Raw genomic sequence first — 56,642 nt, forward strand, 5'->3', positions numbered from 1 at the left:
TTTGATCTACGGAATCACTGTGTTGCGTCCACTGGGTTACTACGGGCAAATGAATGCGATGTTGGGCTAATTTGAAGAACAAACGACGAAGCTCGGCCATCGCGTGCGTGTTCTTCGTTTCAATAACGAGAATGGCGTAAGGATCTTCCTGTAAGTAATTCAGAATATCTCCTTCGCAATCGCTGATTTGTAGTTTTATAAAATGAGTAGCCTGTAAAACGCTGCCACTCAGGATAGTAATGAGGTATTCCTCTTTAGTTAGTAGAGGATAAGTCCGACTCTGATCCTTGAGGGTATTCCAGGTTGTATAATCAATAATTTCTTTCAGGCCATTGGGTAACATGAAAGGAACGGGCCGGGCACCGGAATAGATATAATCAGCTCCGAGGTCGTTCATCGCCCATTTATCGGTAGCAGGTAAATAGAAATGCCCGATGGGTTGTAAATCAGCGGGTTCGCTGATGTCGATTTGAGAAAAATCGGCAATTACCCGGGGTACATTTTTCCCGCCAAAGTTTTCAACTTCTGCCGTTATCCGACGCGAGTAACTATAAGGATCGATGGGTATTACGTCAATCGGTTCGATGAAGGAGGCGGTTTCGCTGCGGTTGTTATAACGATCGACCAGCGTACGAGCCACGGGAATTTCAAATTCAGGATCTTCCGTTAAGCTTACCCGAACGGTATCTCCCAGACCATCTTCGAGAAGCGTACCGATGCCCATGGCCGATTTGGTACGCCCGTCTTCGCCTTCCCCAGCTTCAGTTACCCCTAAGTGTAGCGGGTAAGGGTTGAGTTTTTCCTCCTGTAACTTTTTGGATAACAAGCGATACGCCTCGACCATTACTTGAGGATTGGAAGACTTCATGGAGATAACGATATTCGTAAAATTCTCATCTTCACAAATCCGTAAGAATTCCAGAGCCGACTCTACCATTCCTACCGGGGTGTCGCCGTAACGACTCATAATCCGGTCGGATAAAGAACCATGGTTGGTTCCAATTCGCATGGCGGTGCCGTATTCCTTACAAATCCGAACCAGGGGAATGAATTTATCGCGAATCCGCTGAATTTCATCCTGATACGCCTGTTCGGTATAATCAATGATTTCGAAACGCTTTTTATCGGCGTAGTTACCGGGGTTAATCCGCACTTTTTCAACGAGACGAGCAGCTAACTCGGCAGCATTGGGGGTAAAGTGAATATCCGCACAAATCGGAGTATGGTAACCCCGACGATTCAGTTCTTTTCGAATATTATCTAAATTCTGAGCTTCTTTCACACTCGGAGCGGTAATACGCACGAGTTCACACCCGGCTTCAATCATGCGGATGGATTGTTCCACCGAACCCAGGGTATCCATCGTGTCTACAGTAGTCATGGACTGAACACGAATGGGGTAATCAGAGCCCATCCAGAGATCTCCCACGCGAACCTGTGTGGTGGGTCGGCGGGTATAGGAAGTTAATGATTGACTATAGGATGGGCCAGCTGCCATGGAATCAGGCATTTGAAATTCCGATTTTACTTGCATGTACTTAGATAAAAGCTCGTCCTGCAAAGGTAGTGGGGGGCAGGCGTATCCGCGAGTTATTTACTAAAAATATACCTGAATCTTAACGATCAAAACAGAAGAAATGTTCGATAGACACTTTGCAAATATTACCTCTGATTCATCAATTTCTTGTAGTAATGCTATAGAATGAATATTCGACCTTACGTAATAAATTACGCATTAATGAAAAAAGGCTATTTGAGATTCCTCAAATAGCCTTTTCTATAATTACTCTAGCCGTAGCTTACCAGGACTGTTTTTTGTGACCAATCAGGGCATAGAACAGGATGTACGCATACAAAGGGATAAGAAGTCCGTAGGCTAATTGAGGACTTACGGTATCAGTGAGGTAGCCATGAATAAGAGGAAGTAAAGCTCCACCCGTAATACCCATAATTAATAGTGCTGAAGCCAGCTTAGTAAATTTACCTAGTTTATTTAGGGCCAGAGGCCAGATGGCAGGCCAGATAGGGGCGTTGGCGAAACCAATTAAAGCAACACATAACACAGAGGTAAAGCCCGTAGTTAGCAATGCGGCAATAGAGAGTATAATGCCTAGGATCGCTCCAATTCGCATGGCAAGTTGCTGAGAAAGAACTTTAGGGATTAAGACAATACCTAGAATATATCCTGCCAGCATGCCATACAGGGTGTAGGCCGTAAAATACTTTGCTTCGTCGCTTGAAAACCCAATTGATAAGCCATAGTTAATGATGGTATCTCCTGAGATTACTTCTGCTCCCACGTAACAGAACAAAGCCAGAATGCCTAAGACAAGATTAGGAAATTGCCAGACGCTGGTACGAGTTGTGGTTACGTGTTCAGTAATATCATCATCTTCTTCAGACACTTCAGGAAGATTAGAGAAACGAATCCAGATAGCCAGAACGATCAATACACCCGTTAAAATCATATATGGTGTTACTACTTTTTCAAGTGTGGCCGAACTATCCGTAGTAGCATTCGATAACAAAAGACTACCGAAAATAAGCTGGCTAGTAATACCCGCCAGTTTATTAGCTACCCCCATAAAACTAATACGCTGAGCCGCACTTTCACGAGGGCCCAGGATGGTTACATAGGGATTTGAAGCAGTTTGTAGAATAGTTAACCCAATTCCAATCAGAAATAAACCAACGAGAAACAAAGGATAGGAAAGGGTTTTAGCCGCCGGAACAAAAATTAAGGTACCAACGGCCATGGTAACTAGGCCAAAAGACATGCCCATTTTAAAGCCCGTTTTCTTCAGTAACCAAGAAGAAGGAATGGCCATCAGAGCATAGGAGATAAAAAAGGAAGTGGCAACGAGGTTAGACGAGAACGTACTGAGTTGAAAAGCATTTTTGAAAAAGACAATCAACACGCTGTTTACCCACGTCACGAAGCCGAAAATGAAAAACAGTACACCAATAATAATCAATGGGCCCAGGTACGACTGCTGCGGTTTAGCTGTTTGAGACATAGAAAGTTAGATATAGAATAGGGAGTGTAAGTGCGTTAAGCAGTTGATAAAAGTTCGTGAATTTATAAATAATTTTAATAATTACCTGCATCCAAATGATTGATCTACCAAATATGGTTTGGATTTTATTACAAAAAAGAGGGTAAGCAATTAGTTTTTAAGGGATATGGGCAAATTTTACTGAAAAATGATTCGCAAAACTTTGTGGTTGGAACAATTCACCTAACTCATCTTCACGAAAGACTTTTTTGCTTTTTATCGAAAGAAAGGAACATTTGTTCAAAGAGTTCAGTTTCTTTGACACAAGAATTGCTCTTTCCTCGAATGGCCGGGCGTTGCTGACAAACTTTCAGACGGCCTCCCATTCAAAGAAACACTAGTAGACAGAAGCCTGTACCTTATGGAAGAAAAGAGAGTTGCCGTGTTCCGAAAGGAACATTTTAATGCTGCTCATCGACTGCATAATCCCAATTGGTCGGATGAAAAAAATAAAGCAGTATTTGGCCTCTGCAATAATCCGAATTATCACGGGCACAACTATGAACTTATTGTGCAGGTGACGGGCTCTGTTGACCCGGAAACCGGATATGTTGTCGATTTAAAATATTTGTCCGATTTAATCAAAACGCACGTGAGTGATCGTTTTGACCATCAGAACTTAAATCTGGACACTGAAGAATTCGCTCAACTCAACCCAACGGCTGAGAATATAGCCATTGTTATCTACGACAAGCTTCGGGCCGAGCTCGATTCAAAGCTTGACTTAAAAATTCGTCTGTATGAAACCGAACGAAATTTCGTTGAATACCCTGTTGTCGGATACTAAGATTACGTTTTCTGATGAAGAACTGGGGGAAGACCACATTGCTACCTCCGTTGATACCCCCCTTCGGGCCGACGCCTTTGAATTGTCCGATGATGAAAAAATCGAAAAGATTCAGGAGCATTTTCGCGAAATCATGTTGACGTTAGGTCTTGATTTGAATGATGATAGCCTGAAAGGCACGCCCAAGCGAGTAGCCAAAATGTACGTAAAGGAAATTTTTAGTGGTTTAGACCCTAAAAATTACCCTTCTACGACGCTTTTTGATAACAAGTATCGCTATCAGGAGATGCTGGTGGAGCGGGACATCCAGTTTTATTCTAACTGTGAGCACCACTTTGTGCCTATTATGGGAAAAGCTCACGTGGCCTATATCTCGAACGGTAAGGTCATTGGTCTTTCGAAACTGAACCGCCTGGTGCAGCACTTCGCCAAACGTCCACAGGTTCAGGAGCGGATGACGATGCAGATTGCTCGTGAATTACAACGTGTATTAGGTACAGAAGACGTAGCGGTAGTCGTTGACGCCAAACACCTTTGCGTTTCGATGCGGGGTATTGAAGATCCTACTTCTTCCACCGTTACCTCTTTCTACGGAGGTAAGTTTGAGGAAGAAAGCAAAAAGCAGGAATTCCTGAAGTACTTACAGCTTTAATGCTTATATAGCTAACCATAGGTTCAAACCTATCGGGATGTTCGTGTGCTCGTTAGCTGTGGCCTAAGAAGTTCATATACAAAAAACGCCTCCCAAAAGTACCTAACTTTCTAGAGGCGTTTTTTGTTAATTGACAGAGGCTTAATCCCTGACCTACTGCTGGTTATCGGCTTTGTTCTCATCCAGTGCCAGAAGGAAATGCTTCTGATTTAACACCAGATTTTCCCGATTCCACTTAATCTCTTTCATGCAGGGATACTGACGTACGGGACAGTTTTTCAACTGACAATGATGACAACAGGCGGGCAAACAGGGGTCTACGTGAATGAACACTTCAACTCTGGAGTTAAATTCCAGGTCAACAATAGCTTCTACTTCATGCACGGCTGTATGTACCTTTTCCAGATCCCAGTAATACGGTAAGGTCAGGTGACAGTCAATGTGTAAATCGGCTCCGTAATGCTGGATTCTGAGATTATGGATGTCAATCCAGTATTCTTTCCGGTGCTCTTTCAGAATTTCTACGACTCGCTTCACGGTGGCATCGTCTGCTTCGTCCATTAAACCCGCTGCCGATTTTCGGGCAATTTGGAATCCATTGAAAATCAGAATTACGCCAAACACAATCGATATCAGGCGGTCGAGCCAGAGGAAGCCGGATAACAAAACCAGGCCGATTCCGAAAAGCAGGATTAAAGTTGAAAACGCGTCGAGCTGTAAGTGCTTTCCGTCGGCAATAAGCGAAGGAGAGGACTGCTTTTCGCCTTCTTTCTGAACGTAATAACCCACGGCATAGTTAACCACCATCGTGATGGCGACGAGTAACATCCCCGTGTCGAGTTCCTGAAGGGGTTCAGGGTAAATCCACTGACGAATGGCCTGAATAATGATGAAAATTCCCGCAAGCAGAATCAGAACGCCTTCGAGTCCTGCCGAGAAGAATTCAATTTTACCGTGACCGTAAGGGTGATTTAAATCGCTGGGCTGGGAGGCCAGATAGACGCTGTAGGTAGCAAATCCGCTGGCAAGTACGTTGACAATAGATTCCAGAGCATCCGATAAAATGGCACTGGAACCCGTCAGCCACCAGGCTACAAACTTGAGTAGCATCAAAACGACACTTACCCCAAAAGATAACCAGATGAGCTGCTGTTTTTTACTTAATGACATGGCTTTAATAAAAAAATGCCCCCGTTCGTAAACTTGGGCGTGCAAAATTAAGGATTTAAATGCCGGAACCGCAGTCATGCCCTATTTTTGCAAGATGCAAAATGAACTATCCCCTTGGAAAACCGTCTCTTCGAAGGAGGTCTACGATAATCCCTGGATTACTCTTCGCCATGAAGAGGTTATTACTCCCGCCGGAACCCCCGGCATTTATGGCGTGGCTCATTTTAAAAATAAAGCCATCGGTATTATTCCTATTGACAACGAAGGCAACACCTGGCTAGTGGGCCAGTACCGTTACCCGCTGGAAGAATACTCCTGGGAAATTCCCATGGGGGGCGGAAGCATCGATGTGGACGTCTTACTTTCCGCTCAACGTGAATTGAAGGAAGAAACCGGACTCATGGCTCAGAAATGGGAAATGATTGGTCGCATCCATACCTCTAACTCCGTAACGGACGAAGAAGGTTTCATTTTTGTGGCAGAAAATCTGGAACAGGGCGAAACCGAATTTGATGAAACGGAAGTATTACAAATCTGGAAGTTACCTCTCACGGAAGCCGTTGAAATGGTCATGAATAATAAAATCACCGATTCTCTCAGTGTATACGGCTTGTTAAAAGTAGCTCGTTTGAGAGGCGTTTGATTAGGTTTGGAAAGTTAGAATGTTTGAACACGTTTGATGATCTAAGTTTGAAGAGGTTTGAAAGTTAGATTTCGTTGGAGTGATTACTATCAAACTCACTTCAGACGTTCAAACCTCTTCAAACAACCTCAAACTTTATCAAACCATTTATAAGCTTACGATTTATAGAAATTATCCTCTACTAAATGACTTTACAGTTCTGGGAAGCTCTTTTTTTCGGATTCTCGTCCGGCTTTGTGATGTGCATCACTTTAGGAGCAGTGTTCTTTTCATTAATCCGTAATAGCCTGGACTACGGCTGGAAAAGCGGATTACGGATTTCTACGGGAGTCATCGTTTGTGATTCGATTTTCATTTTTGTTGCCTTAACGGGGACTTCGTTTATTCCAAACTTTCCTCATTTCGATACGTTTTTACGAATAGCCGGTTCCATCTTCCTGATTGCGATGGGAGCCAGTACCATTCGCAAAGCCAGTGCTCAAATTCCCGCTACGCAACCCAAGAGACGATTTTTTCAGTTTCTGAAATTCTTCGGCATTGGTTTTACCCTTAACGCAACGAACCCGGCGAACTTCATTATTTGGGTATCTGTATCTGCCTATGTAAAGGGAGTGCTCAAATACGAATTGGACTTGCGAATCGCCTATTTCGGAGCCTGTCTGCTAGCCATTTTTATGACGCAGGTAGCCATTGCCTTCTTTGCCCAGCGGATCAAGCGTTTTCTGAATAATACGGTCATTACCTGGGTAAATCGCGTAAGCGGGGCCGTTTTTGTGGGTACTGGCCTTTATTTATTCTATCGTCAGGTAGAAATCTGGATTAGTGCAAGCTAATAAACTGTGTTGATTCCTCGTTACCCTTTTATTAGTGTACCCCATGAAAGCTACTAATCCAGACGCTCAATCGTTTCCGGTGATGCCCTACACCCAAAAGGGCGAACGATTACTACGAAACCTTATTCGTGCCTATAAGCCTTTGTACTGGCTGAAAAAAAACACCTGGCGGAAACCCTTGCCTAATTTTGAAGAAAACCCGCGTTTATCGCCCTACAAGGGAGCGGCTTATCTGGGGTACAAATATTACATCGCTCCACCGGTAGAAGCTCAGGGAAATCTGGAAGAACATTTTCGTTCGCAAACGCTGGACTTTACGCCTTCCCCTGCTTTTATACCAGAGTCCCGTATTACGCTTACGGCTGGGGGTGATTTAATGCCTTATGAGCGAGTAAACCCATCCGCTACTCAACATTTGTGGGATGAAGTAGGCGAATGGTTCTTTGGGGCTGACCTGGTTGTAGCCAATCTGGAAACACCGATTGACACCGATAAACCCGCCTCCGCCGTACCAGAGGTAATGCTGAACGACATGCATTTCAACGGTTCCGACGAAATGTTTTCCATTTTTTCTGGAAATGGTGCGTATAAAGGGTATGATTTGCTTTGTACCGCAAACAACCACAGCCTGGATCAGGGAGAAGAGGGGGTTTTTAAAACCATTGAATTCTTAAAGAAGAAAAAGGTAGCCCACGTAGGAACGGCTACTGATGCTAAAAAGGCCGAAGAACCGCCAATTTTGGAGCGAAACGGTATTCGGATAGCCTTTCTTTCCTGGACTTCCAATCTGAATAAATTCGAAACGGAGCCCGGTAAAGAATGGCTTGCAAATTACGAACGCCTGAATCGGCCAGAAGCTGATCTCTCGTTCATACGTACTCAGGTCAAAAACGTACGTCAGCGGGGAGCCGATCTGGTGGTGTTTTTATTTCATACGGGGAATGCCTATCAGGCTTATCCTTCGGCTCATACGGTAGAAATCTATCATCGGGTTTTTCGGGAATGTGGCGTAGATATTATTCTCGGCAGTCATCCGCATAATCCTCAACCGATGGAGCGAGTGGATTTTACCGATCCATTTTCGGGTGAAAAGAAAGCGGGTTTTGCTATCTACTCGCTAGCCGATTTTGTGGCGTATGATATTTTCGTCTGGGATCGTCTGGTGCCCTTACTGAAGTTAACTATCGAAAAAGGGTCTGAGCAGGGCGTTCCTAAAACGCTTCTGACGAATGTGCAGGTATTACCCGTGTATAACTGGGGAGCCAAACCTGGGCAGCCGGATGAAATGCGTTTTCTGGACCTAAAAAAAACAGCCCGCCTGGTGCAAGACGGACTGGTTCCTGAATTCATGAGTCCTTTATGCGTGAAAGAACTCCGACATTTAAACTGGTTTTGTGACCGGCATTTTCTGCCTCGGCAAGCCGATCATTTATTAGCAGTGACGGAAGCTTCGTATCCTTTTTTGGATAAAAACTCTTCCCATTCCTGAATCATCATTTTGCGTAATACCCGGGGGAATTTGTGCTGACCGCCCATTTTCCCCTTCGACGCCATCCAGTCATAAAAGGTTTGGGTGGGTAAAACCGTTACCAGTACCTCTTTTAGGGCGTGTCGACGTTCAACGGCGTAATCGTCGTTGAGGTCCTTCAGTTTTTCGTCAATCAATACCTGCAGTTTTTCAACATCCACCGCATCGTCGGTACCGATGTACCAGTGGTGAGCAAACAGCGAATGGTAAGGAACACCAGCCACGGTAAACTCGGGTACCGAAATCTTCAGCTCATGGCAGGCTAATTCCAAAGCCCGGTTCATATTGTCTACCGAAAGGTGTTCTCCGCACATACTCAGGTAATGCTTGGTCCGTCCGGTGATGGTAATTTCGTAACGTTTTTTATCCGTAAAGCGAACGGTATCGCCAATGAGGTAACGCCAGGCTCCCGAGCAGGTGGAGATCAGCAGAGCATATTCAACGCCTTCTTCCACATCGGAAATCATCAAACTCTTGGCATTGGCCTTTACTTCACCCTCGCCGTTGAAATTTTCGTCATTAAAAGGAATGAATTCAAAGAAAATGCCCTGATTCAGAGCTAATTGCATGCCTTTGGCATCGGGACGAGCCTGATAAGCCATGAAACCTTCCGAAGCCAGATACGTCTCAATATACGTGATGGGTTTTCCCAATAGCTTCTCAAAGCCAACCCGGTAAGGCTCAAACGAAACGCCACCCCAACCAAATACTTCCAGATTCGGCCAGATTTCGTGAATGTGCTTGAGATTATAATGCTTAATGATCCGCTCCAGAAGTAATTGAATCCAGGCCGGAACGCCCACTACATACCCAATATCCCAGTCTTTTGCCTGTTTGGTAATCTCTTCGAGTTTGTGCTCCCAATCGCGAATGCGGGCGATTTCTTTGCCGGGCTTATAAAAACGCTCGAACCAGAAAGGAATCTGTGAAGCATTAATTCCACTCAAATCACCTTCAAAATACCGACCGCTGAACTTGAGGTCGGTACTTCCACCCAGCATGAGGTATCCTTTTTCAAATAGCTCATTCGAAAGGTTTTTGAATTCCGACAATGCCAGAATCTGACGAATACTGGTACGTTGCATGGCCTTTACCATGTCTTTGGTTACCGGAATGTATTTGGAAGCCGATTCGGAAGTTCCAGAACTCAACGCAAAAAACTTCACCCGACCGGGCCAGGAAACGTTCTTTTCGCCTTCCTTGGTCAGATGCCACCATTCACTGTACATTTTATTATAGTCGTGAATGGGAACGATCTTTCTGTATTCCTCATAAAACTGCTCATCCTTGCGGAAGAGAGCCCAGGAGAGGATTCGCTCAAACTGATATTTTTCACCAAAAGCAGTGTAACGAGCCTTATTTAATAGCTTAATGAAGGCTTTACGCTGCGATTTCAATCCATTGACCCGGCGACGGCGTATGACAGTTCCTGTCAACCCAATTCCTCTTTTCAATAGACTCCCAAGTACGGCCATAACTTAACTGGATAGAATTCTATAAACTTTTACGGATTAATCTTATGATTAGATGGTTTGATAAAGCGTAGTTAGAGCGTTGATAGAACCTTTCGGTTAGGTTTGAAAGTTTGAAACGAGTGCGGCAATAGCCTGCAAAACTTTTTCTAACTTTTAAACAACGTCAAAAGCCATCAAGCAGACGCTAACTTTCTCAAACGCTTATAAATCCCAGGATTTCAAGGCTTCCATGGTTGAATAAGCCGTTAAATCGCATTTGCAGGGAACGACGGAGGCATAGTTATTAGCCAAAGCCCACTCGTCGGTATCGGTTCCTTCATCAAAATTAACGAAATCCCCATCCAGCCAGTAATAAGGACGACCGTAAGGGTCTTCGCGTTGCTGGAAACTTTCCATGTAGCGAGCATCTGCCTGACGGCACACTTTAATACCCTTTAGGGGCTCTTCAGATTTCGCGGGAAAGTTCACATTCAGGGCTACATGCTTGGGTAAGCCTTTTTCCAGCACCTGACGAGCAATCGTTTGGATGGCTTCCACGGTGTGAGAAAAGTCGGCTTCGGGATGGTAATTCGCCAGAGAAAATCCAATCGCTGGAATTCCTTCAATCGCGGCTTCCATCGCCGCCGACATGGTTCCCGAATATAAAATGCTAATGGCAGTATTACTTCCGTGATTAATACCACTCACAACCAAATCGGGCTTGCGATCTTTCAGAACGAGGTGTTTTCCCATTTTGACGCAGTCCGCCGGGGTGCCAGTAGTTTCATAGGCTACCGCAGCATTTTCAAAAAAACGGGCTTTTTTAATACGAATCGGATGGTTAATCGTAATCGCATGGCCCTGACCCGATTGGGGACGATCGGGAGCAATGACGATAACTTCTCCTAATTCCTGCATGGCCTCAGCCAGTACACTAATGCCTTTGGCGGTAATATCGTCGTCGTTGGTGACGAGAATAATTGGTTTTTTGTCGGACATAAAACTAGTTAAGCGGGTCATTTCCAAGTTAGGATAACCCATTTCAATATGTAATTTAGAGGCAGAAATAAGTATTAATCAGCCCCTAGTCATGCTTCAAATCTCCCTTGCCCAGCCTTCGGATATTCCTGTTATTCAGGACATTGCCTTTACTGCCTGGAAGCCCACCTACGGGCATATTCTTTCAGAAGAACAATCCCGCTTTATGCTGGACTGGATGTATAGCTCTGAAACCTTACATCAAACTATGGAGGGTCATACGGTATTTCTACTGGCAAAAGAAGAAAACATCGCGATGGGTTTTGCTGCTTTTGAGCCCAAAGAAGGGGGTATTGTGAAACTCCATAAAATCTACTTTTTACCGATCAGCCAGGGCCGGGGGTATGGGCGGCAGTTACTGGATGAGGTTTCAAAACAAGCCGTTCAGGCCGGAGGCAGATACCTGGAATTAAACGTCAATCGAAGCAATTCGGCCCGTCAGTTTTACGAAAAACTGGGTTTTGAAATGGTTCGGGAGGAGGATAATTACATTGGAAATGGCTACTGGATGAACGATTACGTTATGCGTAAAAACCTGTGGTAATGAAATGATCCGGGAAAATTATTTCCCCGGATCTATCACTTATATTTTTTCCGGCTTAAAGCTACCCAGGGCACTTTTAAAGCCCATGGTTGGGGTATACTCTTCCGTCTTTTTAGGATAATAGCCAACGCCATTGTAGGGGCGTTTGCGAGGGTGTGCCTTACAGGCCTCCGAACAGGCCCCGTCCATTTCCCATCCGCAATTTTCGCAAATGGGCAGGTGTTCATTACACTCTGGGTTTGCACAATTCACCATTCGGCTCGTGGTCGTTCCGCAGAGGTGACAAGTCGAAATCACATTCGGGTTTACGTTATTCACGCTGGTGGTTACCCGACCGTCAAAGACGTAACATTCGCCGTCAAAGTTCTCGCCTCCTTCTTCCAGTCCATACCGGATAATGCCGCCATGAAGCTGATACACATTTTCGAAACCCTGATGTAATAAATACGCCGAAGCTTTTTCGCATTTAATACCACCCGTACAGTACGTGATGATCTTCTTACCGGAACCTTTCAGATGCTCAATTTCAGCCACGTGATCGGGGAGTTCGCGGAGGTTTTCCATGTCAAACGTAATGGCCCCTTTGAACTTGCCGACGTTGTGCTCGTAGTTCGAACGCATATCGACCAGCACTACGTCAGGATCGTTCAGTAACTCCTTGAATTCATTCGGCTCCAGATGAATTCCGGTTTCCTTCAAAGGGTCTACGGGTAAATCAGAATTTACAATTTCCTCTTTAACCCGTACATGAAGCTTGTGAAAAGCGTGCTGATCGTGACTCTCAATTTTAAACTGAATTGCCTGAAAACGAGGATCGGCATGCAGCCAGTCCATGTACTTCTGACAATCTTCAACGAGGCCGGAAACGGTTCCGTTCAGTCCTTCGGGAGCGACGATAACGCGGCCTAACAGATTATTCTCCAGACAAAAACGATGGTGTTCTTCCCGATACGCCAGGGTATCCTCGATGGGCGTATAGAGGTAATAAAGCAGGATTTGGTACGGTTTCATAAAGTAATTTGAAGCCACCTGTAACGTGGATCATTCAACTGCAAAGGTAAGGTATTTTGAGATAGACAAGATTAGAAGGTCCTTAAAGACGCGGTTCAAAACTAAAAAATCCACTTTTTTTTGCTGAATTTTGAACTACTCGATACCCCGGATGGTTGCTTCCTACCTTCGTCAGAAGTTCACCACATGAATTTAATTTTTTACTTCTTTCCCAGATGCACATTGCTGTAACCGGAAATATTGGAGCCGGAAAAACCACACTTGCCCGAATGTTGGCCGAACATTTTGGTTGGGAAGTTTTTTATGAAGCCGTAGAGAATAACCCATATCTCGCTGATTTTTACGGAGATATGGGACGTTGGGCTTTCCATTTACAAATCTATTTTTTGCGAAGCCGTTTTGATCAGGCCCGGCGAATCATGGAATCTACCAAACGTATCATTCAGGATCGTACGATTTATGAGGATGCTCACATTTTTGCCCGCAATCTGTATCATTCAGGATACATGAGTCAGGTGGATTATGAGACGTATTTCTCGCTTTTTCAAACGATGATGGATGTGGTAAAACCGCCCGATCTGATGATTTACCTGAAAGCTGATTTACCCAAATTATTGGGACAAATTCAGAAAAGGGGACGCGATTTCGAATTAAATATGAGTGTCGATTACCTCACAGATTTGAACAATCATTACGAAGATTTTATTCGTAATTATACGGATGGAAAGCTTTTGATCCTGGATGTCAATAACTTAGATTACCTGAATAGAACAGAAGATTTTGAATTTATTATCAAAGAAGTAGATCGGGCTCTGCTGTACGGGTAATGCACTTAAATGTGCTGGACTTGCTTTTTAGAATAGGGAGATAATTCTACAGGAATGGATTGAATCATTACCAACTATTTTCCACTAACTAAACCTGAAATGCCATGAGCGAGCATGTTGAAAACATCGATGAATTAGCTCGTATTAATCAAAAAATACTAGCTCAAGGAGAAAGCCTGCCAACGGTTCAATTGAAAGATGGAACCACCGTCCAGACGGGAACGATTGCCACGTTACTGCATAACATCAATCTGTACAATCTTTCAAAAAGTGAGAAAATACAGCATGAGTTAAAAGCTGCTATTCCTACCTTATTTAAAGTAGGTTTATTTGACTTATTTCCACCCGCTGAGTGGTTGAATACCAACAATGAGGGTCGGAAATTTGTGGGTAATGCAGCTATAGAGTATCTCCAGAAATTAGAGAATTAGACTTCATTATTACGAAACAATACCCGCTCCTGAGAAGGGGCGGGTATTGTTTTTTACGCATGTTCCCTAAATTATCGACCTATTTTATGATTGTATTACCGGCTCCTTATGGTTGGGAAGTAATTCATCAGCAGGCTCATGGCATGCTGGCGTTACAATTGGCTATGCAGTGGAAAGTAAACAAGCGTCCCGTTCGCTGGATTGAAACTTTGGTGGCTTTAACCGAACATGATGATGGCCAGGAACCCTGGGAGGACCGAAATCACCTCACGGATGCAGGAGCACCGCTCAACTTTGAGATGATTCAGTATTCAGTTCCGCAATGCATTAATGTCATTCAGATTGGTCTGGAGAAAAGCCGCTGGAATGCTCTGATGACTTCCATGCACATTTCGTTCCTCTACGAACCCAAACGAACCCAATCGTCTGAACTGGACCAGTTACTCAACGAACAAACCCGATTACAGGAAAAATGGCGTAACCATTACCACGTAGGTAAGGATGAGGTTACGTATGCGTACGCATTTTTGCAGTGGTGCGATGCATTATCCTTGATTCTATGTCAGAATCAGTTACCCGTGGATGAACGTCGGCTGGAAATAAGCAAAAGTCCCGATGGAGAATGTTCTTACGTTTTTCAACGCAAGAATGGTACCATTGGCGTAGAACCCTGGCCTTTTCAGAAACAGAAATTTACGGTTGAAATCGAGAGTTATCAGGTAGAAAAACTGACTTTTACGGATGATAAAGATTTGTTTAATACCATGCAGCATTCAACCGTAATAGACAAAAGCTGGGAATTCAGAAAATAGATTTACTGAATCAAGGTTAAGAACTCTTCTTCGGTTAATACAACCAGCGGAAACCCTCGATTGATAAATTCTTCTGCTCGACGCATTTTTGTGGATTTCAGGTCTTCTCCGACCAATAAGGCATTTTGTTTCCCTACTACCACATAATGCGTTTGAGGTGAAATGTTTTTCGCCGCAACGCCTCCCTTCTGAATCACTAGATGCTGGGCTTCTTCGCGACTAAACGTTTCAAGATCTCCCGTGAAAACTACCAGCTTTCCAAACAGATGATGGTCAGGACTGGGGATTTGGTACAAATTCGGAATGACCGTGGCCGGTTTAGCTTTGCGACGGGGCCGGGGCGTGAGTCGGGCAAAACTGCCGTCCAGATTACGCTTGCTGATTTTGGTTTTATAAATCAGATCATCCAGATCTTCTGCCTGATGAAGTTCTGCCATACGAAGGGCTAGCATAGCACATACGCGGGCATCATCATCGGCCCGGTGATGCACAAACTTGATTTGATTATAATAGGCGAGATACCCCAGTGAGTGTTTAGGCTCGTTGGGCCAGGTAACCTTAGCCATGTCAACGGTGCAGGCGTATTGCAGGTTTCCAATAGTCAGCCCGTAATGATCGACAAGGCCACGCAACAGGTTCAAATCGTAAGAAGCATTATGGGCAAGAATGGTCTGATTTTCAAGATATGGGCGTATCTCGGACCATAACTCATCGAAGGTAAGTTCGTTTTCGAGCGTAGCTAATTCAATTTTATGAACACGTTGCTGGAAAAACCCCATTTCGAAGGGATAAGGCTTAATTAACCAGTATTTCGTTTCCTGTATTTTTCCGTCTTTCACAATGGTAATGCCTAAAGAACAAGCACTGGATCTGGCATTATTGGCATTCTCAAAATCTATAGCAACAAAATCTAACATAAGAAACTAAGCAATTGGGCCTAATCGCGAGATATAAATAAGTACCTTATCTATACATCACTCTAATAAATGTAAGGTTTAAAAGTAAAAAATGGTTGAAGAGGTAACGAATTTATTAAAAGGTAAATTCAGGTTGTGCTTGTTATTTATGAAAAAACCTCATCAGCAAGGCCGATGAGGTTTATACTAATCCTTTTTCAATTTAAGTTACAAAAATACGAATGATTAGTTTAGTCTCCCTAAAATCTAGTAATAATTACACGATATGATTAATTAGTTATAAGGTAAATTCAGCTATTGAACCATAAGCATAGAGGGCCAATGGTTTTGAAACCAATTGAAAATCAGGACTAATGGGATGAACATTGATTAAGTACGTCGATAGAGATAACCAATGAAAAACCCTACCCGGAAACCAGATAGGGTTTAAAAAATACAAGTGTTTACAAAGCATAAATATACGTATAGTCTATGTATATTCATTGGCGGAGTTACTTTTAATGGAATAGGTATGCCGTTGGTTGTTATGCCTGTTGCTTATCAACAGGGGAAAAGATGGCGGAATCTGATGAAGTAGAGGCATGTTAGACGAAGCGATAGGGCATAAAAAAACCTTCCATTTTTATGGAAGGTTTTTTTACTAGAGCAGACACTAGTCGTTAATGACGGGCTTTTTGTGTTTGTTTTTCCAGTTAGCCAGGTCTCGTTTTAATCGAGCTCTTAAGCTCTGGTTATAGGCTTCAATCTGAAAATTGATGTGAAGTATATTTTTAAAGGCATCCATAAAATACTCATCAATCTGAGACTTCGCCAAGGATTCGTCTTCCGTTTCCAGTGGGATAACAAAACCCAGGTGACGATTCTTCGTATTTAGAAAAACGGCATCAGGGTTCAAGCTGGTGTCGGAAGGGATAGAAACCAATAACTCAGGATCACCGGAGCAAGAGTAAGTAACTTTATAATGAGGTACCTCAAATTCCTGAACGGTTCCATACGTACTCCGTACCTTCATAGTGGTAGTGTGAGCGGGCTCAATTTTGGGAGTTTGGGTAATATTTACCGGATGGAGTGAATGCAAAGAAATGGTTTCATCCAGGTGAGAATCCAATTCAGACGACAGCGATTGACGATTCAATAAATCCTTGAATGCCTGATTATATTTTTGTTCAAAGTAAGTAGGCAGGGCGGTTTGAGTAGTAGGCGATGTAGTCATAATTGAACAGGTTGATCATGCTGATAAATTCGTTACTCGAATTGTAAAAAAACCGTGCCAGTGTTGCGTTTCCCTGATTCTATTACGTTTAAATCCATAGCCTGTTCTTATAAATCGCTAATTTATAAGAAGTTATCGTAAACGTTGGAGATATAATTTAACGCCTTGCGTTCCTTCAGCAATGTGAATAGTATTGGGAAGTGAGAGGGGAGGGGTAAGCTTTAATTCTACGATAGCTCCAGCAGGTATATAAGCAATAGAAGTAGAATTTACCGTATAATTGGGTTTAACAGAATATACTCCAGACTCGGCAAGAGGATTGTTATCGATGTATATCAGGGCAAAATACAGCCCCAGGGGTGTTTGATCGGGAGTAATAGAAAACGTAAGTTGGTAATAGCCTGCATTATTGACCTGAAATGAATAATAAGCATGACTAACAGAACTATAATTAGCTTTGATATCAGGCGAAGAAGTGTAGGTAGGAAAGAGCACAGCGACGGGATACGCCGAACCTTTATTCTGAGCTACGGCTAAATTCAAACGATTGGTATTGGAAGTTTTGTAGTTGTTATAGTCTAAAACGTATCCTTGCCGATTGTCCCAGGCATACAAATACGAGTTGTTAGGCACTTCACTGGAACGAACCATACGATCCCAATTCTTTCCATCATATACATAGAAGCCCGAATCCTGATCTATTTGGTAGATCATCAAACCAGCCACTGCGGTGTCTTTTCCAGGGCTTCCGGGTCTGTTTTGCTTTGTAATCCGTGGGATTAACAAACCTTTGTTAGGGGAAGAAATCTCCAGTTGAGCACTCGAATGAGGGGTGGAAGTACCGATGCCAACCTGAGCAAAAGTAGTTAGTGAGAAAATACTAAGAAGGAAAATAGAAAAATACTTCATAGGTGAAAAATCTTATAATTTAAAACCGCCGAATTTAAGGTATATGACTTAATTAATTAGGTTTCTATTCATATAAAGTATCTAAATAATTTTAGAATAATCGGCCCTCTAATGAGTCTTATTTATATAAGTAAAAGATATAGTAATATCCTTGCCGTCTTCTATTAAGATTACTGGTAAGGACACAAATTAATGTATCAACAAAAGCCTGTGATTGAATAAATTCCAATTTTATAATGAATAGGAATTAATATTTATTAAATGAATAATACAGATTTTCGGGAAAATTAAGCATTGATCAATAAGCTGAGTCTGGCTTGTTAATGGATAAAGTTTGAAGAAATTAATGATTGAATAGATGGATAATAGTTAGGAAAGATTACCTGTATTTTAATTTTTGTCTTCATGAATTGATCTTTTCTTTGCAGCACTAACCAAAGAATAATCATGAAGAAGATTGGAGTTATTCTGCACGGATCGGGTGTATACGATGGAACGGAAATCCACGAAGCGACCTTAGCTTTACTTGCCATTAAAGAATTGGGAGCTGATTATCAGTGTTATGCTCCAAATATGGTACAACATCATGTAATCAATCATCTCACGGGAGAAGAAATGTCCGAGCAGCGGAATGTACTGGTCGAATCGGCTCGTATTGCACGGGGGGCGGTGAAGGATTTGAAAGAGCTAAACCTGGAAGAGCTGGATGGCCTTCTGATTCCGGGAGGATTTGGGGCAGCAAAAAATTTGTCTAACTGGGCTTTCAATGGTCCGGCTGCTGAGGTATTGCCGGAGGTAAAAGAGCTTATTTTAAAAGCGGTACAGAATAAAGTTGCTATTGCTTCCCTCTGCGTGAGTCCAGTTGTCATTGCGAAAGCACTGGAAGGTTCGGAATATCATCCACTCCTGACGTTAGGTACAACCGAGGAAGCTTCCCCCTATGATATTTCTGGTTTTGCGGGGGGGATTGAAAGTGTAGGTTCGCAGCACGCATTAGCTGGCATCGACGAAGTCATTGTTGATGAGAAACTGAAAATAGTCACGGCTCCGTGTTACATGATGGAAACCGACATCGTAGGAATTCGAAAAAATACCCAACGAGCAGTGCAGAAATTGCTGGAAATCATCTAAACAAAAAGCGGTAGAGTAAGGCTCTACCGCTTTGGTTACTTAGAATGGTAAATCGTCCGTGCCGTTATCGGAAGGCAGGAGAGGAGACGCGGGAATAGAAGGAATATCTGAAGATTGATTTCCAACTCCGCCGACGAATCCGTTATTATCAACCAGGTCCACTTTCCAGGCTCTGGCTTCAGTGTACCAACGACCGTTATACTCACGCGATTCGAGGTTAAAAGAAACCTTGATTTTATCGCCGGTTGTGTACTGTTTGAAATCTGCTACTTTGTCTCCCCAAAGAGAGAAGTTTACTTTTTTCGGATATTGATCTTCCGTGGTTTCAATTACGAAATCCTGTTTTACCCAGGGATTACCTGTTTTGCTGGTTCCATTTACTTCGGGCAACACTTGTTGCAGGATACCTTCGATTTCTAATGCCATTTATTTTTCAATAAGAGGATTTGATTATCAGCACCTAGCAGGGTACTGGTGCTAATGCTGCTGCAAAAATACGATACACTACTTGCATTCGCTTCTAAAAATCTATACTTTTGCACCACATTAAACAAAGGGCGTTGTGGTGGAATTGGTAGACACGCTACTTTGAGGGGGTAGTGCCGGTTCCGGCATGGGAGTTCGAGTCTCCCCAACGTCACAGTCAAAAACCCGTTTTGGAGCAATCTGAACGGGTTTTTTCTTTACTCCCCCCTCATAATGTCTACCAAAAGTCTAAATAATGTCTCGATCCTGTCTCCATTAGCGAAACATTACGTACTATCCATGTCAGATATAGTTCGCCCGTACAAGCTTGCCAGCCTCTATAAAGTGTCTGGCGACACCGAGAAAGAACGCTTGGCCAAACAATGGGTAGTCGCCTATCAATGCTGGTCTGATATAAAAAACAAGCTAGTAAGAAAGCGGGTCGTTATTGGCGGGGATACCATTGCCGAACGGGAAAAAGAAGCAAAACGGGTAATTGGCGAAATCAATAAACTGTTAAAGGCTGGGGCTTATGAAGGCGAAGGAACTCAGCCCGTACCAAAAGTTGAATCTGAAAGCCTTTTCCCTTACTCCAAGCTCAAAGAAGCGTCAGACTATTACCTGAGAATTAAAAAGTACGAACTCAAAGAGCGATCTTATAATACTTATAAACAGTCTCAGACGATCCTGAGTAAGTTTTTAGAAGAAAAAGGGTTACAGCGAATCAAAATATCTGAGTTTCACGGCGGCTTGGCCTCGAGCTTTTCAGAATGGTCTAAAATTGACGCTGGCCATTCCAATCGAACCCATAACAAACACCGGGATAATATTTCTTCATTCTTCAATTTCTTGAAGACTAAGAAGCTGATTAGTGAAAACCCGTTTGTCGACATACGTACCCTGCCGACGAAATCAAGTCAGCATCGACCCTTTACAGCTCTACAGGTTCAGGAATTCAAACAAATATGTATTGAGAAAAGACAGGATGACCAGCTATGGTTCTTTGTCAATTTGCTCTATTTTACTTTCATGCGACCGCATGAGGAAGCCCGCCTTTTGAAGGTAAGCGACATTAAGAAAAATATCATAACAGTGTGGGCCGACCGGGCGAAAACGTCAAATACGCGTCACGTTAAAATACCGCCGGGGCTTGAAGCTATTTTTCAAGAATTGAGGATCCGGTCTTATTCCCCCCATTACTACGTTTTTACCGTCGATGGCGTACCTGGCCCTAAACCAGTCAGTACTGACTACTTTTATAAACGCCACGTAGCCATATTAAAAGAACTGGATTTATTCGGGTTTAACTACGATTTGTACGGCTGGAAGCATACGGGCGTAATTGCATTGTATAGGGCGACGAAAGACATAAAACTCATTCAGAACCAGGCTGGTCATTCAAATATCTCACAAACAGATGAATACCTTCGAGATCTGGGATTGTACGCTGAAGACTTTGATTTGTCTGGATTCCCCCCGCCTGATTTAGCCATATAGTAAAAATGGGAGGTGTAACTACACCCCCCATTTTTTTATTCCCCCTTAATCTTTAACGTTTAAATCGAAAGATTTTAGGGCAAAGCAAGAGTAAACATCCGGTCTATCCAAACTTATACTTCTTAAACTGACCCACCAGGCGAATTTATATCAATAAGTAACCCTTCGTCTATAATTGCATAATTGAGCGGATAACCATTTAATAGCGGAGTTTTTCGATACTTAAGATGGTATGCTTTTCGCCCGTTTAGTTTAATATAAGCTTTCTTTAGCTTTCGGGGCAGTTTACGCTGGTAACTTCCTTGCGAAAAATCTGCACGATAACGACCTAATCGCCGCAGAACATTGCTTAAATCCCGCATAGACTTTGCGGCCAAAGTAGCCGCCTCTCCAAACTGCACAATTGCTTTAGATTGCTTGAAAGATCTTTCGGCCTGCTTCATTTTTGCTAAGGCCATTTGTACGTCTGACATCGAAGGTTCTTTAAAATTTGATCATTTTTTCTACCATTAAAATACGAATATTATTCTGAATTTGAACCTGGCTGCAGCTGATATCGCAGAATATTATTTCCCCCTTAATGTCGTAGAATTTTATTTGGTTTACACCTTCCAAAGTTCTACTTCGACGGGTACGATTTTCTGATCGGCCGTCAGCGTTGCTTTCATGCTTCCAACCAGGTAATTGACGCCTTTGATGTGAACCTTATTTTTGAACGAAAACGTGGCCAGATCCGCCGGCGACAAATACAATACTTTGCGAAGTAGAAAAGTATTCGCTTTGAAGCGTTCGAACTGGGACCACCGCCTAGCGGGAAGGCTATTCGGTCCATGCCAAAAAAGCGAATTATCACTACTTACGGCCGTTGCCTTGTCTCCATCCCACAGTAAAAGTTTAGGCGTTCCCTTTGCCTGGCTGTCTTTGTTACGGGGCGAAATACCTGCCTGACTCGTTAACGCCAGCCCTGATTCGGGGTCCACCAGGCACGTCGAAAAACGTGACTTAATGGGCAAGGTGGATCCGCCTTCGTTTACGGCTGTTTCGGCCGTTATATACTTATCCATCGCCATGGGAATCGGCTTTAGTAAGGCGTCGTTTGAATCGATTTCATAAGATAGCTCCAGACGATTCACGGATTCGGGTATTTTGGTATGTACCAGATTTGCTTTCGCCGTCCAGTCCAAAAGCGTCGGTGCTTTCAGAATGTCATCGGCGAAACTAATCCCGCAGATCTGGCGGCGGACGTCGAAGTCGAGATACAAATTCAAAAGCTTGCGTAATTCGATGAGTAGTCCGCCCATGGTCATTTCCGGCAAGTGGTTTTGTACCTTGATTTCGCTCAGTTCATCGAGGGAAAACAGGTTAGCCAGGATCAACTGAGCCGCGATAGGATCCTGAAAATATTCGCCGTCGAATCGCCAGCCGACCAACTGGCCGAACTGATCGAGTAACCAGTTCAGAAAGACCATCGGCACCCTGGCCACTGAAGAATCGACCTGGTTAACTACCCCCGAAAATCCTTCGACGGCCTGGTTCCCGTAAAAGCCAGCGTTATGGATTGCGGGAAAACAAACGGCTTCTGTAAGACGCGTTGCTGGAATGGGTAGCGTACCAAAATCGATTTCCGAAAGGTTGATCGTTTGAAGGTCGCCAAAGATTTCACCCAAATTTTGAATAAAGTAAAGCGACCACCCCGCCGACGTCGTTTCGTAAATTTTCACGGAACCGCGTTCGATTAGCTGGCTGTCGACATATTTTTCGCAGGTGTAGCGACGGTTTTTATAGCCCGTTTGGGGGTTATAAAAGTGACCCATGATCCGGCGATTCTTCGGCGTGTCAGGTAGATTAAACCCGTACACCCGTGCCCCCTGAATCGTGGTAAAGTCAAGCAGGGGATTGAATTTTTCGAGGGTAAGGGCCATTCCGGGCGTTAGTTCAACGGAATGGCCCTCGATGCGTATATCGAGCATTATTTCAGGTTTGCATCGTTGGCAACGACTTGAATATGATTCATTACGTTCACAACATTCTGAACCGAAACTGACAAGTCTTTGGACGCGATACGACTCAGTAAGCCCGTATGCCCTTTGCTTTCATCCAGACCGGCCGTCAGCAGATCCGTAATAGCGACCAGCTGGTCGACGGTTGCGGCGGTATTGTCAGCAATGGCCGACATCATTTCTTGCGAAGCCGCAATCTGATCGTTTGTCGTACCTACATACGCACTAGGGTCGCCATCTGAACCCGGCACGTATACCCCATCGGCCGGAACTCCCCCCGAATAGGACGACGCGACGGCGGCGGCATCAGCTTCCGCCTGGCGTTGCATCTCTTCGGCGTCGGCCTGAGCCTGGGCGGCTTGGGCTTCGGCTTCCCTGGCGGCTTTCTTGGCTTTTTTGGATCCAAACAAATACATTCCCTGTTGTGAATAGGGCGTTTCCTGAATGGTACCCACGCCACCATTTGCGAAGATCTTCGCCCCGTTCCTATGCAAGCTCGAGTGCAAAAGCATATCTATTATGCTCCCGTTGTTTTTGTAAGTGTCTCGAGACAAAATCATGAATGGTTCGTCGCCTTCCATTTCCCCAACCTCTTGCCCAGACACCCGGTCGACCATGCTGATTCCGGCTTTCCCGTATTCGGATCCGTGACGACTCCCTTTTACGACGCCGGCATTCTTTACGTATGAGGTTCCACCTTTGGCAAAACTGGGCGGTTTCTGGCTTTTGATGATCCCGATCTGAATCGCGGCCATCGCGGCCGATACGCCAACCCCAATTAAGCCCAGGGGAAAACCCATAATGGCCATGGATTTCAACGCGGCTTGAGCGGCGTTAACCAGGGCCGCCGCAATTTGCAGGGATTGTTCGCGTTTGAACGCTTTGAGTTTTTCCTGTTTTACCCGCTCGTCGGCATCGGCGTCGATGTCAGCGATTCCTTTTTCGTACTCCTCCTTTGAAATGGTACCGGCCTTATACTGGGCATCCCACGACTTAATTTGTGCCGCTTTTTCCTTCTCGATTTTAGCTAACTGGCTTTCCAGGTATTTCTGATTAGCCTGTTGCAACGCACCGATGACCTGGCTGGCAACTGCCAATGTTTCCTGACCTTTTTTAGCGAAGTCCTGAAGCATTTTCTGATTGGCCGCCCCGTCGTTTTTGAGCTTTTCGCCCAGAAAACCCATAAACGCATTCAAATCCCCTTTTCCCAAAGCTTCGAGGGCGTTGAAATAACCCTCCATGTTCTCTTTTCGCTTCTGGATATGGTCTTTCCCTAGTTGGGTTTTGTCAGCTTCAAACTTTTCGTCGACTGCCTTCAGCTGGGTTTTCAGATTCGAGTCAATAGCCTTTTCAGCATCGGCCCGTTCCTGTTTGTCTTGAATGGCGGTTTTGTTGCGTTCCTTCTCTTCTTCGGCTTCCTTCTGAAGCTTCTGGGTGTGATATTCTTTTTCGGCCTTCAACTTGTCGAGTTTGGCCTGATAGATTGCATCCGCATTGTTTTTGGCCAGCTTCAGGTTCATATCCGCGTTGGCACTGGCTTCCTGAAACTGAGTATCGAAGAGATCCTTTTCGGCCTTGATTTTCCGAAGCCGCTGGGCCGATTCTTCCTTTTCGGTTTTGGCCCGACTATCGGCATCTTTTTCGTCTTTATCCTTACGGATCGCGTCGATTTCGTCGCTTAACCACTTGTTAATTTTGGCTTCAACTTGAGCCAGCTTTTCTTTGTCAGTGATCGTTTCGCGGGCGATGCGTATTTCGTCATTGGCGAATTGCTGGGCCTTTTTAACCTTCTTGACGAACTCATCTTCCAGCCAGCGTTCGGTCATCTGGTCTTGTTTAGCCTGAGCGTCGGCCTTGAGTTTGGCCACCGTAGCCAGTTGTTCTGCCTCGAGTAGTTCGATCTGCTGCTTTTTATTCTTCGCACTGGCGACTGATTTGCGGACTTCTTCGATTTCGCGTTCGTACTTTAGATTAGCCTGGGCGATTTCGCGTTCAAGGTCGTTTTTGATCGCTCTGACCTTCATATCCTCGATGGCCTTCAGGGCTGATTCGTTCGCTTTTTTATGCTCGTCAGCAACTTTTTTGGCATGGTCGGCCGCTTTCTTTTCCTCCTTCGACTGGAAAGTAGAATTATCGCCCGACATGGCATCGAGTGCCCCTTTATTGGCGGTTTTCTGGTGGCCGGCGGCATCATCAGCCCCTTTTTTCGAAGCGTTTACTTTTTTATCGACGTGGGCTTTGTGGTCGCCTTCGATAGCGGCTTGTTCGCTCTTGATTTTGTTTTTGTAACCATCCCCGAATGCCTGAGCGACTTTCGTTCCACCAGAAGCCCAGATGTTCGCGGCTTCGGCAAAATTCATGTTCTTCAGGGCATTCCAAAAGTCCTTGAGTACCCCTAAACCCACCTGAAGGGCATTCCATAACCCCGATACTGAAGCCCGTACCGTCTGCGAATGATCGTAGAGATACATCAGCCCGGCGGCCAGGGCGGCAATGGCCGAAATTACTAGCCCTATTGGGTTAGCTTTCATTGCCACATTCAAGGCATTTTGTGCAACTGTCATTGCACTAGTGGCGATAGCCCGTCCTTTTTCGGCGGCGGCAACGGCCAGCGAAGCGGCGGCGGCGGCGATAGCCTGAGCGTTGAACGTAACTAGGCCCACGGTCAAAAGAGCAAGGGAGGCTTTGTTGTCGTTTAAGAATTTTGGAATACTGGCGATTGTATTCACGAAGGCGATTAACGCCTGGCCAACTTTGAGAACTACGGGTAAGAGAAGTTGACCGAAAGACGTACTGGCGTCCTTCAATTGCTTGCCCATCTTAGCCAATTCGGCCGCCGCGTTCGTGTTTTTTTTGTTGAACTCGTCGGTCAAACTGGTGCCTTTCTTCATTTCTTCAGCGGCCAGTTTTTGGTACTTAGTAACCTGGTCGGTTTGATCCTTCAGCAGTGACATTACCTTCCTAGCTTCGTCACTTCTAATTCCTAAGCCTGCCATACGTTGGGTTACTTCTTCGACGGGCATTCCTTTAAGTGAGGCGGCCAATTTCAGAATAACATCGTTAGGCGATGAGTTAATCATCTTTTTAAATTCGACTTCAGTAATACCGATCTGCTTAGCAAATCCAGCCGTATCCTTTGCCGCGTTACCTAAAATATTAGAAAGACCACTTGCCGCAATTTCAGCCGTCAATCCCATTTCTTGGAAAGCGGCCCCCAGACCTAGTGTTTGGCTTATTTGGGGCGACAAATCTCCCAGCTGACCCATTCGAGTTGCGAAGTCGGCGACGACTGGGGCCGTAGCTGATCCGGCCGCCCCCAGGGCGTTCAGGGCCGACCCAATGTCGTTAATTGCCTTGCCGGCTTCCAGGTCTTTCGTTTCCTTGAAAAGCTTCTGTAAAGCCCCAATTTTGCTGGCCACTTCTTCAGCCCCGCCGCTGAACTCATCTCCCAGGGCGACGACCGCCCGGTCAACCGATTCCACGAAACCCAGAACCTCGTTCTTTGCAATACCTAACTGACCTGCCACGACGGCGATGTCGTTCAGATCTTCGACGGCCGTACGGGTATCGATCTTGCGAATATTTTCGACCAGTCCTTCGACTTCCTGGCTGGTCATATCAGTCGCTTTCTCGATGTCCGACATCGCGTCCGACATTTCGGCGGCCGACGTCACTGCCTCTTTTCCGAAACTGATTACCTCTTGAATGATGTCTTCCAGGCTGAAGGCGGCAAACGTGCCGATAGCGGCTTCTTTTACGCGTTTCCAGGACAAAGCATTGTCGTCGTTTTTATCGCGTAGCTCGTCCATCTCTTCGCCCACTTCATCAATCCGGCGTTCGACCTGATCGATCTCTTTCATCTTATCGATCCAGGCATCAGAGCCGACTTTCAGATCCTTTAGTTCGTCATTGAGTAGCTTAGATTTGGCCTGAAGCTGATTCATCGACGCGTCATTGAGATCGATGTTTCTAACCATGGCCGTCATCTGCTCGTTGACTTCCGCCTGGCGGCGTTGCAATTCCTGATACGCCTCAGATCCTTCCAGCGTCTCTTTTTTGACGCGGGCCATCTCTTCGCCCACGTCCGCGATTTTCGCGTCGACGGTGGCGATCTCGTTCATCTTGGCGATCCAGGCATCAGAGCCGACCGTTAAGTCCTTCAGTTCGTCATTGAGTAGCTTGGATTTGGCCTGAAGCTGGTTCATCGACGCGTCATTGAGATCGATATTCCGAACCATGGCCGTCATCTGCTCGTTGACTTCCGCCTGGCGGCGTTGCAATTCCTGATATGCTTCGGAATTCTCCTGGGCTTCTTTCTTCAGGCGGGTCATTTCTTCCCGTACTTCTACCATTTTGGCATCGACCTTGGCGATTTCGTCCATCTTGGCGATCCATTCTTCCGATCCAGTCTTCAGGTTCTTGAGCTCGCCCTGAAGTTGCCGACTACGGGCCGTTAGTTCGGCCATCGACGCGTCATTGATGTCGATGTTCTGTTTGAAGGATTTGAGTTCAGCGTTGACGTCTGCCTGGCGGTTCTTCAGATCCTTCCAGGCTTCCGACCCGACTTCGCCGGCGTCTTTCATCCGGCGTAATTCAGCGTTAATTTCCTTGGCTTCCGCCTGTAGTGATTTCAGGGTTTGTTCACCTTCTTCACCATCGACAACCACCTTTACCCGGCTGGTTTCTGTAGTATTCATGGCTAAAAAAAAATTGGCTTCCCTGCAAATTCAGGGAAGCCAAAAGCCTATCATAGGACGCCTTTTAATCAGGATTTTCAAGTATTCCAGCCATGAAATGCGTTAATAATTCTGAATAGCGAGCGGCAATTTTTCGCCGGGCGATGTTAATCATATTCACCTTACTCGAGTTGTACCAGGTGCCACGGTAGCCCCGCTTTACGCTGGGCACCTGGCGGCGACTTCGAGCCAGTGCCCAGGCGATTCGAAGGGTTGATCTGTCAGTCGTAGGTATCTTGGCTTTGCCTCGATACCCCGGCACGTAGGCAAATTTGTCGACGCCGATTTTTTCGACGTATTCTTCCATGGCTTCAATGGGCGGGGCATGAAGCAAATACGAGACTTTTGCCATGTCTTTAAAACGGCCATAGCCCTGAAATGAAATCGTTCCGGCCAGTTCTGTTGCTGATTCAGTCAGTTGATAGCTGAAGTTACGCTTCAGTTCTTCGGTAAGTACTAGCCCTTTCGCTTCCAAAGCCCGTTTAAACTCTTCGATCCCGTCCTGAATAACTTCTTCCAGGACGGGGCGAAGGTCTTTCATAATCTGTTCCGATACGCCCATTTTACAACTCGATTACCTGAATGAATAATTTGTCGCCTGATTTGAAGCCACCGGCCGCTAGAATTTCCGGAAAGTCGTTATGAGTGTAGCCATCCTGATTTAACTGGGAATTTGCCCGCTCGAACTTTAGCTGGCCATTCACGTACACGCGGTACGTTTGGCGACTGCCTGGGGTGCCATACGTGCGGAATCGCCACCAGAATTGATTTCCAGCAATGGGGAAATTTAGATCGTTCGAATTCTGGGGGAAAATGTAGGATCCGCCGGCCCCTTGAATGTCCCAGCTGTTGCCCATGGTTTGACCTTCTCCGATGAAAAACAAAGCGACTTTGCTAGGGTCTGAAGCTCGATAGTGGAAATGTCCAGCCGGAACGTCCCATTCGTAAAGTTCTGGCTGAAGAATACACACCCCGCGTAAGTTTGCGTATTCCTGGGTATTGATCCGGGCGAATTCTGCTTCGGCTTTCGCCTGAGCGTCGGCCTTGCTGATTTCACTTCCGAAAACGCCGGCCGTAATGCTGATAACAGCCGGGCCGCCAGTCATACCGTTCGTACAATTTTTACGGACGTAGGTTCCCGTCCGGTTGATGGCGTCGTTTACGAATGGAGTGACCAAACACTGGTCCGATTCCACAGGCGGGATGTAGCCAGGCTGACCCGGTACATTTTGCCGAATAGGTGTTCCGGGAACTTTCGTATTGTCGTCTAGGTAGTACTGCTCGAGTAGAGTAGCCGCCATTTTTCCAATCCGCTTGCCATTGCCATCAAGTAGGCAGGCCATAGCCTTCGGCCGCCAGCCCGTCGACCTGCTGGGAAGGTTTGCAGGGTTGGGCAATGCTGAAAAATTGCGTTCAGGAATACCATAGCGGAAAGTCAGCGTCCGCCCGATTAGATCTTCGTCGTCAACCTTACTTCGTAGGCTGTCAAACACCGGTACAAGCGGAACGAAAGCCCGATCCGTAACCAAATAGGCTTCTTTTGTCAGAATTACTTCTTCCAGATACCGAAGACTTTCTTTGGTTAGCCATCCGGTCGATATGGTCAGTTCCCGTTCGCCTCGGGTGGAATTGATGACTTTTTCCGAATAGCTGGGAAGATATTCCCAGCCCGTAAAACGATCCGATAGGTTACGCGTGACCTTCAGGTTTTCTTCGCCCCTACCAACTAAATACAAGGTATCATAACCGCCCAGACTATTCGCAACGATCACAAATCTCACGTTACGCCGGTATTCCTGCTCGATGCGATACTCTCGGTATTCACTCAGGCGTTCATCGGCCTGATTGGATAGCCAGACCCGGTACGAAACGACGATCTTTTCTTTTTTGTCCAATCCTAAAGCCTTCGGTCCGACGGGTACGCAGTGAACCGAAAACGGATACACATTCGCAAGGGATTCGCTACAACCTTCTTCCGTGGTTAAATCCTCGTAACGAGCCAAAAAGCAAACTTTTAAACTGGTCGGGTTCGGGGATCCATTCGTAAACCAGTACAGAAACTCAGGCTGGTCAGGGTGAATCTTTTTTGTAATGGGCGACCAAGTTAAAAAACGCCGATTCTTACCCATGAATTCGGTAAAGAATAGATCCTTATAGGCCGCGTAGTCCTGTTCGTTAATACCTGCCTTGATGGCGTACTGAACGGGCTGGGTGTAACGATAGATTTCTTCGTCGTTATTCTCGATAGTTAGAACGCAGTAATAAGGCGTAACCAGGCCCGCACAAACGTCGATTTTGACCTGGTTAAAACTGGGGGCTTTTCGCTCGAGCAAAGATTCTAACTGTTCCTGAATTTCAAAGAATGCCCCCTGGTAAAGTAAGCCCGTTACGGCCGCTTCTGGGGGCACTTCCGCCCCCTCGAGGGTGATAAGTTCGGTATACTGGTTCGATAGGTACGAGGCCGGAACCATCACGCGGCAATAGTAGCGAAGGCCCGTCCGGTCCTGATAAATTATAGGGTCGGCTGCCTCGATGTTGATGACGATAGGATTCAACGCCAACCGGGCCGGCGAATAGGAAAGAATGGCTAGTTTATTTTTCATACAAGCAGGGAATTAATGTTGAATTCCAACGGTACTTCCAGCCGCCAGCCATAATGATTGTCGGCCCATAATTGGTTGACGGTTTCCTTTTTCATTCCATTCCATTCGAAATTGACCAGGCCATTCTTACGGTCTTTCTTGAGTTTGGTCTGAAGGTCGTAAACGATGCGTAAAGCTTTGGCGTAAGCTTCGACCTGCTTATCGGGCTTGTCGCCTGGGGCTTTGAAAAGTACCGTTATGCCGGTAATGAATGCTTCGCTGAAGTTAGCCCCGCCATTATCGAGCGACTCGATGACCGGTTGCTCAAGCCAAACGAATGGATAGTCGAAGGATGGCAACGAACGGGCGTAAGCGATACCGAGTTCGGCGGATCCAAAACAGAAAAAGCGAACGTCAGGATGATCGTTCGCCCAGTCTTTAAAGTAATTAATGTAGGAAATTAAATCGCCTGGGATCATAAGAAAAAGCGTTTTTTTGGGGAATTTGGAACGCTTTTTCGATGCCTGGTAGGACGCTTTTATTCTGCACTGGCGGCCGCCTCATTTGCCCGGCGTACCTTCAGATTGCTATCGCGAAGAAAGATCCAGACCGTGTGACCGTTTTGGCGACAAACCTTGTCAAAATCTCCGAAAGTGCCGGTCTTTGCCACTTCCATCAACATTGTTACCAACCCTTCGCCGTTTTTATAGATGGGCGGGGTATCGTCGTCATCCGCTGAATAGACATCTTGGTACTGTTTCAAAAAGCCGCTGTTCATCCATTCGAAGTAGTGCAAGAGGCACATAACGACCCCCGTTGATAGATTGCCTTTTTCGAATAGCTTCGCCCGTTCCTGGGCTATTACCGTGTTATACTCTTCCCGGTGATCTCCGTTCCAATCCGCTGACGCTTTGAAGGTGGCCAGGTCTTTCCGCTCGGGCCGACAAAGCGTTGCTATGATCTGGTAAATGGCTTTTGTACTTGGGTTTTCTTTCCTCGAGAAAGCCATGTACTGAATGTTGGCCATGGCGATTTCGATAGCTGAAGTATTGGCGAAATGTGGCTCAGGGAGTAGATACGTAACCCCCTCGAACGTAAAGCTGGCGAAGGGCTTCTTTTCAATTTTCGTTTGCTTCCAGATCCAGTTCGTCAGCCGAACCAAACGAAGCCGGTCTTCTACATCGATGCCCGTAGTTACTGACAGCGGGGCGGCCAGGATCGTCAAAATGGCTTGCCATTTGAGTTGTGCCCTGGTGCCAGCTCCTAACGTCTCCACGTCAATCAGCCGAAGCGGTAAAAGCGATTGCAACTGTTCCGGTGTACATTCTTCCCAGCGTTCGGGCACCTGGTAGGCCGTCCCGTCTAATCGTATCGTTTTCATTTGAACAAACTTGTGATAGATAAAATAACGGCGACCGTTCCTATACCCCGCCAGATCCAATTTTCCCGAACTACGACCTTCTTTTCGGCTTCAACTTTTTGAGTGGTGCCCTTCTGGTTTTCTAGTTCCGAATTCAAATACGCTTCCCGATTTTGGCTACTCTGAAGCGAAGTTTCGAGGGTAGTATTTTCGACTTGGCAGGTTTGAAGCCGGCCGCGTAAGTCGATGACTTCCTGACGGGCAAAGTCGCCCCTGATTAGATCCTGGTGAATGGCTTTAACGTTTTTAACCAGATCTGCCACGGCGGCCGTACTATCGCTTCTGGTACCGTTCGTTGATTGCCCGAATAGACTCGAGAATGGACAAATTGCGAGCAGAATCCAGAGCGTTTTTTTCGCGTAAACGGAAAATTTCGGCATCTTTTTCGCTGATTATAAGGTCTTTTTTTGCCAGATCTTTGGCATGTTCGGCTCTAACCTGGTCTTCGGCCGCTTTCTTGGCAATTGCCGTTAGCGTAGTGCGTTCAGCCTGGCATCCTTTCAATTCCTGACCCTGTTTATAGTGCAGATAAAGTATAGGAATGACGGGCAATAGGTAGGGTAAAATTTGGGCGAAAAGAGGCCATGCCCTTTTCGCCCAGGTGATCCAGTTCATTAGACCTATTTTTGGCCTTCTAAGGCTTCAAAATCAACCGTCAGGCCCGATACGGCACTGACGGCGGCCGCGATCCAGCCGATGACGGTACTGATCTGAAGAACGGCCGCCGGTACGGGTAAACCCGAACTGACGATTTGATCCTGAAAGATGGAAAGACCACCCGCCACGGCGGCAACGATGGCACCGCCGTACATGAGCGGTTTGAAAAACTTAGACGTTGGGGCGACTAATCGCTGTTGAAACGTCAGCTGGTTTGTTTTCATGGTGAATTGTTAAAAGGGTAAAAGAAAAGGTACTGTCTTTATCTACCGCGTGTCGGCTTTTCGGTCGGCGGCTGGCTGGGCGGCTGAATTTGATGGGCCGACTGTCGGGGCGGTGGTGGCGGTGGTAGCCGGTCTAAATTATAAGGGATCCCACTAGGATAATAACCGATTCGCGTTCGATCATGGGCTGGCCATGGTTCGCGTTTTGACGTGGCCGAATAGCGATCGTTTTGCTTAGGCTTCCATTTAGCCAGGGCCAGAATAGCCGAAAAGATAAGATGCCAGATAAAGGCTCCCACAAGCATAAAGGCAATCCCATCTTTCCAATTCATCGCCTCGATAACTTCTTTACTTGGCATTTTTTAAAGCCTTTATAGATTCGAAATAGGGCGTAATGTGGTTGACCATCAGTTTGACGTCGCGTAACCGGCGGCGTACCAGGTAGACCCCGCCGACCGTGCCTTTCCCGCCCGTAGTATTGAACCCGATGGTCTGAATATATTCGGCGTCAGGATCCCAATTTTTACTTGCGTAGCCTTCGACATGGCTGGTAAACAGGCTTACCCCATCCATTAATTGAGGCTTTCGGCCGATTCGCTGGTTTCCCCTGGTGGACCTTCGATAAATGATTTTTTGAGGATCCGAAAACCAGCTAAAAACCGCCCCTGGGGCCGCAATGGGAAGGCGAACGCCGTTCGCCAGGTGACACCAGTACAAGCCACTGGCACAGTAAAAAGCGTTTTTGGGAAGTAGAATCGCCTGGTTGTACTTAGCGATGTCGCGATGATCGTTTCGGTTGGTCTTTTCCCGAACGTGCAGCTGACTTTTTGCGGTGTCGAATACCGCTTGCCGAAGGGCGTCTTCGGTCTTGAAAGGAATGGCGGCCCCGATCCAAAGTTTGGGTTTCGGGGCCGCCGGCTTTTGGGCTAGGGCTTGACTAAATGCGATAACGCCAAATAGAATAAAAAGCCAAGAATAATTGAGACGGTAATTTTGGTACGTTGCCATGCGGTCAGTTCTTCTTTGAATTCAGTGTAAATATTCCGCCCGAATCCGAAGAATGGTAGGACATAAAAACCGACAAAAGGCACTACTAAAAACACCATCAAAAGGGCCGTTGGCAAGTCCGAAAACTGAACCAGCTTCTCGAAGAAAAATTTCTGAATACTGGTTTCGTCGTAGGGTTGCAACTGCTTATCGAAGGGAAGCGATTTGTTCATCTCGACGATTCGTTCCTGATAACCGACAAACATCTGGTAGCAGAAAATCAAGAGACCCAGAATGCCAACCACTTGAAAAATGGCCATCTTACTATGCGTAAATTGCCACCAGGGCGTTTTTTCGCCAGCGTCGACTACTGGCATATTCAGGCCCAATTCGGCGGCGATTTCGCGGGCTTTGTCTTCATCCTGACTGGCCAGCAATAACAGACGCCGCTTTTCTTCCATATCGTCCGTTTTACGAGCATCTTCCCGGAAAAATTTTGCATCCTTTAACCGACCGTCGTACTCTTTTAAAAGTTGACTTTCGTGTTCCTGACGTTCGCGTTCGCGTTGCTGGTTGATCTGCTCGAGCATGGCGTTTGCCTGGGCGATCTGAGCCTGGGCGGTGGCTTCGGCTTGAGCGGTGTCACTGAAGCGATTTAGTGGAATAACAGGTGATTCAGTTTCGATCATGTTTGCGGTATTCATGGCTAATTAGGATTTGAAAGAGGTTATCCAAATGCCCTTTAGGACGGACCAGGCTAACCCAGTTAAAAAGAAAAGAACGACTAATAAAGCGACGATGCAGACGCCCACGGCTGGCCACCAAACCGGGGCGAAAATCACGTCCCAGGGTATCAAGCCAAACGGCCCGGCATCGAGTAGTTTTAAAGCGGAAAAGAAAAGAGAAACAAGGAGTAGAATAGTAAAAACTATCCCTACCGGAATCAGATGCTTTTTCATGGCTATAGGACGAAATAAGGGTTTTTAGGATCGTTTTTCGGCCGTTTGATAAACCGACCTGCCGGCGGCATATACAGGCTCGATGAATAGTAGCTGGCTAGTTGATCGGCTGAAGCGTTTTCGTTGAGATACCGCTTGAGTTCGGCCGCCTTTTCCTGAGCTTCGCCCATGGCTTTCTGACTGATTGCATTGAGCCGCGTAATGCCTAAAGCATCTTCGTTCAGGATCCCGTCCGTTTCGCTCACCAGTCGAAAATCGACGTTCATGTTCAGATAGGGCACGGCCTGGGCAAAGCCATACTGGGCAATGGCCTTTCGGGAAAGATCCAGTACTTCGGCTTCGTGAATCGTCAGCGAAAAACCGAATCCATCCTTTAGCTTTTCGATTAGTTCTTCGTACAGCGGACCCAGTATTGGACGAACGAATTCTTTTTCGGCAATCTGGAAGTAATCCCGCAGGCACAGGAATAAACGGCGACTGTAGCGAATGGCAGGAAACGCCCTGGTCGCTTCGGTCGCGGAAGAAATCAACCGCCCACGGTTTACGCTATACGCGGTCGAATTCTTCCAGGCTGGGAACTCATTAGCGAAGGTTTCCAAATACTGAATGGCACCTTCCAGGTTCTCGTCTGCTTTGCTGGCCGACTCTTTGGTCAGGGCTACGTACTGCCATTTAGCCATCGCCTGGCTGTTGGTGGGCGTCTGTACCGAAATGCCGGCGTCACCTACACCAACCGTCAAATGCGGGAAAGCTTCGACGTAAGTAAACCAGGCCAACGCCGCTTTAATCAAATCCAGAAACTCAGTCTGGTATTGATTTGGATTATCAAGGGCGACCAGCTGACGGTACTGATCCCAGCCGATGGCGGGGATGATGTATTTCTGTTCGGAGGACCGAACAAAGGGCTTCCAGGTCGCAAAGTCCATTACTTTTTGAATGCCGCCCAGGTACTCTTTTAAGGTGTCTTGGTCGTTAATCAGCATTGTCGTCTTTGCCCTCGGTTTTCTGGTTTTGTCCGTTCTGTTTGGCCGCCCCTGGCGTTACATCATAAGTGTATAGGGCAATGTTCCGAATGTCAAACTGTAGTTTGGAATCCCAGCCATTGACCCGTTTGGCCACTTTGAGAACGTAGAGTAGAATTAGCCGGTCTACGTAAGTAAGAAACCCCTGCTGATAGTTGGCGGCCGCCTCTAATTCCTTGCCGGATCCGCCCAGTTTACCGCCGGTATCGATACCAGCCAGGGCGGGTAAAACGCCGTGGCCGCTGGCCTGGGCGACGTTGGCCGTATTAAAAAGCGTCGTATAGGCATCGTCCGACATTTTATTCTCAAGTGGCTTGATCTGAACGCCCGGCATGGCCTTGCCATCGAGTAGGCCCGTCGAATGGAACGTCACCAGCACTTTGTCGACGTTTTCAACGCCAGCAAACGTTTCGGCCATTCCCTGAAGCGTATCTTCTTTCAGATCCTCTTTTTCTTCGTCGGAAAGTCCTTCTTTGTCGAAGTAGTTGTCTGGAATGCTAATGTGGTATTTCACATTATAGCCATTGTCCAGCCCCGAATCGTGAAATTTCGGGATCTTGTTAGCCACCTTCGACCATTCTTCCGTTGACCACCAGTCGGCGAACGCGTAGTAATCCTGACCAGGCAGCCGGTCTTTTAAATGCAGGATACATACGCCGTATTTAGCAGGATCTTTTGGGTCGAAAGCGGGGATCGGTTCCGTGTCGGCGGGCTTGTAGTTTTTAGTGCCGAAGTTAGGGTTCACCAGATACGCCGACACTTTCTTTTCGCCTGGCTTTAGGCCACGAATGCGGACTTTGAACGCATCAATAACCTCAATTCCTACCAGTTTTTTAGAGGTGTCGAAGGTGAACTTCAAAAAGACATTCCCTGAGAAAGCATACTGAAGGCACATCGATACGAATTCCAGATCGAATTCGACTTCCTCTTTCCAGGCTTCGAACTCTTCCGAAAAGACTTCTACGAAACGGGTACCCGCTTCTTTGCTCTTTTCGCCCATGTGAGCGTAAACCCCCAGCCCGGCAACAAAATCCCGACGGGTTTTGATAAGCCGCCACTTGTTGGGCGACTCGCTGGCCAGGGCGTGCATTTTCGCCAGCTGATCGTTCTTCGCCCCCCAGGGCACAAAGTCGCCCCGCGTATTTCCACCGCCCGACGGTGCCGAATATGCCGCGTCCGCCGCCCCGAACGTAACCAGGGCCGCCGATTTCTTGGAGTACTGAAGCGTATACGCGTTGGCGGTAATCTGACGAATCTTTGGTTTCATGGCTAGTAATTATGAAAAATCGGGTGTCCGTTGTACTCGATGAGCAGTTCGATTTTGACTTCGAAGGTGTGTTTCGCTTTCTCATCGTAAAGCAGTAAAGCCCCCGCCTTCTTCATATTCCTTTGGATAGTGTTGAGATCCTTTTTGTTCTCGCTACCCTTCGGGTTTTTAAGCTTGGTTGGGTTCTTTTTTACTTCCTCTTTGAAGCTGATTTCGCCATCGAGTTTGCGAAACTTCAGGGAAAAGGTGGTCCCTGCTTCCTGAATTTCATGGAGTACGGTTTTAAGGGTGATCCTTTCCTTTTGCATGACTTCGTTTTCTAAGACGATGCAAGGATAAACCGCCTTTTTTTCGTGCTATAGGACACGTTTTCGCAAAGAATCAGTATAAAAAAAAACGGCGAGTGCAGTCTGATTTGAGGGTAAGCCTTTTACTATGAACTACTTAGCTTTTGAAATTCAATTTTTCGCGTGACTCTGTCACAACTGCCTCTCCCGCCCTTTGACAAAAGCGGCAATTGCCATCCTTCATTCCCGAATATAAAATCAAAATCCACCCCCTGGCTTTGGGAGTGGATCTGTAAGAATCTGTCTAAATAAAGTACCGATGCCTTTCTTTTTTTATCGACCACGTGGCCGCCAGATCTGGTTCTGCATTCCCGTCGGCTGGCTGGTGGGTAGTAGCTTCTTGAACTTACCCCAGACGATGTAGTCCATGGCGTCCGTCCCATCCGTGGCGTACTCGCGGTTACGCTGGTCGCCTCCTTCACTGGTCTTGTCCTTCTCGAAGTCCCCCTTCATGGGTGCCATCTGTATCGCTATGGCAAGGGCTTTGTTCTTGTACTGATTCAATCGTAAGCGTGGGGTAGTCTCTAGCGTCTCCCTGAGCAGGTGATCGGTTAGTATGTACTTGTTCTTGTGCGATGGGTATGTAAACTTCTCATACTCCCTTCGTACAGTCCAACCATTCTTAACCAACACTGCACAGTATTGGTCAAACAGGGGCTTATTATCCTTACTATCCCTGGCCGAACGCTGCTTGCCAGAGGGGTCGCCCCACACGGCCACTATCTTGGTAGGGTGGTCTTTGTAGGTTTCACAGAAGTGTTCGGCCTGTTGAACAACCAGGTTCTTGTCGTTCTTCAAGGGGTCAGGCTTCTTGAATACGCTTTCAATGATCCTAAATTCCTTGCCTACTTCCTGACAGATCAACTGCCAGCAGATGTCTGCGTTAAAGTCCAAGGACGTTTCGAGTAGGATGTCTTCACGATAATCTTTCGATTTGTGTAAATGCAGCTTCGTTTTGTCATCAAACTCATAATCAAACATCTTAGTATAGACGTGCTTTTCCGTAGAGAACGCCGAATAGAACCCATTAGGTCTTTGCAGGATACGTTCGTTATCGACTTCAACGGCTACCGTAAGCGGCGGTAAGGTGGCCACCAGATCATCGTAGTACGTCACCGGCAATACGTCCCGATTATCCTTCCAGCTACTTTGTAGGAAAAGGGTTTTGGGTGGGGTGCTGGCCAGTTGCTCATTAGTCCAGGTAGAGCGGGTGGCCACTTCATCCATCCAGGCGTTTTCTGTCTCGTAGATCCACATTCCCTTATTGGTCCATGCCGCCGACGAAAAGTCGTAAAAGCATAAGTGCATATGGTGGTGGGCGAAATTGGAATGCCGGTTCGCCCGTTTGGCGGGCAAAATAATCGTATTAAGAAAGTCAGGATCCACGGTCGCCGATTCATCGACCAAGACGCCATCGGAGTTGATCCCCCGTTGTGAATCTGGCCGATCCTGGCTTACCATTTGGATCGTAAACCCATTAATGAACACGATACAATACTGCCAGCCCCGTTTCCCAGGGCTGGAAAAAGGCTTGTACCAGCCATCCGGCGGCTGTTGGCCAATAACGTAAACGCCGTGCGGGTTTGCCTTCGAATACTCGACGTATCCCATCCGCTCGAGTGCGTTTTTTACCTCGGGAAGAACAATCAGATCTAATTGAACGTAGGTAAGCCCGACGAGTACAACTTTCGCCCTGGGCATATTTTCAAACATGAGTCCGATCACGTTTCCCAGGGTGGTCGTTTTACCGGATCCACGTCCGCCCTGGTACGTCTTTCGTTTTGCCCGCGAACGTAGAAACTTTTGCTGTTTGTCGTTGGCGTAGATTTTAATTGTCTTACTCATCTTCCGCCATCCGTTTTTGCTGACCTTGAATCAGCACGTTTACGTTATTGGTAAAGACGATTTTCGCCGCTTTCAAGAAGTCGTCAGGATCCCGACCCAGCGTTTCAGCGTCCAATAAGCCTTCCAGCCGGTCCGCCTTTTCCCAGGCTTTGGTCGCCGCGTCAATATCCCCATTTTGTTGGGCCAGGTTAGCCAGCAAGCGGTAATAGTTTGCCGATGCGATCTTTTTACCCTGGCGGTCGGCTACCTGCACGCGGCCGTAGATGAATGAAGCCTCTGAAATGATGTACCGGGCCTGGCGTTCCTGAATGTCGTAGTCCTTCATCAACGCATTGATGACCATTTGATCGGTACGACCCAAACTCATCAGCGAAAACGCCATTCGGTATTTGGCCAGCATCTCTTTGCCGGCATCGTCGAGTTCCTTGTTTTCGTAGTAGTAGGAAAGGTATTTATCGAGCTTGCCTTCGTCGATTTTAAGGGCCTTTTTGACCCTGTCTAGTGCTGTCGGTCTTGCCATGTCGTAGAAAAATTTCTGTAATCGGTAAGCGAGATTACAGAAACCCAGACGGGCAAAACAGGACAAAAAAAAGCCCTGAATCAGGGCTTTTTAACTCATTGCCTCGAGCTGTCGCCGGGCGATGTCTACTTGTGCCTCGAGCTGGGCGGCCTTGATTTCATACTTCTGTCGGGTCACGTCATTTTTGGCCCTGATCGCGTTTTTTCGTGCTTTGGAAAGATTGGGCATTAATGAATTATTCAGAAGCTTATGCACTTCGTAACGGTCGGCGGGCAAGTTGGCCAGATAGGCCGTTTTTGCTTGTTCTGAGATGAGATCGGCCGGCCGCTGGGGTTCCGCTTCAGGCAGTCGCCCGTTTGCCTTCAGATAGTCGATTCGTTCGCCCAGGGTGTTCCGCTGTAGCTTAAACGCCTCGATTTCGTCGACCAGGTCTTTCAGGTTTTGCGAATCCGGGTAATTCCCCAGCGTGTTCGAAAGTAAACACATTTGCTTATGAGCCTGGTGACGTTCGGCCGTCAGTTTCTCGAGCGTTTGCATAAAATCCGTTTCGGACATTCTCGGTAGAATAATTTCCGGTTTAGGACTTTCGCTTTCTGGGTTTTCGAGTTGCTGTTGGCCCGCTTCCGGGATCTGATAAGCCCTCAGAGCTTCGTGAATTCGCCGGGCTTCGTCGACTTCGTCGGCCGTTGCTTTGCCGGACCTGGCTAACATCTGCTTCAGCTGATAGTTCGCCTTCGCCTTCGTCCTCTGATTCTTGAGTTCTTCGGGTGTCATGGGATAGTCTTTTTACGGTTTGAATAAAATCATCGATGGTGGCTTCGAGCCGTTTACATTCCAGGTATTCCAGCGGCGAATCATACGGGGAATGATCGATAAGAATAGTCCCCTGAATGTCGCCGATGTACTTTCCAAGTACTTCAACTAGTTTAACAGGGCTAATTTCTGCTTCGTTGAGATAGTCAGAAAGCAAGGGTAAGTCGAGTTGCATAGCCTGGTTACATAAAAGCCGACTTTCGTGCAGAAAGTCGGCTTTTTCAAAATATTATTTGGTTTATGGTCAGCTGCAGCGGATCCTGAACGAAATTTTATTTCGAATCTTTCCGTCGATCTTCCAGGGCTTCGCCAGTGGCGTTTTCGGCCGCTCGTTGTCGAGCCACGGAAGCCAGCCGTAGGGCGGCTAGTTTGATGGTAGCCTTAAACCGTAGCTTTTGTTCGCGGGTCATCGGCCCTTTGGATTCCGGGGTTCCCGTTTCAGATTCCGGCGTAGTTTCGTCCGAATCGGACTTGTTGGCTGACTCTTGCCCATTTTTTTCGGGCACATCGCCAGTGCTGGGTTCATCCAGGCCAGGTTCTTTATCGGCTGATAAACTTTCCCCTGCCTGGGCTGGTACTGTAACGTTGTCTTTTCCCAATCCTTCGACGCCAGTTCCAGTTTCATCAGTTCTTCCCACAGGTTGAATTCCTCCTGAATTATCTGGGCTTCCAACTCCCTGTGAAGATCCAGAAAGGTCAGATCCTCCGTCGTCAGCGGCTCCTGTTGGCTGACTTCCGGGTCGATCAAGATCACCGCTGGCGGGGCCATCATGGCCAGTAGTGCCGTTACTTCCGCTATCGGGTAGCCCACTATTAAGATCCCGTACTTCATCTGGCTGGTTAGTTGGCGTTGGTGACTGGCTTTCTGGATTTGGTCCGACGGCCACTTGGGGTGTTTCCTGGTTTGGGGCTGTCTTGGCCGGCGACTTCTTGGCTGTCTTCGAGGCCGCTTTCGACGGGGTTGTCGGGGATGGGTTGGTCGATTGGGTTTCCATCGAGTTCTAAGGGTTTGGGTGGCTTGATCGGCTCAAAATAACCGAGTCCCGCCGCGATCAAAGCTTCCGCCTGGGCGTCGGTCATTTGCTCATTTACCGAGACTCGAGTTCCATCGATCAAGTGGTCGACGCCCCCTTCAGGAACGCCGACCAGCTTGTATTTGTGAAGCATTGGTTTACTGGCCGGGTACTACGGGAACCGACCCTGAAGAAAGCAAAGGCAGGGCCGTCGCTACGGAAGGCTTCAGCGGAACAATGCCCCACATGAACCCATCCTGTTCACCTTTTACGGTGTATCCCCGTTTATCATTGCCTTTGCCGCCTGACGTAAAATCAGACTTCACGTAAAGGCCGTTGTCGCTGGCACCTGCAACGCCAAATACACCGTCGTTTAGCTCTCCAATTACTACCGAGGGCGTATTCAGGTGTTTACGCATTTCGTTAACGATCTTCTTATTGAAGCCCGCCAACATAAATTCGATGGTGTGTTTGTAGCTCATAAAGCCAGGGTCGCCCGATGCTGAATCGCCCAACTTGAAAGTACCATCCGGGAATTCGTATTCGGCAAACTTCTTGCCGTCTACCAGTACGGGCGGATTGACGATTTCGCCATCGACGATGTCGCCTTCCTTCGGCCATACGCCGACAATATCTTTTCGGGCAATGATGAGTAGGTTACGGGTTCCGCCGGGGTTGGGAGAACCTTCGCTTGACCCGTCTAGGTCAACTAATGAAACAAAAGCCATAATCGTATAGAGAATTAACCGTGAAAGAAAAAGAGTAGAAAAAACCAGGTGTCAGACCGAACTGACACCTGGCAAAAACTAGTTAACGTCGCCCGTCCAGATCAATTCCGTGGCGGCAATTCCGCAAGCGGCTTGGAAGTCCATGATGTAGGCCAAATTCCGTTCACGTTTGTCGTAATCGAAATCAAGTTTGTTTTGCTTGCTCTCATCGTCATAGAGATAGCAAAGGTTCTTACGGGGCGTAATAAGCGGTACGTCGTGATTAAAGCCAGGCTCCACCACGAAAGGAATATTGGTTCCGTCGATAAAGCCTTTGTCCGTCGAAACGTTGTAGGGCAACGCCGTAAACTGCTTGCGATAATCGTTTTCGTAGAACGTTTTGATGGTCCGAGGCAGGATACAAATCAGATCGCTGTAGAAATAGCGGTCAGGAATAGCGGCTACAATCTTTTCGAATTGAGCCACCGCGTTAGTCGAGCTAAAAGCCTGAAGTTCGACGATGTTGCTCGCTGGCACCTGGCTTTCAGTGATCGCCTCGAGCAGCTGAGTAAGGATTCCATCAAATACGTCGAGCGGACCATTTCCGGCGGCGTTGTAGACTCCATTGTAAAGCGAAATCAAACGCATATCCTGTTGAGCCTGGGCGATTACTTCCGCAATCACATACGCTTCAAACGGAAACGTCGTCGGGTCAATATCCCCACCAGCCACTTCGCCCAGGTACGATTTGTACATCATTTCGATTTTAGGTTCATCGAACTCTAAATCGACTTTACAGGGGCGAACTTTGGCTACGCGGTTTTGAAACTTGACAGCGTCAGCCGTGGGGGTAAACTTGCCTTTACGGCCAGGCTGAAGAACGCTTTTGGTAATCAGGTTCGTCAGCACTACTTCGTCATTGCCTGGGATTAAGGTCATATAATCCTTGATGGCATGAATCGGAGTTCCCGCGATGCCTTCCATTCCAGGAATCAGCAGACGGGTAAAGATGTGTGCCCGATTATCCCGTGCAAAATCGGTCAGGGACGCGGCAAAGGATGTAAGGTCTAAAGAAGACGCCATTTGAAAAAACTATTTAAAATGAGTGAATGAGTGAAAAAGCAAGTCTGGCTGGCGGCCGGTTATTTGCTGTTATTGTACCGCTCGATTGCCTTTTTATTCCAAGGCTTTTCCTGTACAGACGTTTTGGTCGTTTCGCGTTGCTTGCGAGTGTTTTCGTCCTCTTTAGCTGACCCAGTACCTGATTCTTTGGCGTTCTTATGCCAATCCCTGAGAACCGCGAACTCCTTTTTATTCTTGGTCCAGGCTGAAGCATCGGCCTTGAGTTTTTCGTACTCGCTGGCTTTAATGCTGACCATCGCGGCTTCTTTTTTGCCTTTGGAGTCTTTGCCCAGCGACGCTTTTTTCTTCTTATCGTCGCTTTCTTCGACCTCCTGGTCCTGGTCTTCGTCGTCGTCATCCTGGTCTTCGTCGTCACCTTCGTCGTCCAGATCTTCGTCGTCGCCTTCGTCGTCTTTGTCCGACTCAGGTTTGTTTTTTACTTCCTGTTTTTCGGAAGTATCGGTCGATGCTTTTGCGGTTTTCTTCCGCCAAAAGCTGGCAAGTGGTTTAATCATGGCTATATGAAAAGATTAAAAAATTGCAGATTATGCCGCCGCCTGGGCCAGTTCCAAAACCTTATTGACGGCGTCGCCCAGGTAGCCAAAGCCGTCAGCCATTCCCAATTTGATGGCATCGCGGCCCACGTACATTTTGCCGGAAAACACTTCTCCGATGCCAGGGCGGCCCGCCTTGACAATTTCAATGAAGGTTCCGCGAATGGTGTTCAGGATCTCTTTTGTTTCGGCCAGAACGGCTTCAGAAAGTTTCTCGACGCTGTTAAAGAGGGCTTTGTCTTCCGAGCCATCAGCCCGTACAATAGTGATCTTGTAACCCTCTTTTTCAAGGAATCCGGTATAGTCGTAGTGGGTGGCCAGAACGCCGATAGATCCTACTTCGCTAGTCGTTTCCGACTCGAGCATGATGTAGTCGGCCTGACTGGCGATCCAGTAACCCGCAGAAGCCGCCATGCCGGTCACGTAAGCGACCACAGGCTTTTCAGATTGCCGGATCACTTCGCCCAGCATTTCGGTACCGTCCACCTGGCCGCCTGGGGTGTTTAATTCGAGGACGATTCCAGCGATCGCAGGGTCGGCGTTGGCTTCCATGATCCAGCTGGCGTAGGATTCTGAACCATAGCTACAAAGACCGCCGTAGCGAGTCATCGTACCCACGACCGGAATGATGACGACCTGGCCCTGATCGGTTGAAGCTTTGGCTAGGAAATCATATCCGGTGCCGGTTTCGATTTCCATTTCGTCGTCATCGTCATCAAACGCCAGGTACGGGCCTGCGATCTCTCCACCAGTAGCGAAGGGAGTTTTTCCATTGGCCATACGACGCAAGGCAAGGGCGGCCATCTGGTTGTGAAAGTCGGCGTTAAGTGCCCATTTAGCCGACAAATACTGTTCGATCATGTTGCTTGAGAAAAAAATCTTGACACAACATTACCCGACCGGCGGCCGATGACATAGGACGGCATTTTGGGCAAAAACAAAGCCCAGCTGAAGGCCAGCTGGGCTTTGTTTGATTGAATTTACAGGTTCATTAGGTCCATAGCGAATACGTATAGGCTACCCACCCATAAATCTGGGGGTTTCGATTCGCCCGCCATCCCGTGTGATTATAATCATCGATACCTACTTCAATCACTCCACCAGGCCTTGTGTCATCTACTTGTTCGGATACTGTACTATGTGAGGCCGGCGTACTGGTGTGGAACGTTGGCACTAAAAACGTTTTAGCGGAAACCTGATTAGCTAGGGTAGAAAAACGCCCAGACAGTTCTTTGTAAAAATCGTATTTCCGATTGTGTTGTGCCTGGTAAAACTTCCCAAAATAGTAGGGATACCGCTCAGGGAACATTGGGCCGGGCATTTGAGTCGAACAAACGCCCACGTAAACGGTGGGCACCTGGGATCTACATTCTGTGACCAGTTCCAAAATATCGTCGGCAATTGCCGCGTAACTACTCGAGAAAAGCGAATCGTTTTCTCCCGTGGCAATCACAAAATGCGTAGGTGTACAAACATCGTAAGCCATGTTGTTCGTAACCTTGGTTCCCGCTCCGTTACCTACGGCCAGCCGCGTCACCCCGTCATCGGAAAGCGTCCGATACCGCTCTAACGCCTTACTTACACTAAAACGATTGGAGCCAGTTTTCGTATAGTCAAAAAACGGGTTCTGAGGGGTAAGGGTACCGTTTGCGATTCCATCGATGTACGCTTGTACAAGGTTGATCTGATCGGCCGATCCTGACCAGGCTCCTAGGGCATTTACAATTTGACCTTCTCCCACCAAAAGATTATAAGAAAGTGCGGAAATGACCGGGGCGTTCACGCCATAACAGGTTTTCATAATGAGAAGCTTATCGGCTTCCGTTGCCGCGTAGGCCCGTCCCTGAGTCGTCGAAAGTCCTAGCAAGTCCCATGCACCCTTTGCCCCTTCGTAGGTAATTCCATTCTGCGTCGTAGAAACCCAAAATCGGAAGGGATGCCGTAAGTATCCGTGAGTTGTCCAACCGCCGAAACCAGTGGCGTACCCGCGTACGCTCATATTCTGCCCTTTGTACGTAAAGGCTGAATTAATCCCGTTGTTATTCCCTACACACAGATAATCATACCCCGTATTGCCATTGTCGTAGCGGTTTTTTAGGGCAATTTCTTTGGCATAACTCCAAAGTGAACCGCCGCCTACATAAGCCCCATTCAGCTGTCTGTCAGCCGTAATACTATCCCCGATATACCAAACCTTCGGAAATTTATTAGCCAGTACTGCCGCCCGCGTAGAAATGCGGTTTAGCGTTAGGTTTTTGGATTCGTAGCCGGCGGCGGTGATCGAAAGACTAACGTTCTCCATTAGAACATCTTGATAAGAGTCCGAATTCACTATTTTCGGGTTTGGGCTGTCTTTGCTAATCACCAGCTGATCTTTCCCATTAAGCAGTACAGGTACCTTATCGCGAATAAACCGCTGGGCAAATAAAGAAACTGGCTCCATCCGACTGGTAAAAGAATCCTTATTCGTAAAATACACATAAGCCGGGGCCAGCACTTCAAAGGTTTCCAGCTTTGGAGTTGTGACCGTTTGACCGCCTGAAAGTTCCTTGTCGTTGATTTTATTGACGACAACTTTTTCCGTATAAGCTTCATACGCTGTTCCGGCACTACCTAACTCGACTTGCACCAGGTCAGCGTTCTGACTGGCTGACGAAAGAATCTGAAACGAAATTCGAACGCATCCGGCGGGCGTGGTGAAGGCCGTGCCGCTGTTGATCGTGCCAATGTAGCTAGTCGAATTAACCAGCGAACCGTCCGCTTTTTCGAAACGCAATCCGCGAAGGGAAGGGCATCCCGTTATAGTATACGTAGTGCTTTCTGCTACCGGCACCCCGATTGCTGCACCAAAATCCGCAGCCGGGAAAACTACCGCATCGCTTCCGATTCCTTTCCCGGACTGGTAGTGCAAAGCCTTATTAAACTTGTTTTTACCTACCAAAATGACCGTTCCCAGGGTGATTTTGTTGGCAAGGATCGCCGTTTCTGCCGCCGTGGTTCGAACTGCTAACGCCGCCAAACTGGCTGTATCAGCAATGCCTTTTCCATCTGAAAAGGTGCCTCCCGCTTTGATTTTCGCCGCCTGAAGCTCTTTCCCGTTATTCTGACTAACGTAGGAAACAAAGGTTTCAAAAGGAGTAACGACGCTACCAAGTTGTAACTGCACCGTATCCGCGTTGCTTCCATTGCTGTATACTTGGAAGGAAATTCGAACGCATCCGGCGGGCGTTACGAAGGGCGTACCGTTGGCTATAGTACCTATGTAACTGTTAGAAGTCACCAGCGAACCGTCTGACTTTTCAAAGCGAAGGCCGCGAAGGGATTGACAGCCCGAAATAACGTACTGGGTGCTTTCGCTTACGGGTACACCAATCGCTGAAGCATACCCAGCCAAGGCGAAAACAATAGAGTCGTTGCCAATTCCTTTCCCATTTTGAAGCATGGTCGCCTTATCGAACCAGTTCGTTCCCTGAGAAGTCGCCAACGTCACTTTCGCCGCCTCCAAAACACTCATTCGCGTTTCGGCGGACGTCATGCGTAAAAATTCCGGTACGCGTTCGTAAAAGTGGGCCGGCGTGTAATTGATTTCAGCGGCCGGCTGATTAGGTATCGACGCGTAGGTTTGATTGGCGTTATTGTTCCAACCGCGATAAAATTTACCAGCAGAATCATTCCATTCGCCCGTCGTATCCGTCAGGTTGACATTCGAATAAATCGGGGTAAGTTTTGAGGCACAATACAGGGACGTAAACAGTACGTCATTAGCCTTAAAATCAATCGTTTGATTTAAGCTTGATAAGAATTCGTAGGGGCTATAACTACCCGCAAAGGCATTATTATATACGGCCATTTCCCCGACCGTCAGTGTTCGATCCAATAAAACCGTAGTCACGTTGTCCGATGCCCGTTTCCAAAGTACTTGCAACCGGCCCGGTTCGGTAATCGAACCACCCGCAATGTCTTTGAAAATAAACTGGCCTACCTGATTCATTTTCTTGGTAGACTTCCCAAAATACCAGGTACGCTGCTCGGCATAATCGACATTATGGCGGGCATAGTTATACGTTGATGAAGGTATAATCCGGTTTTTCGACACATAGACCGGAAGCATGGTATTTATTTGGTTTTCAAGCACCAAAGACTTTTGAAGACCAGTATTCGCCGCCGGCTTCCGATACCATTGGGTTCCTAGCTTGACGAACTGATCTCCCACAAAAAGTTTGCTGCCAACCGTAAAATTAATACCAGCAAATGCCGCCGGGGTACCGTCCGTGGCGGCCTCTGTAATTTCATAAAAAAGGCCGTCTGGCCCCGCCGGGGCTATGGCTGATAGTGCTGGGGTATTGGTAGCGGCATTATACGGACCTAGCGGTTTTCCCTGTTGAATTGAATTCAGGTAGTCGAGCATTGATCCAGTATTCCCCGCCTGAAGCCAAAGTTCGTAGGCACTGAATCCCTGAACGCCTTGTACCCCTTGTATCCCTTGCGGGCCTAGCAAATCAATCCAGGGACCAGGTACACCATCAGCCCGAACGAAACGAATCTTCGTACCGTCCCATTCATGTTCCGGCGTGTAATCGTTTTCCGTCACCCATTGCACCAGGGCGGAAAGGATGCCACGAATACTGGCGGCCGTATTGGAACGCTTAGGGGCCGGTGGCGACGAAAGAATTTGACCTTCAATCTGTTGAAGGATTTCTTCAGGGTTAATCATGGCTAAAATATTAAGTGTTAAAGTCGTAGCTGAATGAGAAGTCGAATTCGTAGACGCCGAATAAATCCTGGCTTTCGATGGAGTCGAGATATAAAGCTGGCATGAGCGTCGACGCTGAAAAGGCCATCGTTCGCCCGTTTCGGCCCGTTTTATTGCCCAGGGTATTTTTGACGTCGAGCGTCAGCGGTTGTTCGTCGGTGCCAACCATTCGCACAAAGCCGTTTCGGTCCCGTATCAAAGCGACCCAGCGTTTTTCCCGGTTGCGGTGGATCCATGCGGTCACGTCGGGGCGATCCTTTGGAATTACGATCTGAATACTACAGTTGTATAGGCCACCATTATCATTGCTACCTACATCCTCGGAATACGAAGCATAATCCGGGATCAATTCCATATCGACAAAGTCGACATCGTCATTTAAGTAGATCGACCTCGAGTCGATAAATAGATCGTCCAGCCCGAATTCGTGAATCGGGTCAGGCAGTTCGACCGTAAGAAGTTCGGCCGGGATCAATCGAAGCCGATTCAGTCCCCCAGCATTGCTTTCGCCTTCGGCCACGGTCAGGCCGGTCAGTACGGGTAGGGTCTTTATAAACATACCCTAAAGGTGGTCGCCCGACTGATCTAAAAGTAGGACTCGAATTCGCTTGGTTTCCGGCTTGAAAACCCACAAAAAAAGGCTACAAAACCGCCGCTATATGGGGGTTTTGTAGCCTCAAAAACCGTTGGACAATTATGTCGAACTTTGGACAGGTTTTCTTCGAAATTGGACGCGTTATGCCAAAAGTTGGACACTATTTTTTTTCGAGTCCCTTTCGAATTGATCGCTCAGGGCGTCGACTTGTCTCTTTTCGCTAACGCTCAGTTTTTCGCGTACCGTGCTAGTTTTCGGCGTACTTCTTGAAACTAATTTCCGAACCGCGTCTGGCGTGTAGTTCTCTTGTGGTGTGATCTTGTGGATCTGACAGAACCGTTCGGCCGCTCCATTGGCTGACGCGAAGACATCCATTCGGCCTTTACAAAAGGCGATGGCAGCCGTTTCGAACATCACTTCCAAGACGTGACCAAACTGGGCGAGACGGGTATCGGTAATGAGTTGCGGGTTAACGTCAAATGTTAGGTAAAAATACAGTTTTCGAGGGTCTAAGATTTCAATTGGTTCTAACGCCCCCATGTCAACGTCGTGTAAAGGGAATACAGCAAAGACGGCCGTAAAGATTTGGCCAATCCGACTGTTCCGCCGTACCTCGATGGGTTCGCTTCCGTGTGATTGCTCAGATTGAAAATACTGTTTGATGTGGGGCTTAACTGGGACACTGACTAGCATGGAAGGGGCGATTAAGAAAAAGTTTCTTATTTTTGTTAAGCCCGATCACTATACGCGAAAACTGGTGAAGGATTTGGCCTCGATGCTGGTAACATCGAGGCTTTTTTCATGGCTTTATTGGGTCTGTGACTCGTTCGTGGATTCAAACGTACTGCATGGATCCTTCGATTCATTGGACGTTTGCCATTCACTACGTGGCAGGTGATACTGGGCAGTGATCGCTGGGCATTGGCGACTAGCTATCAGAATATAAAACTCCCAGGAGATTTCTTTTCCTGATCCCATCAACGTTCCATTACACCGGATTTCTGACACTTCCACTTTGCCGTGGCTGGGGTTTTGCTCCATATACCAATTGCATTCTTGGATCGCAACCTGGCGAAATCCTTCAAAGGTGCCATTAAAGAATTTGGCGTTATCCCGGATCCATTCTTTCATGTGAAGTTCTGTACGATTCCGGTGGGGGTAATGATACCAATGGTATCCGAACTTGGGTTCCTGTTTAGTTTCCATTCGCTATTAAAGTTTCAAAGCTTCTGTGTAAATACCATACACACATGAGACGATTACGAATAGACAGCAGGCACCCCGAAAGAGTAAAGAATTTACCTCCTTTTATCCAGGCTTTAGAATCTTCCTCAGTGAAAAGAAAAGGGTTTGCAAGAGTAGTGCCAACCTCTATGCCAAGCCATACAGCCATAACTATCAAACCAACCACCCCACCAGTGAGCATTAAAGAAAGAAATATAATCATTTTACGTGTCAAATAGTGATAAAGTAGAATCGTCTTTCCCGTAATTTTTAAGCCTTATATTTTCGGGTCTATCGTAATTCAGATGACAGTATTGACACAATGATTTTAGATTATTAAATCGATTGTTCTCGATGTTTCTATCTAAGTGTGCAACGGTCAAAATAATTCGCGTTAACCCTACTTTTTTTAAAGCTTGCCAGTATTTAATTCCAGCCGTTCGATAGTCCAGAAAAATAGCTGTTTCGTCGTCCGTAGCGTATCGATAGTTTGAACCATTACGAACTATTAAAGCCTCGTTTTTTACCCCGCAGAATTCACAACAATTGCCAGCCCTGTTAAAGCGAATCAGTCGGGATATTAACGACCATTTGGGGTGATACTTTTTGTAGTCAACTGGCATTTCGTTTTAAAGTATCGCCGTCGTCCTGAACGATTAAAACTTCCCCGCGAAGCAAGCCTTCAGCATAAGAAACCGATTGCTCGAGCGTAGCGACATCTTTGCATCGTACCAGGTGAAGGGCTAAGTTTTGGATCACATCAGTCGATAAGATAATCGGCTTCAGTTCTTCCTGGGAAAGACCTGCAAAGGCTTTTTGTTTGAAGTCTTCGACCTGCTTGCCGACCGCCCCTTTCAAGTTTGAGTCAGCAAGTAATCGAAGGGCGACCAACCCCGTCAGGTATTTGACCAGGGCTTTTTCTTTGGCGGCCGCCTGGGCTAGTTCTTTAGTCATTTAATAAAATGTTTAAAGGTGTCGCGGGGTGCAAAAATCAGGCAGAATAGCAGAACGATAGCCTGGCCAAATAAAACGGGCACCCAAACGCATAAAGACAGGAATAAACCGAGTAAGCGAAGCATGGGCGTTAGGGTTTAACTTGATTTACAAAAACATTGCATTTCAGAATCTATGTCCAGATGTAAAGGGGTTATTTCATGTTTATCGTAAACCCTATCAAATGGTTTCTGAGTCATCGAGATAATGTCCGCCGTACTAATATTTTTCTGGTGGAAGTAAAAAGGCGGCTCAAAAAGCGAGTTCTTAAAATTGATTTGAGAATATTTCACTTCCATTTCCTGCCACCAAACGGCCTTATCTGGGTTTATTACCGCGATAGTCATTTTCTTACGAATTGACTTTTTCCAGCAGAAGTCACAATTACCCTCGTAGTCTCTAAGTTGCAAATCAAAAGGCTGAATACTCCACCAGTTACGAATAAAGGCTTCGTCTACTTTAATATCAGTTGCTAATGGGTATATAAGATTTTCTGAATCGCTATTTTTAGATATTCGATGCCTTTCATCCCATCGTATACCAATAGCGGTTTCATAATCATTATTTTTCAAACCTAAATACCTTAAATAGCGACGAATTGGATTATTCTTTAATTCGCGTGTGCAGTGTGGAAAAGCTTTATTAGGAATTCCATAACGTTGAATCATTGCTTCAAATGGCTCACCATTTCTTGAAGCTGTTTCGAACGTCACTCTTTTAAATCCTAAGTATTCATATTCAAGCCAGACAACGTTTAAATCAAAATCTTTATCACAGCGATTTACAAATTTTAATGTTGCCTCGTTTTCTTTACCCGTATTGGCGAAAACCACTATTATTTGCCGCTCTGGGTATCGCTCTTTTAAAAATTTAGCCATAAACGCTGAAGTCCTACCACCCGAAAAAGAGATTATTAAAGTCTTCATTTGCTTTATATAAAGTTGCTTTAAAATGGTTCAGCTATTATCCCAAAGTCACGAACTTCAACCTGGTTTATTTCGGCAAAAACGGTCTTTACTCCATTCTCTTCAACCCACAAACCCAGACGAATTGGGTATCGGATCCAGCCGAAATTCATGGATCCACGTTTCGGCCGCCGAACGTCCAGACAGAACGTCTCATAAAATTGATTGTAGAAATCACTGGCAGTTGTTAATTGCTTTTTGTTCTGGTGGATTACAGCCAGGTTGTAAGCTCTTTCACACTCCCGACAAGGGAAGGCATTCGCTTTTTTGACAATTACTGTTGTTGCTTCTTTCATGGTAGATTAAGCGGTTACGGGTTTATTGTTATAGACTTGTTTTAGTGTGCCTTTGACGATATGCCGAACGATGGTTTCGTAATCGAATTCGTGAATGGTTTCACTTTCCACCCAAAGCATCCTGATCGTTTCATGGGGGCCGCCGGTGGTTCTTCGCCAGGCTGATAAGACCAGCCAATTTTGGCCATTCAATTCTTGCCACCTGGTCAGTTCTGGGATTTCTAGCTGAAGTTTCATCCTTTAGGGGTCTGGGTTAAAATGGATCTTTCGGAATAGGCTTAGGTAGATACCTAGTTAATTTTCCAATGGCTACGTAGTGAACAAATCGGTCAAAGGGCATAGGATCTTCCGGTTTTAGCTGGTGATAGTTGAATAGTGTTATCGTAGCCCAGCCTTTTGATTTCTGCCGTTTTTCGTCCCACTCAGTCGTTTGTCCCATCACTATGAAGATTCGACCTTTCTTATCCTTCCAGCGGCTATATGGGCGAATGTGTAAGCCTGAATCCCAGCTGTCGACACTTTGCACTTTTTCGGGTTCCTGTTTTTCGCCCATGGTATCGTTTTTTCAAAAAAATACTGTTGGAATCTGACCACATGACCACACAGACAAAAAGTATTGATAATCAATATTTTATCTGTTTTTTCGTGTGGTTCAGGTGTGGTTCACCCAAACCACAAAAACCACATTGACCACAGAAAACCACACGAAAACCACACATATATTTATATATTATATTGATTATTAAGTAGTTACACTCTTATGTGGTTTGTGGTCAGGATTTTGCAAGTTTTTTCGCTGGAAAAACAGTTAGCTAATCGTTTTTTTTGCCGTCAGGTCTAGCCCGAATCTTTCAACTAATTTGTCGTAAGTCATTACACATGAATGATTTACCTTGTCTTTCAATTTTTGCTCTTCCGGGTTATCAGGATCCCGAAACCGAATACCTTTGAAAATTTCCTCTTTCGACCGTGGGGTTTCGAACTGAATGATTTCTTCCTCGATAGCGTCCTTTGTTGGGGCTGGTTGTTGGTATTGGAAGTAGTACTGCTGTTTGAAAGTTGTATAAATCGAAGAAAACCGGAACATGACAAAGTAGCCATCGAAGCGAAAATGGATCCCGTCGAAAATCTTATTATTGTCATAGAGCCACTGTACCATTTCCATGAACTCAGACAGGGCCGATTTCTCGCTTAAGATTCGATGCTGGAAGATGATTTGCTGATAGGCGATCCCTGCGAACTCCTCGAGTACATCGGTTTCGCTGACAGACTCCATCCCCAAATCAATTTTGCCGTTCACCTTCAGGATGTAAGCAACCGTTAGTAGCTGGGTGACGTTGTTAAAGTTCCGTTCGTAGATCTCCCCGCCAGGGAACAGGCTTTTAAACTTCCTGAGTAGTTTGTTATAGGCGGTCGGATATTCTTTTTTAATCAAGTCGCGATGGTGAAGTAATTCGACCGATAAGCCAGCCAGCCCGTTACGTCCCAAATCCTTCAGCTGTTCCCAGTTCCGTCGCTGATCCTCTGTTTTCTTTTTATTATTATTAATCATAAAAAGGCAACGCTCGAGAAAGGGCTGATACTTGGGCATATGGTTAGCCGTCAGCATGATTAGCGATTTCACTTCGATACTTTCAAAGTCCAGTTTGCCCCGTGCATTATCGGGTGTACGCATCCGGCCAATGTTGTCGTAGGATGCTTGGAACATCCCCTGAAACTTGGAATCGTCCGTCATTTCGTCGAACTGTACCAGGCCGTTTGACACCAGGGAGATCATTTTCGGAACAACCGCGTCCGTATTATCTGCCTTCAGGTTGATTTCGGGTTGCTCTTTACCGAAAAGATTAGTTAATGATCTGAGAACCGACGACTTCCCCGTCCCAGCTACCCCGTATACGTACAGAAGCGGGGCAATTTTATTGTGACTCAAAGCGATGTCACGAAACAGGCTAGTCAGGTAAAAGCATACGGGTAAAAAAGCATTGTCCCACAGATACGCTTTTACATAGATTTCAAACCATTGGTTAAATGATATAGGTGGCGGCGTAAGGATGAAGCGATCATCGATGTCGTCGTTTAGGCTTGGTAAAACGACGTGCATATCGTTCGTATGAATGATATTATTTTCGTCTGGTTCGATCACCTGGCCATTGAAAGCCTTATTCGAGAAAAAGTAGGTATTGCTCGATTCGTGATAACCGAAACGAATAACCTTGACGGCCTTTTTAACTCCGAACTTTTGAAAATTATACGTTCGTATCAGCTTCAGTTCTGACTTTCCCCCATTCAAGGCTAACCCACGGCTGGCGATGGCTTCATCGAAGGAATCCGGCGAAAGAAATTCCTTATTCGTGAGTTCTAAGGTGAATTTCTCCTTCTCATTGATGGGCAAAAATTCAATGATCCAGCTGACGTTTTCTTGCTCATCTTCCGTAACATACCGCAGATAAAACAAGTATCCATCGCAACACGTCACCCAATTTTTACTCGATTGCACCTGAATGATTTTGTCCTTAGTGTCGTAGATCACCGAGGTTTCGGCCGTGGAGATCCGACGAGCTTTTTCAGGCTTAGGGGTTTCCTGCTTTGGTTTTTCTTCAACTTCCAGACGTACCCATTCAGCCGAATTCATTGCCTCTTTGAGATCTGGGCGAAGCCCGGCGACAATCCCGTCGGCTATATCCCAGCCATCATTTCGTTCTGGGAAAAGATCGACGATCTTGTGCTTTACTTTAAACTTAACTAAGTTCTTGAGCGAACTAGCTTCCTGACGGCCGGCCTTGTCTGCATCGGCTAACCAATACACCTTCCGGCCAATCAATGCAGTGATTTTAGCGGCCGTCAAGCCATTTGCAGAACCGCAAGCAAGCCAGGTGTAAGACGGGTAAAAGAAACTCGCTAGAACGGCCGTTTTTTCGCTTTCTACCAGGCAAACAGGAATAGCTTTATCCTGGGTCAAAAGATGTTCGCCATAGAGACAAATTCCATACTTGCGGCCCGAATCTGGGGGAAGCTGCTTCAGACTATATTCGTCGAACTCATCATGGCCACGCTTCCCGTTTTCATTGTAACGGATCCACTTTACATTCATCACCTGGCCATCGCGATTTTTCATCACAAAAGACGTCATGCCTTTAGGATTAGTACCGACCAGCCACTTTTCTAAATGCTCATTAGGGATAGTTAATTTTCGAGCGAAGGCGTGAAAATTGGAAGTCGCTTTGCCCAGGTCGTCAGTGATCTTTTTTAGGGTTTCTCCTTCCGGGAAAACGATTTCTGGTTCGGGTTCTGGTACGTAATCGGGATTGCTTTCGAAGACCTGGCCAGACGGTGGTGCGAAGTATCCGCATTTGGCCGTTCGGTCACATTTCCCAAAATCTTCAGATAGGCGGTTTCCGTTTAGATCCTCATAGAATCGAAACATTCCCTTTCCCCCACAGCCAGGGCAAGTACCCTTTTTCTTGGGGTGGCGTTCAAAACGAAATGGTATGGTATCGGACATAAGTAAACAGGGCAATCAGTGCCAAGTCTGGATAAAAACATTACGATCAATCAGCAAATCTTTAACCGCTTCTTTGATTCGTAACTGGACGTCGCGTTCGATGGCTTCAGCATCAACCAGGGTACGGTTCAGGCTTTCAAAGTGAGCCAGGCAGACCGTGACCAATTGGTCAGCCTCGTACAGATCTAGCGTTGGCAATTTTTCTAAATCGCCGGTTGCATAGTAGCGTTTAAGCTCGTCTAAAGTCATAGCTAATTGTCGAAAGAATCAGGGCGTGTAGCGACTCTAATACAAGTACTTGAATGGTCAGTAGATCGAATAGTGAATCGCCAATCTGTCTGTTCTTCAATCGCTGGGCGACCAAATACTGAGCGTCTAAGGCTTGTCGATAGCTTAATTCGAACGGGGCGGCTGAATGATACTTTACGATCAATTCATCAAGCGTAATTGACAGATCCTCGCTAACCATTGACTAAAGCGTTGTCGATTTGCGATTCTTCCACTTCCAAATCATGGCCGTAGATGGTCACTACATAGCGTTTCTTTGGCTCTGAGCCAGTGATTCCGCCGCCGGTGGCATACTTCACCGTACCGGGGTAATTTCCTTTTTTGGAACGAACG

59 protein-coding genes and 1 tRNA gene (2 of these 60 running past the window's edge) are annotated in these 56,642 nt (G+C 46.5%); 12 read left to right on the plus strand and 48 right to left on the minus strand.

Annotated elements, in window-relative coordinates:
• Nucleotides 1–1,534: the 5' portion of a (E)-4-hydroxy-3-methylbut-2-enyl-diphosphate synthase gene (gene ispG, locus QE390_RS16975; protein ID WP_307143018.1), read on the minus strand. 479 nt of this gene lie to the left of the window's left edge; the window shows 1,534 of its 2,013 coding nt (coding positions 1–1,534); its start codon is at nt 1,532–1,534; its stop codon lies beyond the left edge, outside the window.
• Between the two features lie 265 nt (nt 1,535–1,799).
• On the minus strand, nt 1,800–3,017 hold the full coding sequence (locus tag QE390_RS16980; protein WP_307143019.1) for a sugar MFS transporter: 1,218 nt from the start codon (nt 3,015–3,017) through the stop codon (nt 1,800–1,802).
• Nucleotides 3,018–3,417: 400 nt separating this feature from the next.
• Between QE390_RS16980 and QE390_RS16985 the strand changes: the two genes are divergently transcribed.
• Both QE390_RS16985 and folE read left to right on the plus strand, forming a co-directional pair.
• Nucleotides 3,418–3,843, plus strand: a complete 426-nt coding sequence (locus QE390_RS16985; RefSeq protein WP_106634794.1) for a 6-carboxytetrahydropterin synthase — start codon at nt 3,418–3,420, stop codon at nt 3,841–3,843.
• A complete protein-coding gene (folE, locus tag QE390_RS16990; protein ID WP_307143020.1) occupies nt 3,797–4,495 on the plus strand; it encodes a GTP cyclohydrolase I FolE in 699 nt (232 codons plus the stop codon). Before QE390_RS16985 ends, folE begins: the two co-directional genes overlap by 47 nt.
• Nucleotides 4,496–4,648: 153 nt before the next feature.
• Here the strand turns inward: folE and QE390_RS16995 are convergent, their stop codons facing one another.
• Nucleotides 4,649–5,665 carry a cation diffusion facilitator family transporter gene (locus QE390_RS16995; RefSeq protein WP_307143021.1) on the minus strand — a complete coding sequence of 339 codons (1,017 nt, stop codon included), beginning with the start codon at nt 5,663–5,665 and terminating at the stop codon, nt 4,649–4,651.
• Between the two features lie 94 nt (nt 5,666–5,759).
• Between QE390_RS16995 and QE390_RS17000 the strand changes: the two genes are divergently transcribed.
• The 3 genes from QE390_RS17000 (at nt 5,760) to QE390_RS17010 (ending at nt 8,630) form a co-directional block, all read left to right on the plus strand.
• A complete protein-coding gene (locus tag QE390_RS17000) occupies nt 5,760–6,308 on the plus strand; it encodes an NUDIX hydrolase (protein ID WP_307143022.1) in 549 nt (182 codons plus the stop codon).
• 185 nt (nt 6,309–6,493) lie between these two features.
• On the plus strand, nt 6,494–7,141 hold the full coding sequence (locus QE390_RS17005; RefSeq protein ID WP_106634792.1) for a LysE family translocator: 648 nt from the start codon (nt 6,494–6,496) through the stop codon (nt 7,139–7,141).
• Nucleotides 7,142–7,184: 43 nt separating this feature from the next.
• Entirely contained in the window at nt 7,185–8,630 is a 1,446-nt protein-coding gene (locus QE390_RS17010) for a CapA family protein (RefSeq protein WP_307143023.1), read from the plus strand.
• Here QE390_RS17010 and QE390_RS17015 read toward each other — a convergent pair.
• Nucleotides 8,567–10,144 (minus strand): GH3 auxin-responsive promoter family protein, encoded by a 1,578-nt coding sequence (locus QE390_RS17015; RefSeq protein ID WP_307143024.1) that lies wholly within the window; start codon nt 10,142–10,144, stop codon nt 8,567–8,569. The two genes, QE390_RS17010 and QE390_RS17015, sit on opposite strands and share 64 nt — an antisense overlap.
• Before the next feature lie 201 nt (nt 10,145–10,345).
• Nucleotides 10,346–11,122, minus strand: coding sequence for a 5'/3'-nucleotidase SurE (surE, locus tag QE390_RS17020; RefSeq protein WP_307143025.1), 777 nt, complete (start codon nt 11,120–11,122; stop codon nt 10,346–10,348).
• A gap of 91 nt (nt 11,123–11,213) precedes the next feature.
• Here surE and QE390_RS17025 point away from each other — a divergent pair, with 91 nt between their 5' ends.
• Nucleotides 11,214–11,705, plus strand: a complete 492-nt coding sequence (locus QE390_RS17025) for a GNAT family N-acetyltransferase (RefSeq protein ID WP_307143026.1) — start codon at nt 11,214–11,216, stop codon at nt 11,703–11,705.
• Nucleotides 11,706–11,744: 39 nt separating this feature from the next.
• On the opposite strand, the gene QE390_RS17030 is transcribed toward QE390_RS17025, so the two are convergent.
• A complete protein-coding gene (locus tag QE390_RS17030) occupies nt 11,745–12,716 on the minus strand; it encodes a rhodanese-related sulfurtransferase (RefSeq protein WP_307143027.1) in 972 nt (323 codons plus the stop codon).
• Between the two features lie 215 nt (nt 12,717–12,931).
• On the opposite strand from QE390_RS17030, the gene QE390_RS17035 reads away from it, so the two are divergent.
• From QE390_RS17035 to QE390_RS17045, 3 genes are all read left to right on the plus strand, one after another.
• On the plus strand, nt 12,932–13,543 hold the full coding sequence (locus QE390_RS17035; protein WP_106634787.1) for a deoxynucleoside kinase: 612 nt from the start codon (nt 12,932–12,934) through the stop codon (nt 13,541–13,543).
• Nucleotides 13,544–13,647: 104 nt separating this feature from the next.
• Entirely contained in the window at nt 13,648–13,974 is a 327-nt protein-coding gene (locus QE390_RS17040; RefSeq protein WP_106634786.1) for a hypothetical protein, read from the plus strand.
• Between the two features lie 86 nt (nt 13,975–14,060).
• Nucleotides 14,061–14,786, plus strand: coding sequence for a DUF3891 family protein (locus QE390_RS17045; protein ID WP_307143028.1), 726 nt, complete (start codon nt 14,061–14,063; stop codon nt 14,784–14,786).
• Nucleotides 14,787–14,788: 2 nt separating this feature from the next.
• On the opposite strand, the gene QE390_RS17050 is transcribed toward QE390_RS17045, so the two are convergent.
• The 3 genes from QE390_RS17050 to QE390_RS17060 all read right to left on the minus strand — a co-directional run bounded on the left by QE390_RS17050 (nt 14,789) and on the right by QE390_RS17060 (nt 17,825).
• Nucleotides 14,789–15,703 (minus strand): exonuclease domain-containing protein, encoded by a 915-nt coding sequence (locus tag QE390_RS17050; RefSeq protein ID WP_307143029.1) that lies wholly within the window; start codon nt 15,701–15,703, stop codon nt 14,789–14,791.
• 652 nt (nt 15,704–16,355) lie between these two features.
• A complete protein-coding gene (locus QE390_RS17055) occupies nt 16,356–16,916 on the minus strand; it encodes a hypothetical protein (protein WP_307143030.1) in 561 nt (186 codons plus the stop codon).
• Nucleotides 16,917–17,048: 132 nt separating this feature from the next.
• A complete protein-coding gene (locus QE390_RS17060) occupies nt 17,049–17,825 on the minus strand; it encodes a hypothetical protein (RefSeq protein ID WP_307143031.1) in 777 nt (258 codons plus the stop codon).
• Nucleotides 17,826–18,272: 447 nt separating this feature from the next.
• Between QE390_RS17060 and elbB the strand changes: the two genes are divergently transcribed.
• Nucleotides 18,273–18,956: an isoprenoid biosynthesis glyoxalase ElbB gene (elbB, locus tag QE390_RS17065; RefSeq protein WP_307143032.1), complete on the plus strand. Its 684-nt coding sequence runs from the start codon at nt 18,273–18,275 to the stop codon at nt 18,954–18,956.
• A 39-nt stretch (nt 18,957–18,995) separates the two neighbouring features.
• Here the strand turns inward: elbB and QE390_RS17070 are convergent, their stop codons facing one another.
• Nucleotides 18,996–19,382: a DUF3127 domain-containing protein gene (locus tag QE390_RS17070; protein ID WP_307143033.1), complete on the minus strand. Its 387-nt coding sequence runs from the start codon at nt 19,380–19,382 to the stop codon at nt 18,996–18,998.
• Nucleotides 19,383–19,512: 130 nt separating this feature from the next.
• Here QE390_RS17070 and QE390_RS17075 point away from each other — a divergent pair.
• A tRNA-Leu gene (locus QE390_RS17075) sits at nt 19,513–19,596 on the plus strand.
• A gap of 125 nt (nt 19,597–19,721) precedes the next feature.
• Nucleotides 19,722–20,918, plus strand: a complete 1,197-nt coding sequence (locus QE390_RS17080; RefSeq protein ID WP_307143034.1) for a site-specific integrase — start codon at nt 19,722–19,724, stop codon at nt 20,916–20,918.
• A 122-nt stretch (nt 20,919–21,040) separates the two neighbouring features.
• Here QE390_RS17080 and QE390_RS17085 read toward each other — a convergent pair whose 3' ends face one another.
• From QE390_RS17085 to QE390_RS17270, 38 genes are all read right to left on the minus strand, one after another.
• A complete protein-coding gene (locus tag QE390_RS17085) occupies nt 21,041–21,391 on the minus strand; it encodes a hypothetical protein (RefSeq protein WP_307143035.1) in 351 nt (116 codons plus the stop codon).
• 129 nt (nt 21,392–21,520) lie between these two features.
• Nucleotides 21,521–22,888, minus strand: a complete 1,368-nt coding sequence (locus QE390_RS17090; RefSeq protein WP_307143036.1) for a hypothetical protein — start codon at nt 22,886–22,888, stop codon at nt 21,521–21,523.
• Nucleotides 22,888–27,615, minus strand: coding sequence for a hypothetical protein (locus QE390_RS17095; protein ID WP_307143037.1), 4,728 nt, complete (start codon nt 27,613–27,615; stop codon nt 22,888–22,890). Before QE390_RS17095 ends, QE390_RS17090 begins: the two co-directional genes overlap by 1 nt.
• Before the next feature lie 64 nt (nt 27,616–27,679).
• Nucleotides 27,680–28,216, minus strand: a complete 537-nt coding sequence (locus QE390_RS17100; protein ID WP_307143038.1) for a hypothetical protein — start codon at nt 28,214–28,216, stop codon at nt 27,680–27,682.
• A 1-nt stretch (nt 28,217) separates the two neighbouring features.
• Nucleotides 28,218–30,257 (minus strand): DUF5977 domain-containing protein, encoded by a 2,040-nt coding sequence (locus QE390_RS17105; RefSeq protein WP_307143039.1) that lies wholly within the window; start codon nt 30,255–30,257, stop codon nt 28,218–28,220.
• Nucleotides 30,254–30,715: a hypothetical protein gene (locus QE390_RS17110; RefSeq protein WP_307143040.1), complete on the minus strand. Its 462-nt coding sequence runs from the start codon at nt 30,713–30,715 to the stop codon at nt 30,254–30,256. The genes QE390_RS17105 and QE390_RS17110 overlap by 4 nt, the downstream gene beginning before the upstream one ends.
• Nucleotides 30,716–30,774: 59 nt before the next feature.
• On the minus strand, nt 30,775–31,617 hold the full coding sequence (locus QE390_RS17115; protein ID WP_307143041.1) for a hypothetical protein: 843 nt from the start codon (nt 31,615–31,617) through the stop codon (nt 30,775–30,777).
• Nucleotides 31,614–31,919 (minus strand): hypothetical protein, encoded by a 306-nt coding sequence (locus QE390_RS17120; RefSeq protein WP_307143042.1) that lies wholly within the window; start codon nt 31,917–31,919, stop codon nt 31,614–31,616. Before QE390_RS17120 ends, QE390_RS17115 begins: the two co-directional genes overlap by 4 nt.
• A gap of 10 nt (nt 31,920–31,929) precedes the next feature.
• Entirely contained in the window at nt 31,930–32,271 is a 342-nt protein-coding gene (locus QE390_RS17125) for a hypothetical protein (protein ID WP_307143043.1), read from the minus strand.
• Between the two features lie 5 nt (nt 32,272–32,276).
• Nucleotides 32,277–32,537, minus strand: coding sequence for a hypothetical protein (locus tag QE390_RS17130; RefSeq protein WP_307143044.1), 261 nt, complete (start codon nt 32,535–32,537; stop codon nt 32,277–32,279).
• 348 nt (nt 32,538–32,885) lie between these two features.
• Nucleotides 32,886–33,545: a hypothetical protein gene (locus QE390_RS17135; protein ID WP_307143045.1), complete on the minus strand. Its 660-nt coding sequence runs from the start codon at nt 33,543–33,545 to the stop codon at nt 32,886–32,888.
• Complete coding sequence (locus tag QE390_RS17140; RefSeq protein ID WP_307143046.1) at nt 33,464–34,228, minus strand: hypothetical protein; 765 nt, start codon at nt 34,226–34,228, stop codon at nt 33,464–33,466. Before QE390_RS17140 ends, QE390_RS17135 begins: the two co-directional genes overlap by 82 nt.
• Nucleotides 34,229–34,234: 6 nt before the next feature.
• Entirely contained in the window at nt 34,235–34,483 is a 249-nt protein-coding gene (locus tag QE390_RS17145; RefSeq protein WP_307143047.1) for a hypothetical protein, read from the minus strand.
• Nucleotides 34,484–34,485: 2 nt separating this feature from the next.
• Nucleotides 34,486–35,466 (minus strand): DUF6712 family protein, encoded by a 981-nt coding sequence (locus QE390_RS17150; RefSeq protein WP_307143048.1) that lies wholly within the window; start codon nt 35,464–35,466, stop codon nt 34,486–34,488.
• Nucleotides 35,456–36,772, minus strand: a complete 1,317-nt coding sequence (locus tag QE390_RS17155) for a hypothetical protein (RefSeq protein ID WP_307143049.1) — start codon at nt 36,770–36,772, stop codon at nt 35,456–35,458. The genes QE390_RS17150 and QE390_RS17155 overlap by 11 nt, the downstream gene beginning before the upstream one ends.
• Before the next feature lie 2 nt (nt 36,773–36,774).
• Nucleotides 36,775–37,080, minus strand: coding sequence for a hypothetical protein (locus tag QE390_RS17160; protein ID WP_307143050.1), 306 nt, complete (start codon nt 37,078–37,080; stop codon nt 36,775–36,777).
• A gap of 312 nt (nt 37,081–37,392) precedes the next feature.
• The gene (locus QE390_RS17165; protein WP_307143051.1) at nt 37,393–38,964 is read right to left on the minus strand and encodes a hypothetical protein; all 1,572 of its coding nucleotides are present in this window, start codon (nt 38,962–38,964) and stop codon (nt 37,393–37,395) included.
• Nucleotides 38,957–39,484, minus strand: a complete 528-nt coding sequence (locus tag QE390_RS17170) for a hypothetical protein (protein ID WP_307143052.1) — start codon at nt 39,482–39,484, stop codon at nt 38,957–38,959. The genes QE390_RS17165 and QE390_RS17170 overlap by 8 nt, the downstream gene beginning before the upstream one ends.
• Nucleotides 39,485–39,574: 90 nt before the next feature.
• On the minus strand, nt 39,575–40,195 hold the full coding sequence (locus tag QE390_RS17175) for a hypothetical protein (protein ID WP_307143053.1): 621 nt from the start codon (nt 40,193–40,195) through the stop codon (nt 39,575–39,577).
• Between the two features lie 374 nt (nt 40,196–40,569).
• On the minus strand, nt 40,570–41,184 hold the full coding sequence (locus QE390_RS17180) for a hypothetical protein (RefSeq protein ID WP_307143054.1): 615 nt from the start codon (nt 41,182–41,184) through the stop codon (nt 40,570–40,572).
• Entirely contained in the window at nt 41,138–41,464 is a 327-nt protein-coding gene (locus QE390_RS17185) for a hypothetical protein (RefSeq protein WP_307143055.1), read from the minus strand. Before QE390_RS17185 ends, QE390_RS17180 begins: the two co-directional genes overlap by 47 nt.
• A gap of 4 nt (nt 41,465–41,468) precedes the next feature.
• The gene (locus QE390_RS17190; RefSeq protein WP_307143056.1) at nt 41,469–42,038 is read right to left on the minus strand and encodes a hypothetical protein; all 570 of its coding nucleotides are present in this window, start codon (nt 42,036–42,038) and stop codon (nt 41,469–41,471) included.
• A 78-nt stretch (nt 42,039–42,116) separates the two neighbouring features.
• Nucleotides 42,117–43,100: a hypothetical protein gene (locus QE390_RS17195; RefSeq protein ID WP_307143057.1), complete on the minus strand. Its 984-nt coding sequence runs from the start codon at nt 43,098–43,100 to the stop codon at nt 42,117–42,119.
• A gap of 59 nt (nt 43,101–43,159) precedes the next feature.
• Complete coding sequence (locus QE390_RS17200; RefSeq protein ID WP_307143058.1) at nt 43,160–43,654, minus strand: hypothetical protein; 495 nt, start codon at nt 43,652–43,654, stop codon at nt 43,160–43,162.
• Between the two features lie 30 nt (nt 43,655–43,684).
• The gene (locus tag QE390_RS17205; RefSeq protein ID WP_307143059.1) at nt 43,685–44,554 is read right to left on the minus strand and encodes a S49 family peptidase; all 870 of its coding nucleotides are present in this window, start codon (nt 44,552–44,554) and stop codon (nt 43,685–43,687) included.
• Between the two features lie 130 nt (nt 44,555–44,684).
• Nucleotides 44,685–48,407 carry a hypothetical protein gene (locus QE390_RS17210; protein ID WP_307143060.1) on the minus strand — a complete coding sequence of 1,241 codons (3,723 nt, stop codon included), beginning with the start codon at nt 48,405–48,407 and terminating at the stop codon, nt 44,685–44,687.
• Between the two features lie 10 nt (nt 48,408–48,417).
• Nucleotides 48,418–48,801 (minus strand): hypothetical protein, encoded by a 384-nt coding sequence (locus QE390_RS17215; RefSeq protein ID WP_307143061.1) that lies wholly within the window; start codon nt 48,799–48,801, stop codon nt 48,418–48,420.
• A 381-nt stretch (nt 48,802–49,182) separates the two neighbouring features.
• A complete protein-coding gene (locus tag QE390_RS17220) occupies nt 49,183–49,581 on the minus strand; it encodes a hypothetical protein (RefSeq protein WP_307143062.1) in 399 nt (132 codons plus the stop codon).
• A 267-nt stretch (nt 49,582–49,848) separates the two neighbouring features.
• Nucleotides 49,849–50,247 (minus strand): hypothetical protein, encoded by a 399-nt coding sequence (locus tag QE390_RS17225; RefSeq protein WP_307143063.1) that lies wholly within the window; start codon nt 50,245–50,247, stop codon nt 49,849–49,851.
• A gap of 630 nt (nt 50,248–50,877) precedes the next feature.
• The gene (locus QE390_RS17230) at nt 50,878–51,219 is read right to left on the minus strand and encodes a hypothetical protein (protein ID WP_307143064.1); all 342 of its coding nucleotides are present in this window, start codon (nt 51,217–51,219) and stop codon (nt 50,878–50,880) included.
• The gene (locus QE390_RS17235; protein ID WP_307143065.1) at nt 51,216–51,344 is read right to left on the minus strand and encodes a hypothetical protein; all 129 of its coding nucleotides are present in this window, start codon (nt 51,342–51,344) and stop codon (nt 51,216–51,218) included. Before QE390_RS17235 ends, QE390_RS17230 begins: the two co-directional genes overlap by 4 nt.
• A gap of 12 nt (nt 51,345–51,356) precedes the next feature.
• Nucleotides 51,357–52,184, minus strand: a complete 828-nt coding sequence (locus QE390_RS17240) for a phosphoadenosine phosphosulfate reductase family protein (protein ID WP_307143066.1) — start codon at nt 52,182–52,184, stop codon at nt 51,357–51,359.
• Nucleotides 52,185–52,204: 20 nt separating this feature from the next.
• Nucleotides 52,205–52,519 (minus strand): hypothetical protein, encoded by a 315-nt coding sequence (locus tag QE390_RS17245; protein ID WP_307143067.1) that lies wholly within the window; start codon nt 52,517–52,519, stop codon nt 52,205–52,207.
• Nucleotides 52,520–52,525: 6 nt separating this feature from the next.
• Nucleotides 52,526–52,756 carry a hypothetical protein gene (locus QE390_RS17250; RefSeq protein WP_307143068.1) on the minus strand — a complete coding sequence of 77 codons (231 nt, stop codon included), beginning with the start codon at nt 52,754–52,756 and terminating at the stop codon, nt 52,526–52,528.
• A gap of 16 nt (nt 52,757–52,772) precedes the next feature.
• Nucleotides 52,773–53,072, minus strand: a complete 300-nt coding sequence (locus tag QE390_RS17255) for a hypothetical protein (protein WP_307143069.1) — start codon at nt 53,070–53,072, stop codon at nt 52,773–52,775.
• A 255-nt stretch (nt 53,073–53,327) separates the two neighbouring features.
• The gene (locus QE390_RS17260; protein WP_307143070.1) at nt 53,328–56,021 is read right to left on the minus strand and encodes a DUF6371 domain-containing protein; all 2,694 of its coding nucleotides are present in this window, start codon (nt 56,019–56,021) and stop codon (nt 53,328–53,330) included.
• Nucleotides 56,022–56,036: 15 nt separating this feature from the next.
• On the minus strand, nt 56,037–56,270 hold the full coding sequence (locus QE390_RS17265) for a hypothetical protein (protein WP_307143071.1): 234 nt from the start codon (nt 56,268–56,270) through the stop codon (nt 56,037–56,039).
• Between the two features lie 212 nt (nt 56,271–56,482).
• On the minus strand, nt 56,483–56,642 hold the 3' portion of the coding sequence (locus QE390_RS17270) for a hypothetical protein (RefSeq protein ID WP_307143072.1). Its footprint extends 44 nt past the window's final position; the window shows 160 of its 204 coding nt (coding positions 45–204); its start codon lies off the right edge, out of view; it ends in the stop codon at nt 56,483–56,485.

The sequence above is a fragment of the Siphonobacter sp. SORGH_AS_1065 genome, from assembly GCF_030818595.1.
GTDB lineage: Bacteria > Bacteroidota > Bacteroidia > Cytophagales > Spirosomataceae > Siphonobacter.

Excerpts from the sequence above, each read along its gene's own strand:
- surE (WP_307143025.1), bottom strand. The coding sequence starts at position 11,122 with ATGTCCGACAAAAAACCAATTATTCTCGTCACCAACGACGACGATATT.
- QE390_RS17080 (WP_307143034.1), top strand. The coding sequence starts at position 19,722 with ATGTCAGATATAGTTCGCCCGTACAAGCTTGCCAGCCTCTATAAAGTG.
- QE390_RS17170 (WP_307143052.1), bottom strand. The coding sequence starts at position 39,484 with ATGGCAAGACCGACAGCACTAGACAGGGTCAAAAAGGCCCTTAAAATC.
- QE390_RS17015 (WP_307143024.1), bottom strand. The coding sequence starts at position 10,144 with ATGGCCGTACTTGGGAGTCTATTGAAAAGAGGAATTGGGTTGACAGGA.
- QE390_RS17245 (WP_307143067.1), bottom strand. The coding sequence starts at position 52,519 with ATGAAAGAAGCAACAACAGTAATTGTCAAAAAAGCGAATGCCTTCCCT.
- QE390_RS17090 (WP_307143036.1), bottom strand. The coding sequence starts at position 22,888 with ATGCTCGATATACGCATCGAGGGCCATTCCGTTGAACTAACGCCCGGA.
- QE390_RS17000 (WP_307143022.1), top strand. The coding sequence starts at position 5,760 with ATGCAAAATGAACTATCCCCTTGGAAAACCGTCTCTTCGAAGGAGGTC.
- QE390_RS16985 (WP_106634794.1), top strand. The coding sequence starts at position 3,418 with ATGGAAGAAAAGAGAGTTGCCGTGTTCCGAAAGGAACATTTTAATGCT.
- QE390_RS17155 (WP_307143049.1), bottom strand. The coding sequence starts at position 36,772 with ATGAAACCAAAGATTCGTCAGATTACCGCCAACGCGTATACGCTTCAG.
- QE390_RS17250 (WP_307143068.1), bottom strand. The coding sequence starts at position 52,756 with ATGAAACTTCAGCTAGAAATCCCAGAACTGACCAGGTGGCAAGAATTG.
- QE390_RS17030 (WP_307143027.1), bottom strand. The coding sequence starts at position 12,716 with ATGAAACCGTACCAAATCCTGCTTTATTACCTCTATACGCCCATCGAG.
- QE390_RS17050 (WP_307143029.1), bottom strand. The coding sequence starts at position 15,703 with ATGTTAGATTTTGTTGCTATAGATTTTGAGAATGCCAATAATGCCAGA.
- QE390_RS17205 (WP_307143059.1), bottom strand. The coding sequence starts at position 44,554 with ATGATCGAACAGTATTTGTCGGCTAAATGGGCACTTAACGCCGACTTT.
- QE390_RS17085 (WP_307143035.1), bottom strand. The coding sequence starts at position 21,391 with ATGTCAGACGTACAAATGGCCTTAGCAAAAATGAAGCAGGCCGAAAGA.
- QE390_RS17125 (WP_307143043.1), bottom strand. The coding sequence starts at position 32,271 with ATGAACTGGATCACCTGGGCGAAAAGGGCATGGCCTCTTTTCGCCCAA.
- QE390_RS17175 (WP_307143053.1), bottom strand. The coding sequence starts at position 40,195 with ATGTTAGCCAGGTCCGGCAAAGCAACGGCCGACGAAGTCGACGAAGCC.
- QE390_RS17235 (WP_307143065.1), bottom strand. The coding sequence starts at position 51,344 with ATGCTTCGCTTACTCGGTTTATTCCTGTCTTTATGCGTTTGGGTGCCC.
- QE390_RS17255 (WP_307143069.1), bottom strand. The coding sequence starts at position 53,072 with ATGGGCGAAAAACAGGAACCCGAAAAAGTGCAAAGTGTCGACAGCTGG.
- QE390_RS17220 (WP_307143062.1), bottom strand. The coding sequence starts at position 49,581 with ATGGGGGCGTTAGAACCAATTGAAATCTTAGACCCTCGAAAACTGTAT.
- QE390_RS17210 (WP_307143060.1), bottom strand. The coding sequence starts at position 48,407 with ATGATTAACCCTGAAGAAATCCTTCAACAGATTGAAGGTCAAATTCTT.
- QE390_RS17025 (WP_307143026.1), top strand. The coding sequence starts at position 11,214 with ATGCTTCAAATCTCCCTTGCCCAGCCTTCGGATATTCCTGTTATTCAG.
- QE390_RS17005 (WP_106634792.1), top strand. The coding sequence starts at position 6,494 with ATGACTTTACAGTTCTGGGAAGCTCTTTTTTTCGGATTCTCGTCCGGC.
- QE390_RS17095 (WP_307143037.1), bottom strand. The coding sequence starts at position 27,615 with ATGAATACTACAGAAACCAGCCGGGTAAAGGTGGTTGTCGATGGTGAA.
- elbB (WP_307143032.1), top strand. The coding sequence starts at position 18,273 with ATGAAGAAGATTGGAGTTATTCTGCACGGATCGGGTGTATACGATGGA.
- QE390_RS17260 (WP_307143070.1), bottom strand. The coding sequence starts at position 56,021 with ATGTCCGATACCATACCATTTCGTTTTGAACGCCACCCCAAGAAAAAG.
- QE390_RS16995 (WP_307143021.1), bottom strand. The coding sequence starts at position 5,665 with ATGTCATTAAGTAAAAAACAGCAGCTCATCTGGTTATCTTTTGGGGTA.
- QE390_RS17035 (WP_106634787.1), top strand. The coding sequence starts at position 12,932 with ATGCACATTGCTGTAACCGGAAATATTGGAGCCGGAAAAACCACACTT.
- QE390_RS17165 (WP_307143051.1), bottom strand. The coding sequence starts at position 38,964 with ATGAGTAAGACAATTAAAATCTACGCCAACGACAAACAGCAAAAGTTT.
- folE (WP_307143020.1), top strand. The coding sequence starts at position 3,797 with ATGAAACCGAACGAAATTTCGTTGAATACCCTGTTGTCGGATACTAAG.
- QE390_RS17185 (WP_307143055.1), bottom strand. The coding sequence starts at position 41,464 with ATGCTTCACAAATACAAGCTGGTCGGCGTTCCTGAAGGGGGCGTCGAC.
- QE390_RS17150 (WP_307143048.1), bottom strand. The coding sequence starts at position 35,466 with ATGCTGATTAACGACCAAGACACCTTAAAAGAGTACCTGGGCGGCATT.
- QE390_RS17135 (WP_307143045.1), bottom strand. The coding sequence starts at position 33,545 with ATGGCAACGTACCAAAATTACCGTCTCAATTATTCTTGGCTTTTTATT.
- QE390_RS17100 (WP_307143038.1), bottom strand. The coding sequence starts at position 28,216 with ATGGGCGTATCGGAACAGATTATGAAAGACCTTCGCCCCGTCCTGGAA.
- QE390_RS16980 (WP_307143019.1), bottom strand. The coding sequence starts at position 3,017 with ATGTCTCAAACAGCTAAACCGCAGCAGTCGTACCTGGGCCCATTGATT.
- QE390_RS17040 (WP_106634786.1), top strand. The coding sequence starts at position 13,648 with ATGAGCGAGCATGTTGAAAACATCGATGAATTAGCTCGTATTAATCAA.
- QE390_RS17265 (WP_307143071.1), bottom strand. The coding sequence starts at position 56,270 with ATGACTTTAGACGAGCTTAAACGCTACTATGCAACCGGCGATTTAGAA.
- QE390_RS17215 (WP_307143061.1), bottom strand. The coding sequence starts at position 48,801 with ATGGAATTGATCCCGGATTATGCTTCGTATTCCGAGGATGTAGGTAGC.
- QE390_RS17045 (WP_307143028.1), top strand. The coding sequence starts at position 14,061 with ATGATTGTATTACCGGCTCCTTATGGTTGGGAAGTAATTCATCAGCAG.
- QE390_RS17195 (WP_307143057.1), bottom strand. The coding sequence starts at position 43,100 with ATGGCGTCTTCTTTAGACCTTACATCCTTTGCCGCGTCCCTGACCGAT.
- QE390_RS17225 (WP_307143063.1), bottom strand. The coding sequence starts at position 50,247 with ATGGAAACTAAACAGGAACCCAAGTTCGGATACCATTGGTATCATTAC.
- QE390_RS17160 (WP_307143050.1), bottom strand. The coding sequence starts at position 37,080 with ATGCAAAAGGAAAGGATCACCCTTAAAACCGTACTCCATGAAATTCAG.
- QE390_RS17230 (WP_307143064.1), bottom strand. The coding sequence starts at position 51,219 with ATGACTAAAGAACTAGCCCAGGCGGCCGCCAAAGAAAAAGCCCTGGTC.
- QE390_RS17115 (WP_307143041.1), bottom strand. The coding sequence starts at position 31,617 with ATGAAAACGATACGATTAGACGGGACGGCCTACCAGGTGCCCGAACGC.
- QE390_RS17200 (WP_307143058.1), bottom strand. The coding sequence starts at position 43,654 with ATGATTAAACCACTTGCCAGCTTTTGGCGGAAGAAAACCGCAAAAGCA.
- QE390_RS17130 (WP_307143044.1), bottom strand. The coding sequence starts at position 32,537 with ATGAAAACAAACCAGCTGACGTTTCAACAGCGATTAGTCGCCCCAACG.
- QE390_RS17105 (WP_307143039.1), bottom strand. The coding sequence starts at position 30,257 with ATGAAAAATAAACTAGCCATTCTTTCCTATTCGCCGGCCCGGTTGGCG.
- QE390_RS17190 (WP_307143056.1), bottom strand. The coding sequence starts at position 42,038 with ATGGCTTTTGTTTCATTAGTTGACCTAGACGGGTCAAGCGAAGGTTCT.
- QE390_RS17110 (WP_307143040.1), bottom strand. The coding sequence starts at position 30,715 with ATGATCCCAGGCGATTTAATTTCCTACATTAATTACTTTAAAGACTGG.
- QE390_RS17070 (WP_307143033.1), bottom strand. The coding sequence starts at position 19,382 with ATGGCATTAGAAATCGAAGGTATCCTGCAACAAGTGTTGCCCGAAGTA.
- QE390_RS17010 (WP_307143023.1), top strand. The coding sequence starts at position 7,185 with ATGAAAGCTACTAATCCAGACGCTCAATCGTTTCCGGTGATGCCCTAC.
- QE390_RS17060 (WP_307143031.1), bottom strand. The coding sequence starts at position 17,825 with ATGAAGTATTTTTCTATTTTCCTTCTTAGTATTTTCTCACTAACTACT.
- QE390_RS17145 (WP_307143047.1), bottom strand. The coding sequence starts at position 34,483 with ATGAAAAAGCATCTGATTCCGGTAGGGATAGTTTTTACTATTCTACTC.
- QE390_RS17140 (WP_307143046.1), bottom strand. The coding sequence starts at position 34,228 with ATGAATACCGCAAACATGATCGAAACTGAATCACCTGTTATTCCACTA.
- QE390_RS17055 (WP_307143030.1), bottom strand. The coding sequence starts at position 16,916 with ATGACTACATCGCCTACTACTCAAACCGCCCTGCCTACTTACTTTGAA.
- QE390_RS17240 (WP_307143066.1), bottom strand. The coding sequence starts at position 52,184 with ATGAAGACTTTAATAATCTCTTTTTCGGGTGGTAGGACTTCAGCGTTT.